Source organism: Nocardia sp. NPDC004711, from assembly GCF_053601595.1.
Window position 1 is genome coordinate 1 of record NZ_JBSGCB010000024.1, and the last position, 54072, is coordinate 54072.

Below are 54072 nucleotides of genomic sequence, written 5' to 3' on the forward strand. Positions count from 1 at the left end.
GGGTGTGATGGCGGTACGGTCACCGTTCTCCGGACACGTGGGGTAATCGGGAAATGAACGGCCGGACAAAGGGTTCTCCCGCTTGCCGGGCTTCGTCACCATGCTCACACCCCGACCCCGGACTCGAATACCCGCCATGTGCACCAGAAGTGAGGCGAAATCACCGCCAAACGCGCGCCACCGCCGTGAATTCGACGGTCGGCGAATCGTGTTCCCCATCGCCCCAACAGCTCCCATCCGTTGGGAGCCGCCCGACCGGCAGCAACAACAGGCCACGGAGTCCATCCAGCTCGAAGCACCGGGATCGGTCATCGCCCTCTGGTGGTGTCGCAGTCTCAGTACCATGGCCCGGTGTAGGCGCCGTTGGTGTCACGTATCAGCTGGCCGCGCTCGTAGCACAGAAATGTCGTATCGGTGCCGAAACAGTCGGTGTAGTCGTTGGTGACGTGGCCCTTGGAAACCAGCGTCCACTGCCCGCCGATGGTGTCAAGGGGGCGCAGTCTCCACTTGGACGACACTTTCGCCATGGTGGTCAGGTCGATCACGGGGCTGTCGTCGGTATTTTCGATGTAGAGGTAGCTCCCGGCGATATAGACATGGGAAAGGTGCAGTCCGGCAGCATCATCGCTGACAGTGAACCCGAAGTTGTTGGCCCATATGTCATTCATGGCGACGGAAAGTGTTGCAGGCCAAGTCGTTTGGGTGGGCGACTTGGAATCGTGCACCCCGCCGCCGCGGATCCGATCTGGGGCGCGACCACCGGTCCCATTCCGACCGGTAGCGCCGTCGCCGCCGGCCAAGGCAGCTACCAGGCCGGACTGCCGGACCTCGCCGGTCCGCTGCTCGCCGCGCCCGCCGACCTTCTCAACGTCCTGCTCGGCGGTGCGCGCCCCTGCACCCTGTCCGCGACCTGCAACGGGATCGGATAGCACCTCCGCACCGCAAGACGAGAAAGGCCCTTCGCTCATCGGAATCCGGTGGGCGAAGGGCCTTTCGATGCTTGAGGCGATCAGGGCCGACCGGCTCGAAGACTCTTCGCGAGCGATGGCCCCGGCGATCTCGCGCTCCTTGGCGACGAGCGCGGCCGGGACATTCTCGCGGGTCAGGTACTTGGCCTCGAGGGCCGCAATCGGTCATGGTGCCGGAACCGCTCGGGCTGCGCGAATCCCGCATCAGTACGCCATTTTGCGCACTTATCAGTGGTAGGTCCTTAGTGCCGGATCTCCGGCCACTGTTCAAGCAAACTCGAACGACCGTGTCCAGCAACGTATCTCGATGCTGGAGTAGGATCTGGGGGCGAATGCACTACTACCCCCTGGCCGACCGAGGATCTGATTCGTGGACGCTCGGCAGTGACGAGGCTAGGTGGCGTAGCGCTCGGTGAACACGACCTGTTCCAGCGGGCGCCTACCTGGGTGCGGTGGGGTGGTGGCGGAGTGTCCGATCGTCACGATGACGGCGATGGCCAGATCATCGCGGTCCTCGATACCGATCGCCTTCTGCACCAGATCGGGATCCCAGCCGTTCATCGGAGCCGACGCCAGCCCCAGCGCCGTGGCCGCGAGCATGGCGTAGGTGGCGGCGATCATGGCGTTCTTCACCGCGTTCTCCCGCAAAAGTCCGCGGTTGTGCAGGTCGTGGAATTCCGCCCGGCTGTCGAACAGGGCGGTGAACTCCGCATTCCAGGCGCCGCTACGCCCGGCCGAATCGGCGATGTCGGTGTTCGGTGCCTTCCATGCCGCACTGTCGGCCACGAAGACCAGCGCCACCGGGGCCTCGCGGGGCTGTGGCTGCCCGAAGGCCGCCTCCGAGAGCCGGGCTCGCCCGGCCTCGCTGGTCACTACCACGATCGATCGGTCCTGCATGTTCCAGGCGCTGGGCGCCTGCGTGGTGAGCTCCAGCAGTTCGGTCAGCACGTCCGGGTCGATCGGATCGGGGAGGTAGTGGCGGACGGTGCGGCGCCGGTGGATCGCTTCCGGGACGGACAAGGTATCGGCTTTCATGAAACTCACTATCGGAGAGTGGCAAACTTTTTGAAAGAAGGCACCTTTCGGTTCGTTACAATCGCCGGGGTGCGCACGCATATCGAATCCTCGGGCCTGCCGGCCGATGTCTTCTCCGCTCGCTGTCCCACTCGTCAGGTGCTGGACCGGATCGCCGGCAAATGGACAGTCCTGATCATCGACGCGCTCGCCGGCGGGACCATGCGCTACACCGATCTGCAGCGCCGCATAGAGGGCATCTCCCAGAAGATGCTCACCCAGACCCTGCGCGAACTGGAGACCGACGGTTTCGTCATCCGCACCGTCCATCCCACCATTCCGCCGAAGGTCGAATACACCCTCACCCCACTGGGTTACAGCCTGCGAGGCCCGATCACCGCGCTGCGCGAATGGATCGAGGCCAACATCAACGACATCGAGGCCGCTCGAGCGAGTTCGCGGCAACACCGTGACTCGGCTGACCAACAGTCGACGAGTTCCTGACCGCCCCGACTTCCCGAGCCCTGCATTCGGTCTGGCCGTCGACCGGGCCGCGCAGCAATCGATTCGAGCGGCTGGGGACAGGCCGTGCAACTTCTAACCCACCGCTACGACGTCGGGTTCTACTGGGGTGCAGAGGGTTTCGTGATCGCGGCGATCGTGGTCGCGATCGCGATCCGGGTCCCGGAAGCCGGACCCGATGATCGATCCGGACAGATCGGCGACGATCCCGGTCCGACCGCGCCCCGCCCCTCGGCGAACGGGTTTCGCCGAGGGGCAGCGTCGGTCAGTTGTAATCGGAGACGAAGCCGAAGTTGAAGTGGTGGCCCTTGGAGGTGCAGGAGACCACGCCTCGGAAACCGCTGCCGGTGCAGGTCGCGCCGCCGTAGGTGAGGCTGGCGTCGGGGCCGTAGGGGGAGTTGGAGCCGGGGACCGGGCCGCCGCCGGTCAGCTGGGGGCTGCCGGGGCGGCCGTGGAGGCCGAGGGGACCCAGGGCGGGGTGCGCCGGGAGGAACGGGACGTCGATGGAGATGTTCGAGATCGGCAGGCCGTACCAGCGCATGTCGTAGTTGGTGATGTCGCATCCGACGTCGCCGTTGGGGCGGATGGCGCAGCTGGCCAGATTGCTGTAAGCGAAGTACACCGTGTCGCCCACCAGGTAGTCGGCCGGGTTGGCGACCACGGTCTCGGCGTTCGCGACCGCCGAGCTGGAGATCGATGCGGCGGCTACCGCCAAGGCGGCTGCGGCGAGGGCGGTGTTGATGCGAACCGGTGATGCCATGGCTCTCCTTCGGTGATGATCGTGCTCGGATTGCGGACGTGTTGCCATCGGGCACACCGGATTTCGTGTCACGTCCGGCGGCGCCACGCTAGTGGGTCTCGCTGGCAATTCACTGTCAGGGCGTCCGCAGTGCTCGCGTGCGCAGGTGATGGCTCAGATCGCCCACCAGTCCGAGGCGCCCGAGCCGCGCTCCAGCTGCACGGGTTGGCGTTTCGAGCTTGCGAACCTGGCCTACTCGGTCGGGCCAGGCCTCACCCTTTGGAACGAACCGCGGCCGGCGCTCGGTGCTGTGCGGAGGTCCGGTGCTTTCCTCACGCCGACACGATTTCGAAAACCGGGTGGGTGCGGGCGTTGTCGAGGAATTGCTGCAGTGATGAGTCCACATCCACATCCAGGTAAGGCAGCACGAAGAACCGTCGATACACTGCCACAATGGGTTTGGGAACGTGTGGCGGTCCCGTGACCAGCGATGCGCGCAACACCTCGGCCGCTTGATCGGTGGGCAACTCGACGGCCGTCACGGACTCGAGGTGTCTGCCCTGGCGCAGCGTCGCCTTTCCTTGTGCCGCTCGCAGGTTGCGCACCCAGTTCACCGTTCCATAGGACGCGACGAGATATCGTCGGCCGTGTTGTTCGAACACCGCCAGCGGCGTCTGGATGGCGCGGCCGGTGCGACGTCCGGGCACAGTGAGGACGCGAAAGGTCCACATCGGCAACCCGGCGCGTATCACGGTCCGCATCCACGCGTTGGATGCCCTGACACCCCATCCCGCTCGATACGGCTTGGCCATGAACTCGAGGGTTCACCTGTCCACACGTGAAGGCAAGTGCCCGCGAGCAGCCTCGACGAAGCCGGTTCGGCCGGAGGGACGGTCGTGGATCCGACAGCAGCGCGGTGATCGCGGCCGCTGGCCCGACCGCCGGCTGATCCGGCCCGCCTGCCCACGCCGGTGGGAGGATCTCGGTTGAAACGTCGGCGATTTCGCGAAGGCGGGCCGCGCTGCTCACCACCGACGACAAGAACATTCCGCTGGAAGCCCAGCGGTTCATGGCCGAGCGCGCGGGGCCGAATCGATCGAGATCGCCGCCTCGCACGCGGTCACCGTGTCCCAGCCCGGCGCGGTCGCCGAGCTGATTCTGTGTGCAGTACAGCAGTCGAACTGACCCGTCCGGTGCGTCCGCAGGCCGAGGTGGTCACGCACACCGACGAGTCCTCGCCCGGACCGCGTGAACCCGTTCTACCTGTCTCCGCCGGTCAAGGTGTTCAGCCGAATCCGGTTGCCGGACGGCCATGCCGGGTATCGGGTTCGGCGGTGCGCGGAACGCCCGCAGATCGACGCGGGACTGTTCAGGCCAGGGTGCCGTGGGGCTGGATGCGGCGGACACCCTGGTGATTCCGGGGACTGCCGAACCACTTTGATCGTTTTCCGAACACTCGAGCGACGTGGGCGGACGAGATGGGGGAGCCGGTAACGACCTCGTCATCAGTCGGCCACGATCGGGCACCGACAGGTTGAGAAGGCCGACCCGTTGGTATGCGCTTAGATGTCGGCACAGCGCACGACCCCGACGGCTGAGCCGATACGAGGGTCGCGCCCCACGTGCTCTACCGGGACGCTGGGGCGGGACCCTTGTCCATCTGATGTGGTCAGCAGGGAATTCGTTCGCGGAGGGTGAGCAGGATGCGGTCGAACGCCGACACCGTGCCGGGCTCGGCCGGTGGCAGGGTGGGCAGCTCACGGAGTAACTGCCCGGCCAGGGCGCGGAAGTTGGTATTGGTTTCCTGGGACCGCCACACCAGCATCTTGAACGCCTGCTCGTCGCCGATGCCGTACATGCGCATCAGGACGCCCTTGGCCTGCTCGATCACCGCCCGCGCTTGTACGAGTGGCCGCCCCGGCGATCCGGTGATGCCGACCGACCGCGAGCTGGTCCCGGGACGATGAGTCCCGGCTGTTTCCCGGCCATCGCACGGGGTACGCGATCAACGACCAAGGGCGAACGATGGCAGATCGGGATTGCTCGACGGGGTGGTGACTGATGAGTGGGACCCCTCAGGATGCTGGGATCGCCGGCGAGTACTGGCCGGCGACCGTGTTCGTCGATCTGCCGAACGACGAGAGGGCGCGCGTGTTCACCGACGGTGCGGTTCCGGTGTCGCTGTCCGGCGAGGTGGCGGTGCGGCTCCCGGCCGACGCCGGAGAGCTGGCCATGCTGCGTGCGCTCGCCGAAACCCTCATGCTCACAGCCGATTTCACGATCGATGTGGTGACCGATGTGCGGGTGGCGCTGGACGAGGTCGCCACCGCATTGATCGCGGCGTCCCAGGCCGCCAGCGGGCCGACGACACGCAAGTGCACCGGGTCGGACCACAGTTCGGCCACCTTGTCCAGATTCGAGAAGGCCTGAAGGTCTTCGGCCCGGTCCAGCGAGTGCTCGACCGGGACCTCGCTGACCAGCGCGGCGATCGAGCCTTGCCGCACGGTCCGGATCGGGGCCGGATGCCGGCCGGTGCCCTGCACCTCCAGGTGGGCGTCCGCGGGGACGATCCCGTAGATCAGGGCTGTCGTATTCGGATCCGATTGCGTCCGTGTGTGTTCCGATGGTGTGTCGTCCGTGGTCATGATCGGCTCCTCGGGCGGGTTCTCGTCGCCTGCCCGGAGAAACAAACTCCTTGTCGTTGTTCGTTTCTCGCCTATCCCGTCTCGACGGGTCTATGCACTGACCTGTCGAGCCGACTCGCGCGCCCGCACGCGCCGCAGCGTAGCGCCCGATCGCCTGAGCGCGCCCGTGCGGCGAAAGATAGCGCAGTACTGCGAAACGGACTGAGGCGACGTTTCGGGTGCGGGAACGCGGGTAGGCGAGGAACGGGTCACGTCGGTGGCCCTCGAAATACGGCACCCATGGGAAGGAAACGATCATGAGCGCAACCGACAAAGCGAAGAACAAGGCCGACCAGCTCGCCGGCAAGGCCAAAGAGAAGTTCGGCCAGGCGACCGGCGACAAGCAGCGCGAGAATCAGGGCAAGGCCGACCAGGTCAAGTCCAACCTGAAGGACGCGGGTGAGAAGGTCAAGGACGCCTTCAAGAATTGATGCGCGGACGCCGCCGCACCGACGATGCCCGCAGCGCCGTGCCGACATCGTCGTCCGGCAGATGCGGTCGCGGTCGCGGAACTGCTTGCCCGGCACCGGATCTGGCGGCGCGGCACCCACGCCGTCCCGGCCTGATCACGGACCGCCACGGTCCGGTATCCCCGGCCCCCGCCCGGAGCCCCGACGGATATCCAGACCAGATGGTCTGGCGGCACATCGCAGTCACCGATGCTGTTGCCCGGCAATCGTTGTCACGGCTCGCGTATGAGGTGGCAATCGCGCGGCTCGAAGGAGTCGGGCGAGACGACGAGACGAGAGGAGAACTCCGGTGTCAGCAGAACTCGAAGGCGTCCGCGCCCTGATCATTACCGCCAATACGGGGGTGGAGCGCGACGAGATAGCGGTACCCAGGGATCAACTGCGTGCCCGCGGCGCGCACGTGACCCACGCCGCGGTGGAGGCGATCGATGTGCACACCTACCGTCACGATCTCATTCCGTCCGAAACGCTGCGGCCGGACGCCGCCCTCGCCGATGTGGATCCCGGCGCGTTCGACGTATTGGTCATTCCGGGTGGCACGGTCAATGCCGACAAACTCCGAACCGACTCGGGGGCAAGGGAACTGGTCCGATCCGTCGTCGCGGCCGGCCGGCCGATAGCCGCGATTTGCCATGGCCCGTGGCTGCTGGTCGAGGCCGCGGTGGTGGCGGATAGGACGGTGACGTCGTATCCGTCGTTGCGCACCGATCTGATCAATGCCGGCGCGGCCTGGGTCGACGAGCCGGTCGTCCGGAGCGATGGCGACGGCTGGACGCTCATCACCTCACGCAATCCTGACGATCTTCCCGATTTCGTCGATGCCATCGCCGCGGAGTTGAGCGTCCGGACGTCGTGACGCAGCATTTGTTGACGTGTGCGCTGCCCGGCCTGGATCAGTGCGGGCTCGGGGCTGGTACTGATCATCTCGCCAGCCGGTGAACGGGCTAGCCCGTGAACGGGTTTCGACGCTCGATCAGCCGCTTGTACAGCGTCTGCTGGATCGTTTCGCGGACCTGATCGGTGATCTCGAACATGGTGATCGGGTCGTCAGCGGCCTCGGGGCCGTACGTGCCGGTGTAGATGGGGTCACCGAACTCGATGTGCCACTTCGACGGCAGCGGGATGGCGCCCAGCACACCCAGGTGTGGGAACAGCGGCGTGACCGGGAAGTACGGCAGCCCGAGCAGCCGGGCCAGCGGCGTGAGGTCGGCCAGTTTCGGATAGATCTCCTCCGAGCCGACGATCGAGCACGGGATGAGCGGCACACCGGTCTTGAGGGCCGCCGAGGCGAAGCCGCCGCGCCCGAACCGCTGCAGCTTGTACCGCTCGCTGTAGGGCTTGCCGACGCCCTTGAAGCCCTCGGGGAACACGCCCGCCAACTCGCCGGTGCGCAACAGCGCCTCGGCGTCGGTAGGGCAGGCCAGCGTGTGCCCGGCCTTGCGGGCCAGCTCGCCCAGGATCGGCAGCTCGAAGACGAGGTCGGCGGCCAGCAGGCGAAGCGCGCGCTGTCTGGGATGGCGATCGTGGACGGCCACCTGCAGCATCAGCGCATCCAGCGGCAGCACGCCGGCATGGTTGGCCACGATCAACGCGCCCCCGGACTCGGGGAGGTTCTCGATCCCGGCGACCTGCACCCGGAACCATAGCTGCGACAGCGGCCGCAGCACCGGCAGGATCAGTGACTCCAGCAGGTGCTCGTCGAGGCCGAACTCGTCGAGCCGGTAGTCCCCGGTGAGGCGGCGACGCGCGAAATCGACCGAGCCGCGGACGCCCGCAGTGAGATTGCCTCGCACCAGGTCGCCGAGGGTCACGCGGCGACCGCGGCGACGGCGAGATTCCCGACACGCATGAGCTGAACCACCATTCGATTCGTTCTTCGGAACTGCAATCGTGGAGTGTGGAGCACAGAAACGGGGCGAGCGGTTCGATCCTATCCCGGTCCGGTCTCGCCCGTCGGCGTGGGTGAGGGCAGCGGACCGGTCGCGAGACGCCCGATGCCGGCACGCGAGCCCGGATGGAAGGCGTGCCTGTTACGTATTCACGCAGGCGGGTAAGCGGCAGGCAGGAGGTGGATGGAGATGGCCGTACTGCTTCTGGTTCTGCTGCTCGCCGTCGTGCTCGCTGTCCTCGTTCGGAGGAGTTGATCATGCGGGCCGGGGCCGCTGGAAGAAGGATGCTTCCGCACCCGTGCGGTGAACTGTCGGCGGGCGTGGTCGAGGCGCTCGGAAAGCCGGCCGGCTCAGTGTTCCCGCCGGCGTCCGCGCCGGCTGATCCCTATGGCCGCGATCTGCATCTGGCGCTGCACACGTGCTATGGCCTGCATTACGAGGGTTTCGACGGTGTGGACGCGGGCTGGGAATGGGATCCGGGCCTGTTGAGCGTGCGTATGGAGCTGGAACGCCATTTCCTCGAGGCGCTGCGCGCCGATGTCGCCGATGGCGTTGATGTGGAGACCGAACTCGAGGAACTGTTGATCGTTCCCGACGAAGAGTCCGGTGTCGCGGCGTTTCTGCGGTATCAGGGCAAGCCGTGGCAGGTGCGCGAGTATTTCGTGCACCGGTCGATCCTGCACCATCAGGAGGCCGATCCGTACGCGTGGTTGATTCCGCGGTTGCGCGGTCGGGCCAAGGCGTCGCTGGTGGCCGTCGAGTTCGACGAATTCGGTGGTGGCCACGGTGACAGGATTCATCAGCGGCTGTATGCCAATCTGCTGGAGGGGGCGGGCCTGGACCCGTCGTATCTGGCCTACCTGGATGTGGTGCCGGCGCCGATGCTCGCGATCGTGAACATGATGTCGCTGTTCTGTCTGCATCGTGGCCTGCGGGGCGCGGGTGTCGGTCACTTCGCGGCGGTGGAGATCACGTCGTCGCCGGCGTCGCGTCGTTTGGTCGAGTCATTGGAGAGGCTTGGAGCAGACCCGGCGTGTATCGCGTTCTATCGCGAACATGTCGAGGCGGATGCGGTGCACGAGCAGCTCATGCGACGTGAGGTGATCGGGGACCTACTGGCACGCGAACCGGGCATGCGTGCCTCGATAGTTTTCGGTATCCGCGCCACGAACCTGCTCGAGGACCGTTTCGCCGATCACGTGCTGCGCTGTTGGCGTGACGACCGTACGTCATTGCTCGGCCCGGAAACGCCCGGCGCAAAGGATCAGAATTCGATGGCTCATTTGCGTGTGTCGAGCTAATTTTTGGCTATTCACGGTAGGTGATGTTGATTCGTGCACCAGGCGTGTACAGGCCCCAGGCCGATACACACTTGCTCATCGCCGCGATGACCGATGCGGGCATTCCGCCGCACGGTCGTATCCTCGATGTCGGTACCGGAACCGGGATACTGGCGATCGAAGCGGCCAGGATTCGGGCCGCGTCGGTCACTGCCGTGGACATCTCGCGTTCCGCGCTGGCGTCCGCGTGGATGAACAGCCGGCTGCGGGGCCTCGAGGTCGAGTTGATCCACGGCGACTTCGGCTCGGTGTTGTGTGGCCGGCGCTTCGACGTGGTGGTTTCCAATCCGCCGTACGTGCCGTGCCTGGGCAGCGGGCGTCCACGGGGTGCGGCGAGATCCTGGGACGCGGGGGCAGACGGCAGGGCGGCGATCGACTCCCTGTGCCGGCTCGCACCCGAATTGCTTTCCACGACTGGAATGTTGCTGATGGTCCATTCCGCGCTGTGCGGAGTCGACAGCACCTTGAACCGCCTGAGGGATGCCGGGTTGAAAGCCGCGACAGTCTCCAGGGCGAGTGTCCCGTTCGGCCCTGTGCTGCGCCGGCGCGCCGGATGGTTGGTTGGTCGAGGACTGTTGCGCCCCGGCCAGAGTCACGAGGACCTGGTGGTGATCCGTGCCGATCGAACCCGAAAATGACCGACGGACAATCACTTACACCGTCGACGGGCCCATGCTGGTCGAGGGACCGGTCCAACTGGTGACCGCTGATGGCCGCAGGATCGTTTGCGACCGGTGCGTGGTGGCACTGTGCCTGTGTCGCCGCTCGGCCATCTACCCGCTGTGCGACACCAGCCACCGCAAACGCCGCCACTGACCGCATCACCGTCGACGAGTGGACACCACGCTCGCGGACTTCGCCTACCGTGGCTCTTCGGCCGACTGGGCCCCACGGGAGAGGTCGGTCAGTGTGTCGACGAGGGGGGTGAGTCGCCGAAGTTCTTCCAGGTGTGTGGCGCTGAGCAGGGCGAGGGTTTGCTGGCCGGCCTCGGTCAGGGTGAGGCGGACGACGCGGCGGTCCTTGCCCTCTTCCCGGTTGCGGGCGACGAGCCCGAGTTGCTCGGTGCGATCGATCAGCTGCACGACGCTGTGGTGGCGGGTGCTCAAATAATCCGCGATTTCGCCGACGCTGGGCCCGCTCGGGCCGAGATGGCCCCGGATTGCCAGCAGCAGTTGGTGTTGAGCGCTGGTAAGTCCGACGTCAGCCGCCCGCCGCTCACTCCACCGTAGGAACCGGCGCAGTCCGGCGCGGAAAGCCAGCAGTCTCGAGTACTCCTGGTCGGTGAGGGGTTCGGGCGACGACATCGACCCATGTGTCATGAAGTGATAATATCACGGAGTGACATATAAACCGGCGGTGATTCGGACCGGTTCCGCGTCCCGTCGTGGCCGATCTCAGCCGTCCGGTTCGAAGTGCCTTCATTCGGCGTCCGAAGGGTGGTGGAAGATATGGCTACTGAGGCCATGGGCAGCATGAGCCTGCATCCCGACATCGTGGAGCTGCGGGCCAAGCATGAGAAGTACGAACTCGCCGCGATGGAACCGGCCGCCCAGGCGGTCACCGGCCTGATGTTCCTGACCGGGCTCTACATCGCGATCTCCGCGTGGGTTGTCGGATTCACCCGGTTCCCGACCTTGACCGTGAACAACCTGATCGTCGGGATCGGCCTGGCGGTGCTGGCGCTGGGGTTCGCCTCGATGTACGGGCGGATCCACGGCATCGGCTGGACCGCTCCGCTGATCGGCCTATGGATGATCATCACCCCCTGGGTCGTCAGCGGCGATGTCGCCCGTACCTCGACGATCTGGAGCAACGTGGTGGCCGGTGTGGTCGCCCTGGTGCTGGGGCTCGGCTCGATGGCGCTCGGCATGCGCCAGACCCGTTGAGCGCGAACCGCTCTCCCTAGTGCGAGCCGGACTGTCACCGGCATCGCTCTGATCGATGCGTCGCGGGCAGGCGGGCGGGGTCTCTTCGCGGACAACGAAGTCCGGAAAGAGGCGATGACAATGATGTCGGCCACCAGTCGGCCCACGACCCTACCGTCGCTGAAAGCCCTGCACACCGGGTCCGGTGAGCCCCTTCTGCTCCTGCACGGGTTCGTGATGTCCCCGCGTTGCTGGGAGCCGACCGCGGCACGGCTGTCGGACACGTCCACGGCCGGCGCTGATCGCGCGCACGACGAGCAGCCGAGGGCGCCGGGCGAATGACACCGTTGACGGTCTGAACCGGATCACCGCGGATCGCAATCAGATCCGTGCCCGTGCGGAAGGTAACGGGTTTGTCTCGCTGGCGTAGCGGGTATTCTGTGTAGACGGTTGACAACTACCAGCGCAGTCTGTGCCACAGTCGCGGTGTAGGCGACAAACAGTGTGGCAGAACCTCCATTTTCTCGGGTCGTCACACACACCTGGACAAGGGATCTGATCCTGATGTCGAGTTCGTTCATGGTCGCAACCGGATCCACACCAGCCCAGCGTTGTGGCCCGCCCACACAGCTGGGCATCAGCCACAGCAGGCCGTCGCCGTCGACGACGGTCCTGACCGCCACCGGCGAGATCGACTACTGCACCGTCCAAGCATTCCGTGAACACCTCACCGAGGCCATCGATACCAGCGGCCGCCTCGTGGTGGTGGACCTGTCACGGATCACCTTCCTCAGCATCTCCGGGCTGCTGGCCGTCCTCGATGCCGACGACGCTGCTCGCCGCCACCACATACGCCTGCGGGTGGTCACCGGACCCCGGTGTGTGGACCGGCTGTTCGAGGTCTGCGGCCAGGCCACCGACCTGGCAATCACCCACACGATCGCCGCCGCCTGCACACCGGGGCCACGAGCCCTGACAGCTGCGCGCACGCTGCCCTGATCGGATCACCCAAGCCGGTAATCGGCTGCCCAGATTGAGGCAGTAGGTCAGCTTTTGCGCCCGCTAATTCTGTGATCGCCAGTCGCGCACCGCGTCTCGCATCCGGTCGAATACTGCCAGCGGTGGTCCGCTGATCAGGTTGGCCGCGGGGGAGGATCCGGCGTGCGGATGCGGCCGGGTGGGTGCCACCGCTTCAGCAGCGCGCACCGAACCCGCCAGATGTTCGAGCTCGTTCACCGAGTACTGGCGACGCAGCAGGACGAACTCCTCCGCCTCCTCGTGCGCCGCGTGCTGCGTCACCGCGTCGCCGAAATCGGCGAGTTTGGACATGAAGTCCGGGTGATCGACTCCCAGATCGTAGAGCTCCGCGAGCGCCCGTTTGGCGTGATTCTCCTCCTCCACGCGGGCGTCGACCATCTCCTCGACGCCGAACATGGCTCGCTTCGCGACGGGATGCACCACTTCTTCCTCGGCGCTCTCGTGTACCGCGAGCAACCGGACCAGCTCGGTGAACAGTTCCTGCCGGTCCTCCGGATCCGAACGGAGTTGCTCGAGCAGGGTCGAGATCTGTTCGTGTTGTGCGGTCAGCAGATCGACCACATCTTGCTCGGCCATGGCTGTTCCTTCCCTCTTGCCTACAATCACTTGATTCGAGCCGATGTCGCCTTGGCTTCGGCCCGCTGGTGTTCGCGCCGTTGGCGCATCAACACCCAGGCCACAAGCGCGATGACCACAACCGCGACGACGATGATCACGATCACGATGGTGGTGCTCATCTTTCGACTCCTCGCACTCTCCCCGCGGTAATCCTTATGCGACTCGACTACCCCCGAGCTGGGAAAATAAGCGATCAGAGCTCGCTTTTCCCGGGACCTGTCTCTATTCGCCCGTGGCAGCTGCCGCGACATTCTGGACCGCGCGCTCAGCGGCTCGCATCTCTTTCGCGTAGAGCAGGCCGTAGGTGAAGCCGTTCTCGCCGCCTGCCGTGCCCGCTGCTGTGGCGGTTCGCCACAGGAACTCGGTCGAGACGACGCTGTCGTTGTAGTCGCCGAGCAGGCGCTGAATCTTCTTGTAGTGCTTGATATTCGACTTTGCCCGCGCCGGCTTTCGAACGGGTTTGTGCAATTCGGCGGCATACCGTGCGCGCTTGGCGGCTTTACGCGCGCGGTGCAGCGATTCGTGTCGCTGGTTGTGCAATGCGGTTACCAATCGGCGGTCGGCCTTGTCCGCGGCCCGGCGGGCCCGCTTCACGAGTTGGCGCCGCCGGATCCGTCTCGCGAACGGCGGCTGTGATTTCCACGTCTGCAGGGTCGCGAGCAGTCGCAGGTAGCGGGGCGAGTTCATTGCCTCAGCGAGAGCATTGCGGCTCGGCAACTGCCGAGCCAGCAGCGTCGCGTCGATCCGGGCAGCGACAGGACCCAAGATGAGTTCGGGCGGTAGGGCGTTGAGTTCATCGGCGAGGCGTCGGCGTTGGACGTGGCAATCGCGTATGTCGCCGAGCAGCGCTGCGTACCATTTCAGCTCGTTGTCGATCTCGCCGATGGCGGAGCGGTCCAGCAGCTTGCCGAACACGCGTAGCGTGCTGCGCAGTCGCCGCGTCGCGACACGGGTGTCGTGGATTGGTTCCTCGCCTCGGCGTAGCCCGACGTCACCGACGAAGATCAGGTCGATCTGTGTGGTCATGTATTCGTGGACGGCACGTTCCGCCCGCGAACCGGTGACGGCCGGTCCGGATCGCTCCGCCAGTACATGAGACAGCTTGGAGCGGTAGCTCGACTCGCGGGCGCCTGCCTCGGCGAGCCGGTCCCGCAATACCGCCGGGACTTTGTCGGTGTGAGGGCCGAGTTCGACCTCGATCTCACGCCAGGCAATCAGTTCAGCAGGCCGGTCGGCTGTGGTCGAGTCCACAGTGTCGTCATCGATCTCGACGATCAGTTCGCCGTCCGAACCGACGATGCGGTGACGGCGGCGCAAGGTGTGAACCCTGGCGACCTCGTTCAAAGGCCTACCCAGTGCTGCGCCATTGACGACCTCGGCGAGTTCGTGCGGCAGCTCGTCCGACAGTTGGGTGGTTACTTCGACGCGACCGGAAGATTGGGGGACCTTCAGCTGCCAGCCGGATTCGTCGTCTCCCTCACGGCGACGCAACGTCAGGTCGTGGGCGAGCAGGTCTCGCTCGGCGGTGTCGAAATAGGTACTGGTCAGCTCGACCGGGATCTCCTCGATGCGGCTGTTCGCGACGAGGTCGTCGAGCCTTGGAAGAGTGAAGTCCCGGTCGACCGCCCATTTGCTCTCACGTTCGAGTACGTCCTTCATGCGATGGCGTATTCCCTGCAAACCACACGTCAAACAGGGGCAAAAGCGAGCGATTCAGGGGTCAGCAATGGCGACGGCCGCCGACAGCGCGGCCCATCGACCCCAACCGCAGTAATACGAGCCCGATGACGACCACCATGATCCCGATGGTCCAGAGGATCGGAATGCCGAATATGAACCCGACGATGAGAAGGATGATTCCGAGAACAATCATGGCCACTACCTGGTTTCGCTGCTGTGCTCGAAGGGCCCGAGAAGCCCTCCGGCGCCGATGTCGGGCATGAGGCGCATGCCCTCACGTCGGCGGTTCGATCAGCGCACCGAATCGTCCAATGTCCCCAGCCTGTGCAATGTCTCTCCGCGTGGCGTTCGATCTGTGCGTCCCTCTATGAGATGAGCGACCGTACGTGCAGCGACAGCGCGGCGGCCAGTTCGCCGCGCGGGTAGAGCCCGCGGCTGCTGACCGCATCGAGAGCGAGGCCGTCGACCGTGGCGAGGAGTATCGCGGATCGCGTCGCGGGGTCGGGGATGTTCGCGGCGGCCAGCTCGGTCTCGAGTTCCCGGCGAATCTCGGCCAGTACGCGGTGTTGGATGTCGGCGAGGGTCTCGTTGGTGGCCGCGCGCGCCGCGAAGGAGACCATCACCCGGGCCTCGTGCTCGCGTTCGTCGTCGAGTGGAAGCAGTTGGGAGAGTGCGGTGATCAATCGATCGCTGAGGGAGGCCTGTGGGTCGATGGCGCTCATGCGGGCGCGCACCCGGGCGGTGAGCTGCTCGAAGGCGAAGGCGTAGAGCTCGTCCTTGGTGGTGAAGTGGTGCTGAACGGCGCCGATGGAAACCTCTGCCGCGGCGGCGATCTCACGGATGCTCGCGGCGTCGAGCCCCCTCGATCCCGCGATGGCGAACACCGCGTCGGCGAGCTGCTCCGAGCTGGTCGATCCGTATTTGCGCACATCGACAACCATACACTCGTATGGAACAATACGAGTGTATGGAAATACGTCGAAAAGCCCGCTCGCGCACCGTGATCACCGGTTCCGCGGGTCTGGCCGCCCTGATATGGATCGCATGGAAGGTCGACCCCACGGCCTCCTCGTCACCGCTGGTTCCCTCCGTGGAGTCGGCGCTTCTGCTCGCCAACATTCCGCTCACCATCGCGTGGCCGAGCCGGAAACGCGCCGTGGCGGCGGCCTTCCAGCGCTGTCTGCTCAATCCCGTTGTGCGCCTGTTGTTCCGGATCGGTTTCGTGCCCTTCGGCTATGCGCTCGTGGAGACGGTGGGGCGGCGAACCGGACGGCGATACCGAACGCCGGTGGGCAACGGATCGGCCGGCGACGTCTTCTGGATCATCGCCGAACACGGGTACCGGGCCGGATACGTCCGCAATCTCATGGCCGAACCCGCCGTCCGGGTGAAACTCCGGCAGGGCTGGCGCTTCGTCTGGCGCACCGGCCAGGCGACAGTTCTTCCCGGCGAGGATCCGCTGGAAAGGCAACGGCGACTGGCTCGCTGGCGACCACTGCGGATTCTCAACGCGATCATGGTCCGCGCGCTGGGCGCCGACCTGCTCGTCATCCGGATCGACTTGGACGCGCCTCCGGGCTCGGTTCGGTCGACAACAGAGCTTTGAATGGCTACGGGTTCTGGTGTATCGGAGTGCGATTGCATTTGCTGATGGGTGACGAGTCGAAACGCCTATCGGTTTCGTTGATCACGCTGATTCTTAGTTGGCTCGCGCCGATCGCGAGGTGCTCGAAGATCGAGCCGAATCGGCTGCGGCACTGCAGTATTCGGTGGTCAACGGCATCGAGCCGCTGCGTTCCTGGATCGGTGCGCGTGAGAATGTCGACCCTGCCCGTGTCCTGGTGACCAGTGCCTTGCACGGATTGAGCCTGCTGTTCTCCCCGGATCTACGTTGCGGGTCACACCGGCCGAAGCTGGGTGCCTTCGTGGTGTTGCGGGCCACGGGGCCCGTAGTCGAGTTCGGCTCCTCTGTTGCTGCTTTCGGTGACCGGGGCGGGAGAATCGAAGGGATCCATGATCGATTCGATGAAGATCAACGTGTCATTGGGTGCGGAGAGGGCGTTGTGCAGGTCCGCTGGAGTCTTTGCGACGAATGATCGCGCCGTGGTGTCGGGGCGAAGCACCTTCGGCAGCTCCGCGTATGCCCACGGGGCGATGTCGTTGTAGGACTCGCTCTTGCCGAGGTATCCGCGCTCGATGGTGTATCCCCCGTTGTTGATCAGGAAGATCACCGGCTTGTGGTCGTGCCGCAGGATGGTCGACAGCTCCTGCGCGGTCAGCTGGAACGAGCCGTCACCGACGAACAGTAGGTGGCGCCGGTCCGGTGCCGCGGTAAGCGTGCCCAGCAGGGCAGCGACCGAGTAGCCGATCGACCCCCAGTTGACCGATCCGACGAAGGTGCAGCCCTGCGGGAGCTTCAGGCCGAAGAGGGCGTACGACGTGCCGTTATCGACGAGCAGCACATCCCCGGGCCGGATGTAGTCCTGGATGGCTTGCCAATACGCCGCCTGCGTCAGCTTCGCAGACCGGTCGGTGTGAGCGGGTGGCGCGGCTGCCACGGGCCAGGGTGTGGCGCGATCGGTAACGCGCGGCACAGCGTCGATGACGCCGCGGAGAACTTCCTGGAGCGATACCGCCTGGTAGTTGTCCCTTCCGACGTCGACCGAGTGCGCGCGCAGGTGGATCGTGTCGGCGGGCAGCGAGACCGTGAAGTCGCCCGTCGTCGCTTCTATGGGTCGGTATCCGATGCAGAGCAGGCAATCGGCGGCCGCCATCGCGTCGAGTGTGTGCTGCGCACTCGCTTCGCCGTTGTAGACGCCGGCGTAATAAGGGAACGTCTCGTCGATTACCGCCTTGGCGGTGTTGCTCACCGCGACCGGAAGTTGCATCTTCTCGGCGAGTTCCATGACCTCTGCGGCGACGCCGAACCGGTCCGCGTCCAGATCCACCAGAATCGCCGGTGCTGTGGCGCCCGACAGGTGGGCGGCGACCCCGGCGATGCACGACCTCAGCCGTTCGGGGTCGCTGGATGGCTGTTCGAGGACCAGCGGCTCGACCGGAACCTCGATATCGAGGTAGGCGATGTCGGACGGCAGCTCCAGGTACACCGGCAGTTTCTCCCGCCAAGCGGTAAGGATCAGCCTGTCGATCTCGATGGCGGCGTTGCGCGGGGTCAGCCTGGCTTGTGCGGCGGTCACCTGCGCGAACGCGCCGAGGAAGCGGTCCCAGGTCCCGTCGGCCATCGTGTGGTGCATCCCCAGGCCCCGATCGATGGACCGCAGTGGAATCGACCCGCAGATACAGACCACGGGAACATGCTCGGCATAGCAGCCGGCGACCCCGTTGATCGCACTCATCGCGCCTACAGCGTTCGTCACGAGGAGTGCGCCCATGCCTTTCAGCCGTGCGTAGCCGTCCGCCGCATAGGACGCATTCAGCTCGCCGCAATTGCCGACCCATTCGATGGCGCTGCGGTCTTGGAGTTGCTGGATAAACTCGAGGTTGTAGTCGCCGGGGACGCCGAAGAGGTGGCTGATCCCGGCCTCTGCCAAACGGCGAAGCAGAAAGTCGCCGATCGTCATTCGCCGGGTCTCGCGCATGGACATCACGTGCTCCTCCGAATCGTCGGGTCACGAGGAAGTCATCGTCTCGAGCCTGGCCGAATCGGTCAGGCACCTTTCAGTATCTCGACCATCCGGTTGCCGAGGACAGCAGCCGAGGCCGGGTTCTGGCCGGTGGTCAGGTTGCGATCCTCGACCATGTACGGCTCCCATATCGGCCCGCGGCTGAAATCGACGCCGATCTTCTCCCTGAGGTCCGTCTCGAGTAGCCATGGGGCGAGTGCGGCGACGCCCACGGCCTCCTCTTCCTCGTCGGTGAAGCAGGTGAGGCGATAACCCTCGAACGGCGATTCGCCTCGGATCCTGGTGGACAAGATCGAGGCCGGAGCGTGACAGACGATGAAAAGCGGGTTGCCCGAGGCCAACTGCTGCGTGAGCAACCGCCCACAGTCAGCATCGAACGCCAGGTCCGCCATCGGACCGTGCCCGCCCGGCAGGTACACCGCATCGAAATCCTCGAGACGGACATCGGGCAATTGCAACGGCCGCCGCAATACCTCCGCTTCGCGGATGATCGACTCGAGCCGCAGGGCCCCGTCGATGCCGCCCGCCATCTGAGGGCGCAGACTCATCATGTCGACTGTCGGGATCACACCGTTCGGTGTTGCGACGACCACCTGGTGCCCGGCGTCGGTGAGGATCCGATATGGGTTGGCGAACTCCTCGGCCCAGTATCCGGTCGCATATCGTGAGCCGTCCTTCATCACCCAGTAACTGGCACCACTGACGATAAAGAGCACCTTTGCCATCGCGAAAGCTCCTCTCGGATCCCACATGCCCGTCAATCGGAAAACATTTGGCAACCGAACCGCAATCTCCCCGATCCTACACAACGGTCTGCCCCGTGCCAGCTGGTTCGCGGTCCCCGGCCAACGCCAATCAGTGGCGGTTCCGGCAAGAAATAGGAACAGCGGCAACCACTTTCGCGCTTGGCTGGGAACTCCACCCAAGCGCATGGCCCCGTTAGGCGCGGATTTCTCCCGGTCGCCGCCGACCCGAGACCCCTTCTTGGCCGCTCCCGGCCACGCCCGCGGCAACCTGATCGAGTACGAAGTCGGCGTCGCACGACGCCGCTCCACCGCGCTGCGCCATGACTCGGTATCGACGCCGTCGGGTACTACCGGCCGGACAGTCGAGTTGAATTGGTAGTCGGCTCATTCGCGGATTCGGTCGTATGCGACGAGCAGCTGCCGTGGACCACGCAGAATTGTGTTGGGCCGGTAGGGCGGCGGCACTTCGAGCAGGCGCGGTTCGCTGAGGCGGAGGGCGAAGGCGATGAGCGCGGTCTGGCCTTCCATGCGGGCGAGCGCGGCGCCCAGGCAATAGTGCACGCCGCCTCCGAAGGACAGGTGGGCGTTGTCGGGGCGTTCCGGCCAGAAGCGCTGTGGGTCGGTGAAGCGGTGGGGGTCGCGATTCGCAGCGGCGAGCATCATGATCATGCGGTCTCCGGCCGGAATGAGCTGTCCCGCAACGTGAATCGGCGCGGTGGTGCGGCGGCTGGTCATCTGGACCGGCGGATCGTAGCGCAACACCTCCCCAGCGCCGCCGTGGTGCGGTCGGCGACGCCCGCGCCGGACAGCTCGCGCACGATCAGGATGCGGTTCCCACCTCTGGCGCTGTCGAAAATGAAAGTGCCGCAGAAGACCTCGCGCTCTACGCCGTTGGCATCATGTAGAGCACAGTAGAACGGGTTCGAATCGTCTGGCGCACAGGACAACCGGGGACGGATTCGCTCACGATCGGTTTCGCTGAAACATTCCAGCACCGCGCATGTAAGGGCGGCGCGTTCCAGACTCAGCCCGCATCGGGTCCGTCCGGATGAGGCGGCGTGTGGACCCGTCCCGCGATGGCCGCGGCCACCAGGCACGAGAGCGCGCCCACCAGCAGCGCCGCCCGTGGCCCGGAGGCGTCGATGATCCACCCGGTGATCAGGCTGCCGATGGGTGTGGTGCCGAGGAAGACGAAGACCCACAGCGCCATGATTCGCCCGCGATAGCTCGGATCCGCGTGCAGTTGCAGGGCGGTCGATGCCATGGTGACGAAGCTGAAGCCCGTGAACCCGGTCGCGATCAGGGCGGTGCAGGCGGTGGCCGGATTCGGTACGGCTGCCGTCGCGGCGAGGCTGATGCCGAAGGCGGCTGCGGTCGTGACGAGATAGATGCGGCGGGGGTGGCGTACCAGTCCGACCGCGAGCGAGCCGCCCACCGAACCGATGCTGAGCATGGTCGACAGCAGGCCGTAGGTGCCGCCGGTGCCGTGAAAAGTGCGCTCCGCCAACACTGGGAGCAGCACCGGGAAGTTGAAGGCGAACAGTCCGACCAGCGCCATCATGGTCAGCGGCAGCCACAGCTGCTGCCGGGTGCGGGCGTAGCGCAGTGCGGACAGCACCCCGCCCGACCGCGCCCGGACGGCAACAGCAGCGGGCGCGGTCGGCCGGATCGCAAACAGCGCCCCGACCACCGCGAGGTAGGAGATCGCGTTCACCGCGAAACACGGTGTGGTGCCGATGAATGCGATCAGCAGCCCCGCCAGCGCCGGCCCCACCACGCGGGCGCTGTTCATCACCACGCCGTTGACGCTGGCCGCACTGGCCAGATCCGTGGGCGGAACCAGTTGTGCCACAAAGGCCTGCCGTGCGGGCGAATCGACGATCTGTACCACGCCGCCCGCCACGGTCACGCCGATGACCAGCGGGATCCCCGCCCGCCCGGCCACAGCCGCCGCCCACAGAACCGCCGCCAGCACTCCGTAGACCACCTGCGTACCGATCAGCAAGCGTCGCAGATCGACCCGATCCGCGACCACCCCGCCCCACGGCCCGAACAGCAGCGGCGGCACCCCGCCCGCGGCCAGCACCACACCCAGGGAGGCCGGTGATCCGGTCAGCTGCAACACCAGCCATCCGATCGCCGTCGCCTGCACGAACGTGCCACTGGCGGAAGCGATCTGCCCTGCGAAGTACCAGCGGAACGGGCGCGACCGCAATGCGCGAAAGGCATTCGCCCGCGCCCGTCGCGGAATCTGGTGTGCCGTGGCCGCTTCGGGCGCCACCGTCAATGCGTCACGATCCATCGCGTTCGTATCCCCTTCGGGTCGGCCGTTCCATTCTGGCCGTGGCGGCCGGGCCGAGGTCAGTCGTGCAGGGCCTGGGTCAGGACGCTGACCGCCTGCGCCACGGCGGCTTTGGCGGCGTTGGTGTCGTGCAGTGTGTTGAGCATGACGAAGTCGTGGACGATGCCGCCATAGCGGACGGCCGTCACCGGGACGCCGGCGGCGCGCAGTTTGGCGGCGTACGCCTCGCCTTCGTCGCGCAGGACATCGTTTTCGGCGGTGATGACCAGGGCGGGCGGCAGGCCGGTCAGCTGGTCGATCGAGGCACGCAGTGGAGACGCGGTGATCTGGGAGCGATCCGACTCACTGGTCGTGTACTGATCCCAGAACCATTGCATGCCTTCGAGGGTCAGGAAGTAGCCGGTGGCGAACTCGCGGTAGGAGGCGGTGTCGAAGTTGGCGTCGGTGACCGGGTAGAACAGCACCTGCTGACGGAATGAGACGTCGCCGCGGTCCTTGGCCATGAGGGTCAGCGCGATGGCCATATTGCCGCCCACGGAGTCTCCGGCGACAGCGATGCGGGTGCTGTCGAGGCCCTTGCCGGCGCCGTCGATGGTGACCCACTGGGCGACCCGGTAGGACTGCTCGTTGGCGACCGGGTAGTGCACGTCGGGGGAGCGGTCGTACTCGGGGAACACCACGGCCGCGTTCACCCCGACCGCCAGGTCGCGGACGAGGCGGTCGTGGGTGTGGGCATCGCCGAAGACCCAGCCCGCGCCGTGGGTGTAGATGATGACCGGGAGGGTCCCGGTGGCGTCCTTGGGCTTGACGATGCGTACCCGGATCGATCCGGTCGGCCCGCCCTCGACGGTGATCCATTCCTCGTCGATTTCCGGCTTGAAGATCGGGGAATCCTGCACCCCGTCGACGGTTTTGCGGCCCTCCTCCGGCGAAAGCTGGTACAGGAACGGCGGTTCCGAGGTTGCGTCCACGAAGGCCTGGGCGGCGGGTTCGAGTGAGATGCCGTGCGGATTGCCTGCCATGATCGTTCTCCCTTTGGTCGCGTCGAGGTGCGCGCGGTGCTGCGCACGCTCGTTCAGTGTTCGCTTCGGGAGTGGGTGACGGCCCCGCTTCACGGGCCAGGAATCCCTGAAATCGGGACACGCGCCGATCGGCTAGCGCGCGTGCGCCTTCCGGGGCCCGGCGTCGATGTGGTCGGCCCAAGCCGCGGGCACCGTGGCCAGGGAGATCTCGGCGATCTCGTGCAGGCGATGCACCGGGGCATCGAGGCGGCTGAGCTGGATCAGGCCCTGCGAGACCAGGACGATGTGGGCGCTGAGCACGGGAATCGTGTCGTGATCGCCGGCGGGTGCGGCCCCGCGGAGCCGCTCGGCCACCGCGTCCTCCATGGCCGCGGTGGTCCGCGCGCCTATCTCGGCCACCTCCGGGACTCGCGAGCCCAGGGCGGCCACACTGTTGATCATCAGGCAGCCGCGGCGATGGGGTTGCGCGGCGCAGTCGGCGATGATGGCCCGCAGCAGCGCCAGGACCGCCGCCCGCGCGGAACCCGGTGCGGCGAGTACGGTTTCGCGGACGAAGGCGGCCCGGCGATCGCAGTAGCGGGCGAATGCGGCCAGGAACAGGCCGCGCTTGCTGCCGTATGCCGTGTAGATGCTTCCATTGCCGACGCCCGCGACTTGCGAGATGTCGTCCACCGAGGTGTCGTCGAATCCCTTGGACCAGAACTGCTCGATCGCAACCTCGAGCAGATTCGATTCGTCGAACTGTCTCGGTCGTCCCATGGGGTCACCGTACCAATCCACGTGCTGCGATGCGCAAGCCTTGTTTTGGAGGCGTGGCTCCAGAATACTGGGTGACATGTCCTCATTCGCGGGTGCACCGCGCAAGCGCATCGGTTTCCTGATCTTCGACGGGGTCAAGATGCTCGATTTCGTGGGTCCGGCAGAGGTATTCGTGGAAGCCAATCAGACGGTCTCCGACTATGAGGTGGTGCTGATGTCACCCGACGGGCGTCCCGTGCTGACCTCGATCGGTACTCGGATCGAAGTCAGTGGCGCCGCGGCCGATTCGGGGCGTTTCGACACCGTGGTGATCCCGGGTAGCGAGCTGCCGCCGGCTCGCTTCGTTACCGGACAGGTGCTGGCCGCGGCCTGCTCGCTCTCGTCCCGGACTCGGCGTTTCGCCTCCATCTGCAGTGGCGCATTCGTAGTGGCCGAACTCGGGTTGTTCGACGACCGCCGCGCGACGACCCACTGGAAGTTCGCAGGCGAGCTGGAACATCGGTATCCGGCGATCGATGTGCGGCCCGATGCCATCTTCGTGCGCGACGGAAACCTGTACAGCTCAGCGGGAGTGGTGGCGGGCGTGGATCTGGCGCTGGCCCTGGTGGAGGAGGACCACGGGCCGGACGTGGCGCGGCGGGTGGCGCAATCGCTGGTGGTGCACATGCAGCGCGCGGGCGGGCAATCGCAGTTCTCGGCCTCGCTGAACGGACCCGCGCCGCGCAGTGCGCTGGTGCGTCGGGTGGTGGATCTGATTTGCGCGGATCCGGCCTATGCACACACGGTTCAGACCTTGGCCGCGCACGCCAGGGTCAGTCCGCGCCACTTGACCCGGTTGTTCCGCACCGAACTGGAACGCTCTCCCGCCGAGTACGTGGGATTCGTCCGTTTCTGCACCGCCCGAGACCTGTTGCACGCCGGGCATTCCGTCACCGAGGCCGCCGTCGCCGCCGGTTACGGCAACAGCGAGACCTTGCGTCGCGCATTCATCGCGCGCCTGGGTATCTCGCCGCGCAAATACCAGCAGCGATTCCGCACGACGGGCTCCCAAGCGGCGGCCCGGTCCGAGGAAGCGGAGCTGGCGGTGTCCTGATTCGGCGGATTCCTGGCTCGCAGGGCGCGGCGGTCACCGCGCGGCAGCTCGAAACTCGAAGGGGCGCGGTGCCTCCGGCCCGTGTCCCGACGAAAGGAGTCGCATGCCCGCCCCGACGGTAGTCCTGGTTCATGGTGCTTTCGCTGATGCCGCCAGCCGGTCCCCGGTGACCGAACGGCGACTCGCCCAGGGCATTCCGGTCCTGGTCCCGCCTGTCTACAATCGCAGCCTGTCCGCCGACGCCGCCGCTATCCGGGCGATCGTCGAGGCCATCGACGGTCCGGTGCTGGTGGCCGGTCACTCCTATGGTGGCGCGGTCATCACCGTCGCCGGTGTCGCGGTGGCCGGATTCGCCTACGTCTCCGGCTACGCGCTCGAGGAGGGGGAGAGTCTGGGCCAATTGCAGCGCGGCTTCCCGGATTCCGACCTCGCGGCCGATCTGGTCTACACCCTCTACCCGGTCGAGGGCCGCGAGCCGCGGCGGCATCGTCAATCGCTTTGGCGCAGAACGTGATTGCCGTGCTGCTCGCGATCGAACGTGACATACTGCCCGAATCGGAAATATGGGTAGTTGACGACGCAGGGGGTCGCGCACAACCATGAACCATGGCAGCAAATGACGAAGATCAGCAGATCGCGGCACTCGTCCGACGCCTCGCCGGACAGTTCCCCACAATCAGCACCGACACCGTCGAGGGCATCGTCGCCGAAATCCACCGCGGCTTCGACGGCCGGCCGGTCCGCGATTTCATTCCGCTACTGGTCGAGCGCGGCGCACTGCGGAGGCTTTCGGCAACCGGCTGATACGAGCCGCCGGTGAGTGACGATCCCGAAACCGCCCAGGCGCGTATGTTCCTCGCGGAACTCGAGTACCACGCCGAACGCCTGGTTCTCCGGCGCAGCCAGTGGCGAGACGACAAACCCAACCAGGCCGTCGAGGTCGAACTCGCGCAGGTTCATCGGCAGATCCGGAACCTCCGCCAGCGATTCCCCGGCCTGCGGCAGACATCCCGATGATTTCGAACGATCGAACAATGAAACGGAATTCGGGGCCTCGGGGTTGATGGTGTGGTCAGCGGCCGAATCGACACCCCAACCGGGTTCGGCCTTCCACATGGCGACCGAGGCGGGCTCGGCGAACGTTTCAGGCCGCCTGCGGTGCTGTGAGGTGGACACGGATGTGGTCGAGCAGTTCACGGGTTCTGAGCGGTTTGGGCAGGTAGTCACACGCAGCCAGCTGCCCGCCCGTACCGTGGTCCTCGCGCTGACCTTCACCGACCGCCGACCCGCCGACCGATTCTTCTGGCTACACGTGTCGCCGACGGGCGTCAACTTGTGCCGCGACGACACCGGAGCCCCGGTCGATGTCTGGCTCACTGCTCCCACCGCCGAGGTCACCCGCTGGTGGATCGGTGAGTTGTCCTGGCACGACCTCCAGGAGCAACCCGGCGTCGCCTTACACGGCGACCCGGCGCTGCGCCGCCGGATCCCGCGGTGGTTCACTCGCTACGTCTTCACGCCCGAGTCCCTTGCTGCATCGGATGAGGTTGTGCGCGAAAGCAAGTGAGGGCCCGTGAGGCTCGAGGTAGGGATCGCTCAGCCTGAGCGGCGCGGAGATGTTTTCAGCCTATTGCTCTTCGGGGAGTGCAGACACTGTTTACGCGACCGATCCGCAGGCCTCGAGAATGTCTCCCGCCAAGCGGTCGAGCCACTCGGCTATCAGCGTTCGTTCGCCGGGCGTCAACGTATCATCAGCGCTGTCGCGCAGCGCTTCGCGCAATGCGACAGCGCGCCCGGGCAGGGCTGAGGGGGTCGGCCGGTGCGCGTCGTCGCCGGTGATAATCCCGGCGATCGCGTTCTGCCAGGTGATCTCCGATGGGTGGATCGCGTAAGACCTTGCGCCGCAACATCGCCCATGACTTTCGGTCGGCCGGATAACCGCGCCGCACCAGCGGCCCGCGTCGCCGCAACGGCGCTGATATTCCTGCCCGTGGCGAGGAGAGGCGGCGCTGCTCCCACCAGTAGATCGCCGCGACTGTCGCGTACGCGGCGCCTACCGCGACCACGGGCATGAGCACTCCGACTGCCGTCAAGCCATCCGCTGGAATGTCTATTGGACCGCGGTGCCGGTGGCGACCGCCTCGAGTTCGGCCAGCGTTTCGCGAATGAACTCGACCAGGCTGCGGTCCGGCGGAGAATCGGCCCACGCGGTGTAGGCGATCTTGAAGACCGCGATGCCGACTTCGGCGGTGAGGCCCGCGGTCGGCTCGGGGACGCCGCGCAGGCGTAGCGCCTCGGCGCTGCTTGCCGCGAGCGCGGCGAGCTTGGTCAGCTCCCGTTCCTGTAGTGCGGGGTTCGCGGCGATCACGGACTGGCGCTGTTGGGCGAAGTCCCGGCGCTGCCCGATCAGTTCGGCCACCGCCTCCAGGCCCGCCCCCATCGCCGCGATCGGTGACGCTGAATCATCCACCTCGGCAATGGCGTTGGTGATGATGTCGTGCAGGATCTGCTGGTTGCCGAACAGCACCTCACGCTTGTCGGCGAAGTGCCGGAAGAATGTGCGCTCGGTGAGCCCGGCTCGCTCGGCGATGTCGGCGACGGTGGTCTGATCGAAGCCGCGCTCCAGATACAGCTCCATTGCCGCCCGGCCGAGACGGCCCGGCGCGTTCGGTTCCCAACGACCCATTCCGTGATTGTAAGACAGTGACGTCAGCAACTGACGTAGAAGTGATGACAGATGCTGACATGGAAGCTACTCTGATGTCAGATGCTGACATCACTAGTCGAGAGGGTTTTCTCATGCGTCTTTTCGTCACCGGAGCTTCCGGCTTCATTGGTTCCCGCGTCGTTCCCGAACTCATCGACGCAGGTCACGAGGTTGTCGGCCTGGCCAGGTCGGACGCCTCGGCCGCGGCCTTGACCGCGGCCGGCGCGCAGGTGCGCCGCGGCGATCTCCTCGATCCGGATAGTTTGCGTGCGGCTGCAGACGAGGCCGATGGGGTGGTTCACCTGGCTTTCCTCCACGACTTCTCCCAGTTCGAGGAGAATCAGCGCATCGATCGCCGGGTGGTCGACCTGTTCGGCGATGTTCTCGCGGGTTCCGATCGGCCGCTGGTGATCGCCTCGGGGCTGGTGCCGTTCGACACCGGTCAGCCCGGTGTGGCCGATGAGCCGATGATCCGCCGCGCCACGGCCGCCGCCACGGTCCGGCTCGCCGAACGCGGCATCCGATCGGTGGTGCTGGGTCTGCCGCCGACGGTGCACGGCGCGGGCGACCGCGGATTCATCCACCGAATCGTCGAGATCGCGAGGGAGAAGGGCGTGTCCGGCTATGTCGGGGACGGCGCGCACGCCTGGTCGGCCGTGCACCGCGACGACGCCGCGCGGCTGTTTCGACTCGCGGTGGACAAGGCCGAAGCCGGAACGGTGTGGCACGCGGTCGCCGATCCGGGCGTGGCAACCCGCGATATCGCCGAGGCCGTCGGCCGCCAGCTCGGGGTGCCGACCACCTCGATCGACCCCGCCGACGCGGTCAGCCACTTCGGTTGGCTGGGCATGATGTGGAGTATGCCGATGACCGGCGACGGCAGACCCGCCGCAGACACGCTGGGCTGGACACCGAACGGCCCAACGCTGCTCGCGGACCTGGCCGAACGCCACTACTTCCAGGACTGAGCCGCGCCGCATCGGTGCAGTGCCGTCACTTGCTATTGCGGCCATCGGAATCCGGGTCGCGGTACGGAAGCTCATCGAACGTCGAAGCGATTGGTGTGTCTTCTGTGGCCGAGCCTCGACGGGAACGACCATCCGGTCGAGATGGTTGCCGCGAGCCACGCTCTTCCGCATGAGGCCGAAGAAGTAGTGATCCCGCAGCTGCTCCAGCGAGCGAAGCGCGGCGTCGGATGGGTCTGCGACAGCTCTGCTGCCGCAGACCTGTGTCAGGGCTGCCGAGAACAGGCGGGGGACGTGGCGTTCATGCGCCGTGACCTGTGAGTTCGCGGCGTGCTTCCTGATCGAACGTGATGCGACCGGATCGGATGTTCTCGGCCAGGTGCGCGCGGGTCCGGGTTCCGGGAATGAGCAGGATATTGGGGGAGAGGTCGAGCAACCAGGCGAGCGCGATCTGGGCCGGCGTTCCCCCGAGTCGTTGTCCGATGTCGGTGAGGCGTGGGCTCGTCAGGATCTGGCGGCGGGCGGTGCGGGACATGCCCAGCGGACAGAAGGGGACGAAAGCGATGCCGCGGCTTGCGGTTTCGGCCAGCACGTCGGCCGAGCCCCGCTCGACGATATTGAACAGATTCTGTACGCACACGATCGGTGTGCGGTCCAGCGCACGCAGGAGGTGCTCGCGTGAGATGTTGCTCAGTCCGATCCCGTCGATCAGCCCGGCCTCTCGGGCCCGTATCAACGCGGTGAGTTGCGCATCGAATCGGGCACCGGGTGCCGCCCGGTCCATGATGCGGAGGTTTACCGCACCCAGGCGCTCGATGTTCAGTGCCTGGAGATTTTCCTCGATGCCCAGGAGCAGCTGATCGGGCTCGTCATATGGCAGGACGGCCCCGTCGTCGCCGCGTCGCGCCGCGACTTTACTGACGATCACCAGATTCGCGGGGTACGGGTGCAGTGCTTCCCGGATGAGCTCGTTGACGGTGCCGGGTCCGTAGTAGTGCGCGGTATCGATGTGGTCGATACCGCTCGCGATCGCCATGCGCAGCACCGCCAGCGCCTCATCGTGGTCGCGCGGCGGCCCGAAGACCCCATCGCCCGCCAGTTGCATGGCACCGTATCCGATTCGGTGGACTTCTCGGCGGCCGAGTGGGAACGTCCCCGCCTCTTCGAACCCGGCGACAAGGCCCGGCATGGATCCCTCCTGCGCTGTCTCGCTGCTACCCGACGTGATCGGAATCAAGACTCCCGGCCAGGCCGGTGAGAAGTCACCACCGGAATCCGGTGATGACCCTTCACCTGCTCGGTGGAGACGCTATAGCCGATGCCCGCGGTCGTGTGAACGTCATGAAAACTGTTCACAGATTCGTTGCTGAAAGATTGCGGATTGGCATAGTGTTGTGGTTGTTCGATCGCGGCACCGACACTGTGAGCGCAGGATCGCCTCCATTCAGCTCCATCGCGCTGCGGATTCGATAGTCGGGGACCCGTCTGCGAAGGATTCACCATTAGCCAATTCCCGCGCTCTACAACAGAATTCACGCTGCCGCGCACCCGTGCGGCTGAGTCCAGCAAGGTGCTTGTCGTCGAGAGCAACCCGGCGATGGCAGAGATCGAGGTACTCGTGCTGGCCAATGCCGGCCACGAGGTGATTTCCGCCCCCACCGCGCAGCATGCTTTGACCCTCGCTCGGCAATGGAATCCGGACCTGGTGCTGCTCGAGCTGGATCTGCCGGACCTGCCGGGCGCGCATCTGTGCCGGCAGCTGCGGAATCGTTCACCGATTCCGATCATCGCGGTCTCCCTCGATGGCAATCCCGATGCCATCGATGACGCCTACACCGCCGGTGCGTGTGACTACCTGCCCAAACCGCTCAGAACCCGTGAACTGCTCGACCACATCCGTGTCCATCTCCCGTCACCGCAGGCGGCCTGAAACGTCTACCGATTCCGCCGCGTCGCCGGGCGGTCAACACCTCTCTGCATGGGAAACGACCACAGCGTCGTCGATCCGGTCGCGCAGCATGGTGACCGGAACGTTCGGCGCCACGACATGGGTAATTCCGAGCCGGGCGCACGTCAGCGGGGCGACAACGGTTTCCGGGCGGTCCAAGCAGTTCTCGGCGGCATTGAGACGGCCTTCGGCGAACCGATTGTGGATCGAGACACGGAGTCGAACACGATGAAACCAACTCTCTCTTCGGGTTTCGCGATGATCCAGTGTCTCTCCCGGTCGGCCTGATCGATGCCCGCCTGGGAGACGCCGGGTGACATGTCCTTCGGGAGGCCACGCAACGGCGATGTGCCGACACCGGTGGCATGCGGCTCATCACGTCTGTCACCGGAGTTGACTGGTGCACAACCGATTTCGGTGACAGAACGCTGCTGCTGGGGAATGATGGAGTGTCTCGATAGATAGCAGTTCGTCGGTCAGTCCAGAACAAGGGGGCAATCTGTCATGGGGAAAGTCGATACCAAGGGTGTTTGGACGCGCGTCAGCGTCGAGGAGTCGCAGTTCGAGGGTCTGAGGCAGCCGGGCGTCAAATCAAGCAGCGGAGTCAGATCCAGCATCAGATGGGGAAGTGGCCAGCAGGGGAAGAGCGGTTACGACTTCACCGGCCTCACCGACGTCGAGGCGCGCCTGGACGGTAAGGACTTCAATCTCGGTATCTTCGCGCACTACAACCGCCGAATTCAGCTGAAACACAGTCAGTTCTCGGTGTATTTGACGGTTACTGTCGACTTCCAGGACGAGGGGTTCGACCATACGTTCACCCTGCGTTTCCGCCATAACGAGACGCCCAACCAGCCTGGGGACGTGGACGATGTGGTCAAACTCCCGACAGTCCACGAGGACGACATCGTGCGCGTCGATGATGTCGAATACAAGGTGACGATCAGCGGTTTCTTGGATGACAAGGGCCAGGTGAAGCCCCAGTTCGCAAACCCTGAGGGGGGAATCAAAAGAGTCTGGCTCGTAGCCCGATTCGAGCCGATCATCGAGCCGGGCTCCTGAACCGCGGCAGCCGGCGCGAGGATCATGCGTGCGCTGTCGGCCCCACCTCAGCGTGTGGCCGACAGCCCGTCGTCGCTGACCGCTGGGTCAGGCGGCTTCGGCCGCGTTTCGGATGATGGCGGCGACCACTTCGGGGCGGGACACGTAAATGGCATGGCTGCCAGGGGTTTCGGCCACGGTCGCACCGATACGTTCGGCCATCGATGCCTGCGCCGCGGGCGGAATCATCTTGTCCTCGGTGACGTGCAGGTACCAGCTGGGCTTGGACCGCCACGCGGCCTCACTGATGGCCCCGCCGAGCGCTTCCACACCCCACGGCACCTGGGAGTCGGCCAGGAACGTGGCATCCTGTTCGGCAAGGTCACCGGCGAAGGAATCCGGGAACTTGGCCCGGTCCAGGAACAGATACCCCTGCACCGGCGGCAGGATCGGCGGCTGCGGGCCGTCCTGCGGGAACGAGGCGAGCAGCGTGTTCACCGATTCGCCCTTGTCGGGCGCGAACGCGGTGATGTACACGAGCGCGGCCACTTTCTCGTGCGTCCCGGCCTCGGTGATGACCGCCCCACCATAGGAATGCCCGACCAGCACGACCGGGCCGTCGATTCCGTCGAGCACCTGACGGGTGGTCGCGGCGTCGTCCTCCAGCGACTTGGTGGGGTTCTGAACCACCCGCACCGCGAACCCATCCCGGGTCAGCTCGTCATAGACACCCCGCCATCCGGCACCATCGACGAAGCCACCGTGAACCAGCACGACGGTCTTGTCCTGCGCACTCATCCGAACTCTCCCTCTGCGAGTGAATTGCCATACGGCACAACCGAATATAAAGCGCGCGACAGCTGACGCATCCGTCATTTGACGTAGATCGGCGACACCGAAGTGATCAGCAGATGACATGGCAGTCGCAGGTGTAACCACCCGATCTCGGCTCCCCTGTAGGCCGAGACATCGTTGTCGTGGCGGAGCTAGCCTGGTGGATGGGTCCGGGATGGGGCTTGTCCGATGGACCGGTATGCGGGTTGGAGCTCCGGTCGCGCGAGAGTCCCGAACCCGGTGCGGTGCAGAACGTCCGCTATTGCCCGAGGAAATGGTCGTAGTCGACAGCGGCGTCGGCGACGTCCCCGATGCCGGGCGAACGGTTCGATCAGATCAACCAGTGAGGAGATCCGATGTCGGAACTGTCTGGAGTCTCTGCGTTGGTGACCGGCGGCACCAGCGGAATCGGGCGCGCCACCGCGCTGACATTGGCGCGGCGCGGTGCGCGGGTGGCGCTGTCGGGGCGCGACGAGCAGCGCGGCAAGCAGGTGGTCGCCGAGATCGAGGCGTTCGGTGGCACAGCGGTGTTCATCCCGGCGGATCTGCGCGACAAGGCATCCGCGCAAGCGCTGGCCCGTGACGCGGTCACCCGGCTCGGCGAGATCGATGTCTTGGTCAACAACGCGGGCATCTACCCGTTCGGCCCGACGGAACAGACGACCGAGGCCGATTTCGACGCGGTGTACGCCGTCAACGTCAAGGCACCGTATTTCCTGGTGGCCGAACTCGCCCCCCAGATGGCCGAGCGAGGCCACGGCGCCATCGTCAATGTCACCACCATGGCCGACGAATTCGGTGCCTCCGGGATGGGCCTGTACGGGTCCAGCAAGGCCGCGGTGGCGTTGCTGACCAAGGCGTGGACCGCCGAGTACGGGCCCCGCGGGGTGCGGGTCAACGCGGTCAGCCCCGGACCCATCCGCACCGAGGGCACGGCGGCATTCGAGGGCCTCGACGAGCTGGCGGCGACCACGCCCGCGGGACGGCCGGGAACACCGGAGGAGATCGCCGAGGCCATCGCCTTTCTGGCCGGCAGTCGAGCGGGCTACGTGTACGGCGCGATACTGCCGGTCGACGGTGGGCGCATCGCGATCTAGCCCCGCGAGCCGGTGGTACCCGGACTCATGTGCCCAGTGGTGGGTCGGTGCCGACCGGTTGCCAGGTGGGTTGAAAGGGTCCCTCGGACGTGATCGAATTGGAGCACGACGGGATTCGCTGGAAGAGCCCGTTCGCGTCTATATGCGTTTCGGTCTCGACACGAGCACTCGACTCGTGCTCGCCGCCTGCACGCGGCCGGGTTGTCCGCGGTGCCGTGTTCGACACCGACCCACGACTTTGTGGCCGTCGCTCTATGTCTGTGGACAAGGAGAGAGATGTCTGAGCCGAACTACACCACCGATGCCGCCGGAATTCCGGCACCCAGTGATGACCATTCCCTGACAGTTGGCCCGGATGGCCCGATCTTGCTGAACGACGCGTATCTGATCGAAAAGATGGCGTCGTTCAATCGTGAGCGCCTGGCGGAACGGCAACCGCATGCCAAGGGCGGCGGGGCGTTCGGCACCTTCGAAGTCACCCATGATGTCAGTGCCTACACCAAGGCCGCTGTGTTCCAGCCCGGCACGCAAACCGAAGTGCTGGTGCGGTTTTCCGCCGTCGCCGGCGAGCAGGGATATCCCGACACCGTCCGGGATCTGCGTGGGTTCGCGGTGAGGTTCTACACCGAACAGGGCAATTTCGACCTGGTCGGCAACAACACACCCGTCTTCTTCGTGCGGGATCCGATGAAGTTCCAGGACTTCATCCGGTCACAGAAGCGCCGCGCCGACAACAATTTGCGCGACAACGACATGCAGTGGGATTTCTGGACGCTGTCACCGGAATCGGCGCACCAGGTGACCTGGCTGATGGGCGATCGCGGCATCCCGGCCACCTTCCGGCACATGAACGGGTACTCCAGCCACACCTACATGTGGATCAACGCTGCGGGCGAACGGTTCTGGGTGAAGTACCACCTCGAGACCGATCAGGGCATCAAGTTCCTCACCCAGCACGAAGCCGATCACATGGTCTCGATCGACATGGACTACCACCAGCGTGATCTGTGGAAAGCGATCGAACGCGGCGAGTATCCCAGCTGGACCCTGAAGATGCAGATCATGCAGTTCGACGACGCGAAGACCTACCGCTACAACCCCTTCGATCTCACCAAGGTATGGCCACACGGCGACTATCCGTTGATCGACGTCGGCAAGATGACCTTGAACCGCAACCCGGCCAACTACTTCACCGACATCGAAGAAGCGGCATTCGAGCCCAGCAACGCAGTACCCGGCACGGGCCCCAGCCCCGACAAGATGCTGCTCGGGCGCTGGTTCTCCTATGCCGACGCGCACCGGCACCGGATTGGCATCAATTACAAAGAGCTACCGGTCAATTCGCCACACGGCGCCGAGGTCCGATCGTGGGCGAAGGACGGGGCCATGCGCCACCACAACCCCGGCGATCCGGTGTATGTGCCCAACTCGAAGGGCGGACCGCACGCCGATCCCGCTGCGGCGGGACCGTCTGCAGGTTGGTATGCCGACGGCGAGATGGTCAGAACCGCCTACACCCTGCGCGCGGACGACGACGACTGGGGACAGGCTCGCACCCTGGTCCGGACGGTTCTCGACGACGACGCCAGGACACGACTGGTCGACAACATCGTTGCGCACCTGTTCGACGGAGTGAGTCAACCCGTGCTCACGAGGGCGTTCGTCTACCTGCGCAACATCGACAAGGATCTCGGTGACCGAGTCGAACGAGGAGTACGGGCCAAGCAGGCGCAACACGAACCGACCGCCGCAGAGCGACCGAAGGTCGGCCACACGAGATAGCTTCGGCGATCCGCGATGAATCCGTCCGGTCAAGAATCGCTCATGGGCCAGTCCTGCTGTGTGACGCGGTGGCCAGTGTTGGATGACTGCACGGCGTCATCGAGCAGGCGGGTCAAGCGCCGGGCGTGGTCGAAATCCGGGATGGTGTGTTCACCGGAGGTGATGTCGCGGGCCAGCGCGCAATACATTTCCACCACATTGACCGCAGCGTCCGGCAGCGTGTCGGGGGGCTCGTCAACCTGTTGACGCTCACCGTTGAGGCTGAGGGTGAGCCGACCCACCTCGAAGCCGTTCGGATGACCGCCGGCCAGCAGGATTCCGCCGTCGGTGCCGACAACTTCGAACGTGAACGGCGTCTGGGGTGGCCGGTTGCCGGCGACTTCGACGGCCAGGGCGCAGCCGCTGATCATGCGTGCCTGGACCAGTAGGTGGTCGGGTGGTGGGAATCCTTGGCCCAGCTGCGATTCGGGTTGGCGCCGATGACACCGACGCGCAGCGGCTTCCTCATGGCATCCTCTACCTCTCCATATTCACGAGTTGCCCTGAGCCGTAGGCCCTTTGGAATGGGTTGTTCACCCCGTACGCCCCGATACGGCTCAGGCGAACATTGTGAAGAGGGTGTTGAGGCCTTCGGCCAGGAGGGGGTGGGTGAAGATCGCGTCGGCCATGGCGGTGTGGGTGAGCTTGCCCAGCATGGCGACCTGGATCATGGTCATGATCTCGCCGCCTTCACTGCCGAGGACTGCGCAGCCCAGGATCTGTCCGCTGTCCGCGTCGACGACGGCCTTCATGAAGCCGCGGGTCTCCCCGGTCTCGATGGCCCGGATGACGGCGCTCATCGGGAGCTTCGCCACCCGAATCGCGTGCCCGTTCGCCCTGGCCTCGCGCTCGGTCATGCCGACGCGGCCGAGCTGCGGGTCGATGAACACCGTGTATGGGACGATCCGGTCCCGCGTGCTCGCCTTCTCGTGCCCGATCAGGTTGGCGTGCAGAATGCGGTAGTCGTCGTAGGAAGAGTGGGTGAAGGCCGGGCCGGGCGTGACGTCTCCCATCGCGTAGACGCCGGGCACGGTGGTGTTCAGGTACTCGTCGACCTCGACGAAGCCGTGGTCGTCGAGACGGACACCGGCGACCTCGGGGGTCAGTGCCTCCGTGTTCGGGATGCGGCCGATGGCCGAGAGCAGGTGTGAGCCTTCGAGCTGCCGCTCACCGTCGTCCGTGCGCACGGTCAGTCGCAGGCGGCCGCCGTCGGCCGGCGCGACCCGGACCGGCTTCGACGAGGTCGAGACCGTGATCCCGTCATCGCGCAAGAGAGCGGCGACCTCTTCGGAGACGTCCTCGTCCTCGCGGGTCAGCAGGTGCGCGGCGTGCTGGACGATGGTGACCTCGCTGCCGAACCGGCGGAACATCTGCCCGAACTCCAGCCCGATGTAGCCGCCGCCGACGATGATCAGATGCTCCGGGAGCTGGTCCAACTCCATGATCGACGTCGAATCGAGCACGGGGACCTGGTCCGCGCCGGGGATCGCCAGCGGCTTGGGCCGGGCGCCCGTGTCGATGACGATCACCGGTGCGCTGATCTGCCGCCTCCCGCCGTCGGTCGAAGCGACCTCGACCGACTTCGGCCCGGTGAAATGAGCCTCGCCTTCGATCAGGTCGAGCCCGTCCTGTGCCAGGCGGCTCGCGTAGTTCTCTCGCGCTCCGGCGACCATGGCCCGTTTGCGCTCGCGCACCGCGGCCAGGTCCACCGATACCGGACCGATCCGCACGCCGTACTCCGCGGCGCGGCGCGCCTGGTGGGCGAGACGGGCGCTGGCGACCATCGTCTTGGTCGGGGTGCACCCGATGTTCACGCAGACACCGCCGAGTTGGCCACGCTCGACCAGCGCCACCCGTTGGCCCGCCTTCGCCAGCTCGACGGGAAGGAACCGACCGCCCTGGCTGGCTCCGATCACGATGGTGTCGTAGTGCTCATCGGCCATGACGACTTCTCCCCTCGTCCTCGTTGAGCCGGGCGGGCCGGTCGCGGCGGCAGGGAACCACCGGTACGGCACGCACGCGCCACCGGCCGCGCGAATCGGTCAGCCGAGCTGGGGGACCACGCCGTGCACGCTGTCGATGAAAGCGGTGAAATCCGCCATGAACCGGGTGAGGAACTGCCTCGTCGAGTCGTCGAGGACATCGCCGTCCGGGGTGAAGACATCGGGGCGGAACTGGATGTAGGCCTCCGGGGAAGTCATCTGCGGGGAATTGCAGTAGCCCAGGACACTGCGCAGGCTGAGCTGAGCAATCGCGGTGCCGATCTTGCCCGGCGAGGCGCCGATGACGGCGGACGGCTTGAGGGTGAACGAATTGTCGCCCCACGGGCGGCTGGCCCAGTCGATGGCGTTCTTCAGCGCGCCCGGGATCGAGCGGTTGTACTCCGGCGTCACGAACAGCAGGGCGTCGACGGCGGTGATGGCCGCCTTGAGCGCGCGGCCCTCCGGCGGGTAGTCGGCGTCGTAGTCGTGGTTGTAGAGCGGCAGATCCTTGATCGGAATCTCGGTGAACGTCAACTTGGGTGGTGACAGCTGGATCAGGGCCTTGGACAGGATCCGGTTGATGGATTCCTTGGACAGACTGCCGATGATGTAGCCGACGGTGTAGGTACTCACGCGATGCCTCCTGACCAGAGATTTCCGATGCTGAACGGAGCGCCTGGCGTCGTAGACGCACGGCGGTTTCGACGGGAGTGCAGGGCCAACGTAGCACTTCGCAGCGGTCGCTCGCCCGGGTATCGGACACCGCCGGTCGGCGGCAGCGTCGCGGGAGTGGATCGTCCTGCGAATCCGCTTCCGCCCCAACAATATTCGCCAGAACTGCGAGACCTCCCGGCGTCGATTCAGCCGGTGGTGTCGCGGACGGATGTGCTCGAGGACAGGTTCGTCTCGAGTTTCGCCAGGGCGCGGAGCAGCTGTCGTTGCTGGGTCGTGCTCATGTCGCCGACCGTGTCGGTTTCGAGGTCCGTCCACAGTTGCTCGATGCGGCTGCGCAAGGCCATTCCGGCCGGTGTCGACTCGACCAGGGTGGCTCTGCCGTCGGTTGGATCTTGGCGGCGACGTACGAATCCGGCCCGCTCGAGGCGCTGCACCGTGCGGGTCATCGAGGCCGAATCCGTGTCGAATTCGGTTGCCAGGTCCGATTGGCGCTGCGGGCCGGTGTCCCACAGGTGCATCAGCAGAAGTTCGTGGCCGGGATGCAGGCCCAGGCCCTGAAGTAGTTGCCGGGCACGCATCGCATGCAGGCGTGTGGCTCGAATGAGAGCATTGCTGACCGGGCCACCGGAAGCAGCCGTCGATGCCGCGACGCGACTGCGAGATGTTGATCCGGTCGTCATGGCGACCAACGTATCGCAGCTCAGTCGATGTGTAGTCGATGACCCGAGCCCAACGTCGGCCGGAGTTCCATGGTGTCGGCCGTGTTCCGGAACAGTTCGATCGCACAAAGTGCTGTCTTGGACAGGTAACCCCATAGAGATCGACCGGGCCCGGTCGGCATTGTGCCGGGCCCGGTCGGATACCCCACGTGTTCGTCGGCAGGATGTCGTGTCACACAGTGGTACTCATGTGGCGAGGTTCGGCCCGGCCGTCGTCACCGCAGGACGAATCCGCCGTCGACGACCAGGGTTTGGCCGGTCAGTGCGGCGGCTGCGTCGGTGGCCAGGAAGGCGACAGTTGCCGCCGTGTCGGCCGGGACGAGTCGACGGGCCAATGCCTGCCGATCGACTTGGGCGGCGAAGTCGTCGTCGGTGTTGACGGTGCGTGAGCCGGGAGTGTCGGTGAGGCCGGGCGCGACCGCGGTCACCGCGATGCCGTCGGATCCGAGAGCCCGTGCCAGCGACCGCATGATGCCCGTCAGCGCGCCCTTGCTGGCGATGTAGGGGAGTAGGACGGGTGCGGGCGGCTCCCAGAGAGTGTCGGAGATGACGAGCACGATCCGTCCGAACCCGCGCTCTGCCATGCCCGGCGTGAAGGCCTGAGCGAGCCACAGCACCGATTCGACATTGACCGCTTGGACGTGTCGCCAGGTCTCGGCATCCAGGTCCTGCAGTGAGGCCTGGTCGAAGGCGCCCGCACTGTGCACGAGAACGTCTGCGCGGCCGAAGTTTTCGAGAACCTGCGCGGCGGCCTGCCGCGTGGACTGCTCGTCCGCGAGATCGACCTCGATATCGCCGCCGCGGTCGAGCACGACGGTGCGGTGCCCGCTCGCCCGCAACTCGTGGACGATGGCAGATCCGATCGCGCCCGCGCCGCCGGTGACGACGGCTACCCGGCCGGTTGTCGTGGCGGTCATGGCTTCAGCACCAACTTCCCACTGGTCACGCCCTTTTCGAGCCGGCGGTGCGCCTCGGCGGCTTCGGCCAGTGGCAGCGTGTGAATCTCGGGGACACTGATCGCCCCGGACGCGACCCAGCCGACCAGCCGCTGCAGCGCGGCACCCGCATCGGCGAGGCGGTGTTCGAACCAGATACCGAGGTTGAAGCCGATGAGGGCCTGGCTGGGTGCGGGGTCGTACAGCAACGGTTCCAGGGCTGCCGGGTCCAGACCTTCCAGGGTTCCGGAGACCGAACCGTAGACAACGACCCGCGCGAACGGCGCCAGAATCGTCAACGTTTCCATGAGGCGTGCGGGCCCGGTCATCTCCAGCGCGACGTCGACGCCGCGGCCGCCGGTGAGCTCCAAGACCTGGTCGGTCCAGTGCGGAGCGGTGTAGTCGACGGCGTGATCGGCTCCGAGCCGCAGCGCGATCTCTCGCTTGGCCGCGGTACCGGCACCGGCGATCACGGTGGCGCCCTTCAGCTTTGCGATCTGCACGGCGTAGCTGCCCACGCCACCGGCCGCGGCCGGCACGAAGACGGTCTCACCGGGCTGGAGGTGGGCGACCTCGTCCAGCATGATGGCAGCGGCCAGGCCGGAGACGACGATACCCGCGGCCGAGTCGGGTGACAGGCCAGGCGGAATCGGGATCAGACTCCCGGCCCAGGCCACCGCGAGTTCCGCATAACCGCCGGAGGCATCGTTTCCGACGGTGCCGAACACCGGTGTTCCGATCGGAAGGTTGTCGACGCCCCCACCGACCGCGACCACCGTCCCGGCTACCTCCGCACCGGGCACGAACGGGACGGGCGTCGGGACCGGGTACACGTCGCCGCGGCGGCGCATGACGTCCGAGAAGTTGACCGCGGCGGCCTGGACGCGGACCACCACCTGGCCCTGACCGGGCACCGGGTCGGGCACGTCCACCAACTGCAGGACGTCCGGTCCGCCCTGTTGCGTCATCTGGATAGCTTTCACGTCAGAACTCCCCTGGGAGGCTTGGCACTGCGTCGTCGGTGGTCGGCGGCGCTGCAGTCAGGCATTTACCTGTCCTAGTCAGGCAAACGGCCTACCAGGGCATCCTATTCCAACTGACGGTGACTATCTGTCCGGGCGGAACAAGACCCGCCGAGATCGAAGGCGCGTAAACCCCATGACAACATCCAGCGAGCAGCGAGCCAGACCCGACACCCGGTCAGAGTCGATATCGAGATGTTCTGGCAGGCATGACGATCGTGTACGCCTCACCGAGGCGTTCGGGGCCATCGGGAGTCCGAGCCGGGGATCTGCGAGGTACGGTTCCTGGCATGAGCAAGACAACCGTGGAGTTGTCCCATCCGATCTCGGACGGCATGCTCACCTACCCGGGATTGACGGGACCGCGGGTCACCACAGATATTTCGCGTCAGCAGTCGGCACTGATCGACATGGCCTATGACATCGCGCGGGTGGATATGGTCGGCAACACCGGCACCTATATCGACGCGCCCTTCCATTTCCATGCCGATGGCGCCGATATCGCCGAGTTGCCGCTGGAGCGGCTGCTCAATATACCGATCGTGATGATCCGCGCGGCGGGCATGCGCGCGGTGGGACCCGATGTGCTCGGTGACCCGGCGCGGCTTTGGGGCAAGGCGGTGCTCGTGCACACCGGATGGTCGGCTCGATGGGGGTCGCCGTCGTACCGGGGCCCCGGGCATCCGTTCCTGATCGGCGAGGTCGCGGAGGCGCTGGTCGCTGCGAATGTGGCGGTGGTCGGAATCGACTCGCTCGACATCGACGATATCTCCCTGCCCACGCGTCCGTGTCACCACGCATTGCTCGGGGCGGGAATCCCGATCATCGAGCAGATGACGAACCTGGACGTGGTCCCCGATATCGGCGCCAGGCTGGTCGCACTGCCGGCGCCGGTGCGCGGGATGGGCTCGTTTCCGCTGCGCGCTATTGCCTGGACGGATCACGGCGGCGCTGGCGGCTGATCACGATTTCACGAATTGGGCGCCCGGGCCGGGGGCGCGGTGGATGGCCGATGGGGGTAGATGGGCATGGCCCGCGGCGCATTCCAGGACGAGCCGGACCGGGGCTTCGCAGTCGTGGTCGGCGCCGGGGGCGTGATGGCGGATCACGACCGACGGCCCCTGCGGATCGGCCAGATACTTGTCGCCCCACTCCAGCAACGCCACCAGGGTCGGCCGCAGGTCGAGGCCGCGCTCGGTGAGGCGGTACTCGTAGCGCTGCCGGGAGCCCGGCTCCTGGTATGGGATGCGTTGTAGCACACCGGCTTCGACCAGGCTGTCGAGCCGGGCGGAAAGCAGGTTGCTGGCGATACCCAAGCGGTCACGGAAGTCGCTGAAGCGGGTCGCGCCATCGATGGCCTCTCGAACGATCAGCAACGACCAGCGTTCGCCGACTACCGACAGGGCGCGTCCCACCGAGCAGTTGGCGGTGTCGATTCGACGATCGGGGTCCATATGGCCACCCTATCGAGCTAGGTTGACAATCTCCACTCAGCGGCCCTAGCGTTCGTTCGTCTGAGTTTAGAAACTAAATCTAGGAGGTCGTCGCCATGCCGATGCTCGATGTCTACATTCCGGAGGGCACCTTCACGGCCGAGCGGGAAGCGGCGCTGATGAATCAGATCACCGAAATCCTCATCCGCCATGAGGGATTCGACCCCGCCGATCCGGTCACGCGCTCGGTCTCGTGGGTGTTCCTGCACCGCCCGGCAGCGGTCTACGTCGGCGGCGCACCCGCCGACATGCCGCGGTACAAAGTGGTCCCGTCGGTCCCGGAAGGGCAACTGGACACCGCCAAGCGAGCGGGCGTCATCGCAGCGGTCACCGAGGCGATACTCGACGCGGAGGACGGCGCGTGGCCCCGTGACCCCGGCCGAATCTGGGTGTTCCCCACCGAGATTCCCGAGGGGCACTGGGGCGGATTCGGTGAAGTCAGGCCATTGAGCCGAATTCTCGGCCGGCTGACCGGTGACGACGCACGGGCCGCCCGGCTGGCGGCGGAGCGGATCGCCGCCAGCCGCGTCGAACGCACCACGCTCCCGCACAGCGCGCGCTGACCACCCGGTACCGGTGCCGCCATCTGCGAGGCAGCGCCGGCACCGACGGCCTCCGGCAACGGCGTGGATTATGCTGCGGCTCAGCCCGATTCGAGGCGGGAGGGCACGTCGTCCGAGGTGATGACCGGGAAAACCTCGAAGTCGGTGAGGTCCGCCCAGTTCGTCATCCGCGCGCAGCAAGGTCTCGTCGGCATGAATACCTCGTGAAGCCAGCCAGCGCGGTCCCACCGAGCTCGAACCGGCGCGCGAAGAAATTTCATGCGGGCGCGAGTCGGCGGGTCGGGCTTCTGCGGGTCAGTATGCGGAGTTGACGTTGTCCATGGAGCCGTAGCGTGCGGCTGCGTAGTTGCAGGCGGCGGTGATGTTGGCTACGGGATCGTAGATGTCCCAGGAGGTTCCGGCGACGTGGTAGGCCTGGAAGGTGGGGTCGATGACCTGGAGTAGGCCCTTGGATGGGGTGCCGATGGCTGCGTTGGAGTCGTAGAGGTTGATCGCCCCGGGATCTCCGCCGGATTCGCGCATGATGTTGCGGTGGATGGCGTCGTAGCTGCCCGGGATGCCTTGTGCGGCCATGATGTCGAGGGCTTGGCGGATCCAGCCGTCGAGGTCGGAACCGTACACGCCGGACTCGGCCAGAACCTTCGTACCGGAAACGCTCATAGCCGCTGGAACGGTCCCTGCCGACGTTTCCGGCACGAGTGCCGATGCCTCGGCGGTTGCCGTGATCGTCAGTGATGCGGCTGCCAGGGCGTAGATGGCGAGACGGCGGGCAGTCCGGGTGCGGGGACGGGGTCCGGTGGCCATGGAGTTCCTCCTCAGGAATTTCGTTGCCGAGCACATGTCGCTTCGATGCGGCCTGCGGGGCGAAAGGGAGCCCTGGCGGCGTTTCGGGTGAATCGGCCGCGTCGGCAGTGAAAGCATTGATTGCGGGCCTGTGTCGGCACGACGGCCGATCTACCCGAGACATACCTATTTCTGCTTCTTGCTCAATCCGCGTGCGGGGTCCGCGCGTAGCGGTGGAGACCCGTGACCCGGCTGCGGGAACGGGCCGGCCCGTGTCCCGGCATTCGGCTGTTCGCACCGCGTTTTCCAACTCTGGAGCGCCTTCCCGATAGCTCGGGTTGCCGAGGTTCGGCGGGGATACGCTGTGCGTTGACGAAGATTTGCCGGGTGTTGCTCGGTGCCGGGACGCCGGTGAATGGTGGGCCGCTGATGAGTGAGGACGATCGGTTCCTGACAGTTCGTGACGTGTTCGAGCCGGTCACGGACGAATTGGCCGCAGCTGGGTTCGAGGATGCCGAGGAGATCGGCCGGGGCGGTTTCGGGGTGGTCTACCGCTGCACACAGACCGAGCTGGATCGGACGGTGGCGGTGAAGATCCTCACCGCCGAACTGGACGAAGAGAACCGGGCGCGGTTCTTCCGGGAGCAGCAGGCGATGGGCCGGTTGACCGGGCATCCGAACATCGTGACGATGCTGCAGGCGGGTGCCACCGCGAGCGGGCGACCCTATCTGGTGATGCCATATCACGCGGTCGGCTCGCTGGAGGCACGGATCCGCGGGCAGGGTCCGCTGCCGGTCGAGACCGTGTTGTGGATCGGGGTGAAGATGGCAGGGGCGCTGGAGAGCGCGCGTCGCCTCGGCATCGTGCATCGGGATGTGAAGCCGGACAATGTGCTGCTGACCGAGTACGGCGAGCCGGCGCTCACGGATTTCGGTATCGCGCGGATCGCCGGGGGGTTCCAGACGACCGCGGGCACTCTGACCGGGTCGCCGGCGTTCACGGCCCCCGAGGTGCTCGAGGGCCAGACTCCCACGTCGGCCGCGGATGTCTACGGGCTGGGTGCCACTTTGTTCTGTGCGTTGACCGGGCATGCGGCGTTCGAGCGTCGTAGCGGGGAGAACGTGGTGACCCAGTTCCTGCGGATCACCACCCAGCCGGTGCCGGACCTGCGCGACAGCGGCATCCCCGACGACGTGTCCGCGGTGGTCGCGGCGGCGATGAGCCGCGATCCCCTCCGACGGCCGTCGGCAGCGGCGCTGGGGGAGTCGATCCAGCGCGCGCAGCGCCACCACGGGTTTACGGTCGAAGAGATGGCGTTGCAACCCGAACCGGCCCCAGAGCGCCGGGACAAGCCCGCCACGCCGGGGTGGCGCCTACCGGTGCCGCCGATCTCCCGGAGTGCGGGCACATTGCCGCTGGAGTTGACCAGTTTCGTCGACCGCCGCACTGAGCTGGCGGAGTTGAAGAATCTGCTGTCGGCGGCCCGGTTGGTGACGCTGACCGGGATCGGTGGTGTCGGCAAGACCCGGCTGGCGTTGCGGGCGGCGGCGACCGCGCGCCGGGAGTTCACCGACGGGGTGTGGTTGGTCGAGCTGGCCGACGTCCATGACCCGTCCCTGCTGGTCAACGCGGTGGCGGCCGCCCTGGACTTGCGCGATGATCCGGCGCGGCCGTTGCCCGAGGTGTTGGTCGAGTTCCTGTCCACTCGGAAGTCGCTGCTGGTGCTGGACAACTGCGAGCAGCTGGTGGCCGCGGTGGCGGAACTGGTCGGGACATGGTTGCGGAGTTGTCCGGACCTGCGGATTCTGGTCACCACCCGCGAACCGCTCGATATCGCCGGCGAGGCGGTGCTGCTGGTGCCGGCGCTGACGATGCCGGACCCGGATCGGGAGCCGTCGCCGCGGGAACTACGACGCAACGACGCGGTGACCTTGTTCGCCGATCGTGCGGCCGCGGTGGTGCCGGGTCTGGAACTGTCCGACGACGACAAGGCCGCCGTGGCTCGGATCTGTGTCCGGTTGGATGGATTGCCGCTGGCGATCGAGCTGGCGGCTGCGCGGATGCGCACCATGTCGCCCGAGCAGATCCTGGCGCGCCTCGACGATCGATACGCGCTGCTGACCCGTGCCACCCGTACCGCGCCCACCCGGCAGCAGGCCCTGCGATGGTGTGTCGACTGGAGCTACGAATTGTGCAGCCCGGCCGAGCAGCGGTTGTGGGCCAGGCTGTCGATATTCGCCGGAGGCTTCGAACTCGATGCCGCTGAACAGGTGTGCGGTGCCGACCCTGCTCCCGAGGATCCGGTCGATGTGCTGTCCTCGCTGATGGACAAGTCGATCGTGATCCGCGAGGAGTCGAATGGTGTGGTGCGGTTCCGGATGCTGGAGACAGTCCGCGACTACGGCCGAGAGAAGCTGCACGAGGCCGGCGAGGAGCAGCAACTACGGCGCCGGCACCGCGACTGGTACCAGCAATTGGCGCTGGCCGCAGAGGCCGAGTGGATCAGCGACCGGCAGGCCTACTGGACCGCCAGGCTCGAACGCGAACAACCCAACCTGCGCGACGCGCTCGAATACAGCCTGGCCGAGGACACCGAGCAGGCAGCCGAGGCGGGATTGCAAACCGCCGCCGCACTATTCGTGTTCTGGACTTTCCGAGGTCTGTACAGCGAAGGTCGCCGTTGGATCGACCGGCTCCTGCACCACCCGGCCCGGCAATCCGTACCCGACCGTGTCAAAGCCCTTCACGCCGGCTGCATCATGGCAGCGGTGCAGGGCGACGTGCCGGCGGCTGCCGCCCTTGCCGAGGAGGGACGCGTGCTCGCCGAACAGGTTCCCACCCCGATGAACCAGGCACTGATCGCCTACGCCGACGGTATCGTGGCGCTCTATCGCGGTGAGCTTGCTCTAGCGGTCTCCTGCTTGGAACGCGCTGTCAGGATGCTCGACTCGAATCGGCAAGGATCCCTTTACGCTGTTGCTTTGGCCCGACTCGGTGGGGTGCACGCGCTGGCCGGTGATACAGAAGTGGCGATCCAGTGTTACCGGCAGTTGATCTCCATCACCGAAGAGGTCGGTGAATCGTACTTCCGGTCGCTAGCGCTGTGGGGCCTGGGCGTTGCCGCCTGGCGGCAAGGTGAACGGTCCCGTGCAACCGAATTGTTCGAGGACGCTCTGCGAGTCAACCGGCGAATGCGCAGTCCGTTCGTTGCCGCGTTGAGCCTCGAGGTGCTGGCCTGGGTCGTCGGTGCCAACGGTGACGCCGAGCGTGCAGCCGTACTGATGGGAGCCGCAGAAGAAGGGCGGCGGTCCTTCGGGAACCCTGCGCCCATCGTGCCAATGGTGGACAATCACGACGAGTGCGTCCGGACAACGCGATCCGCTCTCGGCGCCCGCAGATTCGATGCGGCATTCCGCAAAGGCAGAACGATGGGGATGGACGACGCCGTGGCTTGTGCACTCGGCGAGAAACCTGCCGACACCGTGCCCGGATCGGGTCCCGCCGCGGCTCTCACCAAGCGTGAGAACCAGGTCGCGGACCTCATCGCGCAGGGCCTCACCAACAAGCAGATCGCCGCCAAACTGGTGATCTCCCAACGCACCGCCCAGGGCCACGTCGAGCACATCCTCACCAAACTCGGATTCACCTCCCGCGCGCAAATCGCGGCCTGGATCGCAGAGGACGCCGAACGACAGGTTCAGTGACCGTGCCGGCCGGCAATGGGATCCGATACTCGGGGAAGCTCGAGGGCGAAGGGTCGAGACACCATCGAGGTCGAGGCCACCAGCCCGAAAAGGCCTGGCCCACAACGCAATACCGCCAGATCGGCAGCGTAGTCACCGCCGACAGCAACCGAGCCGCTCTGTTCCGCACCTGTGAGTGTGACGCCACAGCGTGGCTGGTTGAGGCTCGGCCCGACAACCTCGCGACGCTGCGAGATTGCCGGGCCGAAGTCGAGGATCACGCCCTTGTATAGCGGGCCGGGTTATCGACGATCAGTATGCGGAGTTGACGTTGTCCATGGAGCCGTAGCGTGCGGCTGCGTAGTTGCAGGCGGCGGTGATGTTGGCTACGGGATCGTAGATGTCCCAGGAGGTTCCGGCGACGTGGTAGGCCTGGAAGGTGGGGTCGATGACCTGGAGTAGGCCTTTGGATGGGGTGCCGATGGCTGCGTTGGAGTCGTAGAGGTTGATCGCCCCGGGGTCTCCGCCGGATTCGCGCATGATGTTGCGGTGGATGGCGTCGTAGCTGCCCGGGATGCCTTGTGCGGCCATGATGTCGAGGGCTTGGCGGATCCAGCCGTCGAGGTCGGAACCGTACACGCCGGACTCGGCCGAAACCTTCGTGCCGGAAAGACTCATGGCTGCCGGTACGGCTTGTGCCGGTGATTGCGCGACGAGTGCCGATGCCTCGGCGGTTGCCGTGATCGTCAGTGATGCGGCTGCCAGGGCGTAGACGGCGAAGCGAAGGGCGGTCCGGGGGCGGCGTCCAGTTGCCATTGAGTTCCTCCTCAGGAATTTCGTTGCCGAGCACATGTCGCTTCGTTGCGGCCTGCGGGGCGAATGGGAGCCCTGGCGGCGTTTCGGGTGAATCGGCCGCGTCGGCAGTGAAGACAGCATTGGTTGCGGGCCTGTGTCGGCACGACGGCCGATCTACCCGAGACATACCTATTTCCGGGACTTTGCCCTTTTCCCGCTCTTGGCTGGATCCGCCGGGCCGCCGGTATCCGTGTCGGGCATGGCAGGAGGTTGCCACCCGGGAACCAACAGCCTCCGCGCAGTGCGGTCACGGCCGGTCGCGAGCATTTTTTGTGATGGTCCGACCACCCGCGCAGGGATATTCTGACTGGTGTCCGCTGCTGGAGATTTACGAGTTACCGATGGCTGAAAATGTTCCATTCGAAACGCAGCGTGATGCCGGTCCCAACGTCGTCACGGAGTTGAGCGCTGCCGGGTTCGACGACGCCCACGAGATCGGGCGGGGCGGTCTCGGGACTGTCTACCGGTGCACGCAGGTTGCCGCCGACCGCACCGTGGCGGTGAAGGTCCTCACCGGTGAACTGGAGGAGGACCGGGAGCGGTTCTTCCGTGAGCAGCGGGCGATGGGTCGTCTCACCGGGCATCCGAACATCGTCAGCATGTTCGAGGTGGGGCAAACGGGCAGCGGTCGTCCCTATCTGGTCATGCCGTACTTTTCCCGGGGCTCGCTGGCTGAACGTATCCGGGACGACGGTCCGCTGTCTCTCGCGGACACTCTTCATATCGGGGTGCGGATCGCGGGGGCGCTGGAATCCGCACATCGAGCAGGAGTCCTACACCGCGATATCAGGCCGGCGAATATTCTGCTCACCGATTACGACGAGCCGGCGTTGACCGACTTCGGTCTCGCCCACGTCTCCGACGAGTTCGAGACCGATGCCGACATCATCACCAGCTCGCCGGCCCTCACCGCGCCCGAGGTGCTCGGTGGACAGTCACCCAGCCGTGGTTCGGATGTCTACGGGCTGGGAGCCACACTGCTCGGTGCTCTCACCGGCGGCCACGTCGGGTTCGAACGCCGCCGCGGTGAGCAGGCGGCGACCCAGTTCGTGCGGATCACCGCCCCCTCGAATCCCGACCGCTGCGAAATCGGTATCCCCTGGGACGTACGCGCAGTGATCGAGGCGGCGATGTCGCGCGACCCGCACGACCGGCCTACCGCAGCGCAATTGGGCGACCAACTGCGCCGAATACAGCGAGAGCACGGTTTCGCGGTCGACGAGATGGCGGTTCGCGACGAATCGGGCTTCGAATCCGAATCGTTCGTGAGTCCGGAACGGTCAGGGCGGCAAGGAGTTCCGCGTATCCGCAGCGACGGATTACATGAGGGGACGGGAAATCTGCCGCTCGAGCTGACCAGCTTCGTCGATCGACGGACCCAGTTGTCCGAGGTCGGCAATCTGCTAGCGGGGTCGCGCCTGGTGACCCTGACCGGGATCGGCGGGGTCGGAAAGTCAAGGCTCGCACAGCGAGTCGCTCACAAGGCCCGGCAGAAGTTTGCGAACGGGGCATGGCTGGTCGAGTTGGCGGAGCTGCGCGATGATGCTCTGCTGCCCGATGCGGTTGCCGCTGTCTTCGGAATACGAAGCCAAGGTGTCATATCCGTGCTCGACACGCTGGTGGAGGCGCTGGGACCGTATGACCTGCTGCTGGTGCTGGACAACTGTGAGCACGTGGTCGACGCGGCCGCGAAGCTGTCGGAGGCGCTGCTGCGGGCGTGTCCGAATGTGCGAATCCTGGCCACGAGCCGGGAGGCGCTGGGGATCGGCGGGGAAACCGTGTATCCGGTGCAGCCGCTCGGGATTCCCGATTCGGCCAATGAGCGGGCGCTGGCGCACTCCCACGCGGTGGCACTGTTCGTCGAACGCGCCGCCGCGGCGGTGCCGGGATTCGAGGTGACCGAAGCGAATCAGCGTGCCATTGCCCAGATCTGCACCAGGCTGGACGGATTGCCGTTGGCGATCGAGCTGGCCGCGGCGCGCCTGCGCACGATGTCGGTCGAGCAGATCCAGACCCGGCTGACGGACCGATACGCCCTGTTGACCCGGGGTGGCCGGGGAACGCCGAAGCGGCAGCAGACGCTGTGGTATTGCGTCAATTGGAGCTATGACCTGTGCACACCCGACGAGAAGCGGCTGTGGGCTTGCTTGTCCGTATTCGCCGGCGGCTTCGAACTCGACGCCGTCGAGCAGGTGTGCGCCGATGACATGACCGAGTCCCAGGCGCTCGATACCTTGTCCGCGCTGGTGGACAAATCGATCCTGGTCCGGCAGGAAGCCGATGGGGCGGTGCGCTTCCGGATGCTCGAGACGGTGCAGGAGTTCGGCCGGGAGAAGGCGGAGGAGTCCGGTCGGTTCCCGGACCTGCGCCGGCGGCATCGGGACTGGTGTGAACGACTGGTCCGCGAGGCAGACGCCAATTTCATCGGCCCGCATCAACTGGATTGGGTTGCCCGGCTCGAGCGGGAGCTGCCGAATCTTCGAGAGGCGTTGGAGTTCAGCCTGTCCGAGTCCGACGAAGGCGGGCTCGGGATGATCACGAACCTGTACCTGTTCTGGGGCTCGCGTGGGCGGCTGTATGAGGGTCGTCGCTGGTATGAGCGCGTGCTCGGCCATTCGCTCGACGGCCGGACCACGGGTCGAGCCAGGGCACTCTTCGCCGCCGGCACGATCGCGGGTTTGAACGGCGACCTGCAGACCGCGAACGACCGGTTCACGGAGCTTCGCGTACTCGCCGAGCAGACGGTGGAACCGCTGGTCGGAGCCTTGGTCAACCACGCCGAGGGGAATCAGGCGCTCGCCCGCGGCAATGTCGGTGAGTCCGACGCGGTTGCCCTGCTGACCGATGTCGTCAGCAGTTACGAGGCGTGCGGCGAGCTCGGAATGCAGTTGGACGCTCAACTGTCCCTCGGCTGGGCCTACGCCCTGGGCGGTGACGCAGCCCGGGCCGTCGCCTGCCACGAGAAGACGCTGGCCATGACAGCAGCCTGCGGCGAAACGATCTATCGCTCATGGGCGTTGTTCGCGGCGGGCTTCGCCGTTTGGCGCTGCGGCGACGTCGAACGCGCCAAGCGCCTGCTGGAGGAAGGCGTTCGGTTGTCCGCACTGACATCTGATCCGCTCGTCGCCGCGGGTTGCCTGGAGACGCTGGCATGGATTGCGGCCGACCGGAACGAACCTCGCCGTGCGGCGGTCCTGATGGGCGCAGCGGACAAGCTGGGGGGCCTGGCCGGCACCGATACGCTCATGGTCCGTGATCTGCTCGAATACCGTGCCGAGTGCATGCGGAGCAGCCGGCAAGCGCTCGGCGTACGAGCCTTCGACCGGGCCCGCCAGGAAGGTTCCGCGATGAGCCTCGACACGGCCGTACGGCTCGCGCTCGACGAACCGTCCCCCGCGCCCGATACTTCGCCGCAGCAGTTGACGAAACGTGAGCGGCAGGTCGCCGATCTCGTCGCGGAAGGTCTGACGAACAGAGCGATCGCGTCACGTCTGGTGATCTCGCAACGCACCGCACAGGGGCACGTCGAACACATCCTGGCCAAATTGGGTTTCACCTCGCGCGCGCAGATAGCGGCGTGGGCTGCGGAAAATTCCGGCGGCAGTCCAGGATGACCGGCCGGCGTCTCGCTGTGGTGTCGGCCGCGCCGAATTGCTCCCCGTGCCGGTGCGGCAACGGATAATTCGGCTGTGGCCCAAGGCGGCGAGGCTCATCCGGACGATGCGCGGATCCTCGAACGGGTGATGGGCGCCGGTCGCCCACAGAGCTTCGGTAGCTTCCGCTTCTGGTTCGGTGACCAGCGGTGGGAGTGGTCCGATGAGGTGGCGATGATGCACGGCTACCGGCCGGGCGCGGTGTCGCCGACCACTGATCTGCTGCTCTCGCACAAGCATCCCGAGGATCGTGCCCAGGTCGCGAGCATGATCGCGCGTTCGGTGAACGATGCGCTGCCGTTCTCGAGCCGCCACCGCATCATCGATACCGGCGGGAACGTGCACGACGTGATCGTGGTGGGTGATCAGATGGTCGACGGTCAGGATCGGGTTGTCGGATCGGCCGGTTTCTACATCGACGTGACCGATGCGCTCGCCGAGCACCGTCAGGAGGCTCTCGACGACAGCCTGCCCGAGCTGTATGCCGCGCGTGCGGTGATCGAGCAGGCCAAGGGGGCGATCATGCTGGTCTACGGTGTCAGCGCCGAGGCCGCGTTCCGGGTGCTCGCCTGGCGATCGCAGGAGACCAACACCAAGCTGCGTGCCCTGGCCGCGCAATTGATGGAGGACCTGCAAGCTCTGGCGGATGCGGCGAAGCCGATTAGCACCCACTTCGACCATCTGCTGCTGACCGCCCATGAGCGAGTGCCCGAGCAATGACCCCTGGCGGTTTTCGGGCCGCATCCCGCGCTACGCGAACAATCGGTTGCAGCACCGGCGAGCACGGGTTTACCGTCAGAGGGTTCGGTGTGCGTCGATTGGCAGATCGTGGCATCAACAACGCAGCAGCGCAGGCCCTTTCGCGCGTTGCCGAAACCCCTGGTGCTGACCCGGCCGGAATCGCTGCAAATGGTGGCGATGGCCGGGCTGATCGTCGGCCTGCATGTGCTGGGCTGGTTCACGCTGGTCGCGCTCGTCGCCCCGCAGCATCTCAGCGTCGGTGACCGCACCCTCGGCATCGGAGTCGGCCTGACCGCGTACACCCTGGGTATGCGGCATGCGTTCGACGCCGACCACATCGCCGCCATCGACAACACCACCCGCAAGCTCATGCACGATGGGCAACGTCCGCTGTCGGTGGGATTCTTCTTCTCTCTGGGACATTCCACGGTCGTCTTCGTGCTGGCCCTGCTGCTCTCGCTGGGCGTGCGGGTCGTCGCCGGGCCGATCGAGAACGACTCCTCGGCCCTGCATCACTACACCGGACTGATCGGCACGACGGTATCCGGGACGTTCCTCTACCTCATCGCGATCCTGAATCTCGTTGTGCTGGTGGGTATTCTGCGGGTCTTCGGGCGCATGCGCGGCGGCGCCTACGACGAGGCCGAGCTGGAGCAGCAGCTGGCACAGCGCGGCCTGGTGAATCGGCTGCTCGGGCCGGTGGCGAGGTCGGTGACCAAGCCCTGGCAGATGTATCCGATCGGGCTGCTGTTCGGTCTCGGCTTCGACACCGCCACCGAGGTCGCGCTGCTGGTATTGGCCGGCACCAGCGCGGCGGTGGGCCTGCCCTGGTACGCGATTCTGTGTCTGCCGATTCTGTTCGCCGCCGGCATGAGCCTGCTCGACACCATCGACGGCGGCTTCATGAACGTCGCCTACGGGTGGGCCTTCGCCAAACCCGTGCGCAGGGTCTACTACAACATCACCGTCACGGCGCTGTCCGTCGCGGTCGCCCTGATCATCGGCACCATCGAGCTGCTCGGCCTGCTCGCCGGCCAATTGGGCTGGACCGGCGGCGTCTGGGATCGGGCCGGCGGACTCGACCTCAACGCGGTCGGTTTCCTCGTGGTCGGCCTGTTCGTCCTCACCTGGGCCATTGCCCTGCTGACCTGGCACTACGGTGGCCTCGAGGAAAAGTGGACCACCGCGCGGCAACCTGACGCCGGGGAATGAACCTCAGGGGTGAGGTGGTGTGCGGGGCACGGCTCGGGAGTAGCTTGATAGGGGTCCTTCTCGGTAGGGGTTCTTCTCGACGAGACGAGTCGTTGTGCACGAGATGGCGATTACCCAGAGTGTCATCGATGCCGTCGGCGAACATGCGGCCGGCCGCACCGTCCATAGCGTGACGCTCGAGATCGGCGCACTCTGTGCCGTCGTCCCCGACGCCCTGCGATTCTGCTTCGATCTGGCCGCCGAGGGAACCGTCGCGGCCGGCGCACGTCTGGACATCCATCTCATTCCCGGCATGGCCCGGTGCCGGGCCTGCGGCCGGGACTTCGTCCTGCCCGATCCTGTGCTGCTGTGCCGTTGCGGCAGTGCGGATGTCGAGGTGACCGCCGGGCGGGAGCTGCGAATCCGATCCATGGAGGTGAGCGACCCATGTGTGCTACCTGCGGATGCGGTGGCGAGACGGGCGGACTGATCACCGTCCCCCACCCGCACGACCCGGGCGAAGACCATGACCATCACGGCCACGTCCATGACGACCACGCCCATCACGACCATGGGCACCCGGGGCACGACCATGCCGGCCACGAGCACGGCGGTGATCACGTGCACCTGCCGATCACCGAGACCGTGACGCTGGAGCAGCAGGTCCTGGCCAAGAACGACCGGCTGGCACAGGAGAACCGGGCCTGGCTCGCCGAACGCGACATCCTCGCGCTCAATATGACGAGCTCGCCGGGCGCGGGAAAGACCACGCTGCTGGTGCGCACCATCCGTGAACTCGGTGGGGCCCCGATCGCCGTCATCGAGGGGGATCAGGAGACCCTGCTCGACGCCGAGCGGATCATGGCCACGGGATGCAAGGTGGCACAGATCAACACCGGTGCCGGCTGTCACCTGGACGCGGCCATGACCCGGCGCGCCCTCGACCTGCTCGCACCGGAGTCCGGCAGCC

General features: G+C 66.1%; 60 protein-coding genes and 1 pseudogene (1 of these 61 only partly in view). 30 read left to right on the plus strand and 31 right to left on the minus strand.

Annotated elements, in window-relative coordinates:
• Window positions 1-335: 335 nt before the first annotated feature.
• Window positions 336-725 carry a hypothetical protein gene (locus ACWEKS_RS24395; RefSeq protein WP_452342208.1) on the minus strand — a complete coding sequence of 130 codons (390 nt, stop codon included), beginning with the start codon at window positions 723-725 and terminating at the stop codon, window positions 336-338.
• On the opposite strand from ACWEKS_RS24395, the gene ACWEKS_RS24400 reads away from it, so the two are divergent.
• Window positions 720-929 carry a hypothetical protein gene (locus tag ACWEKS_RS24400; protein WP_452342209.1) on the plus strand — a complete coding sequence of 70 codons (210 nt, stop codon included), beginning with the start codon at window positions 720-722 and terminating at the stop codon, window positions 927-929. The two genes, ACWEKS_RS24395 and ACWEKS_RS24400, sit on opposite strands and share 6 nt — an antisense overlap.
• A 432-nt stretch (window positions 930-1361) precedes the next feature.
• On the opposite strand, the gene ACWEKS_RS24405 is transcribed toward ACWEKS_RS24400, so the two are convergent.
• On the minus strand, window positions 1362-2003 hold the full coding sequence (locus ACWEKS_RS24405; RefSeq protein WP_452342210.1) for a nitroreductase family protein: 642 nt from the start codon (window positions 2001-2003) through the stop codon (window positions 1362-1364).
• Window positions 2004-2072: 69 nt separating this feature from the next.
• Between ACWEKS_RS24405 and ACWEKS_RS24410 the strand changes: the two genes are divergently transcribed.
• Complete coding sequence (locus tag ACWEKS_RS24410; protein ID WP_452342211.1) at window positions 2073-2486, plus strand: winged helix-turn-helix transcriptional regulator; 414 nt, start codon at window positions 2073-2075, stop codon at window positions 2484-2486.
• Window positions 2487-2769: 283 nt separating this feature from the next.
• Here the strand turns inward: ACWEKS_RS24410 and ACWEKS_RS24415 are convergent, their stop codons facing one another.
• The 3 genes from ACWEKS_RS24415 to ACWEKS_RS24425 all read right to left on the minus strand — a co-directional run bounded on the left by ACWEKS_RS24415 (window position 2770) and on the right by ACWEKS_RS24425 (window position 5134).
• Entirely contained in the window at window positions 2770-3264 is a 495-nt protein-coding gene (locus ACWEKS_RS24415) for a hypothetical protein (RefSeq protein WP_452342212.1), read from the minus strand.
• Between the two features lie 311 nt (window positions 3265-3575).
• Window positions 3576-4055, minus strand: coding sequence for a nitroreductase family deazaflavin-dependent oxidoreductase (locus tag ACWEKS_RS24420; protein WP_452342213.1), 480 nt, complete (start codon window positions 4053-4055; stop codon window positions 3576-3578).
• A gap of 857 nt (window positions 4056-4912) precedes the next feature.
• The gene (locus ACWEKS_RS24425) at window positions 4913-5134 is read right to left on the minus strand and encodes an ANTAR domain-containing protein (protein ID WP_452342214.1); all 222 of its coding nucleotides are present in this window, start codon (window positions 5132-5134) and stop codon (window positions 4913-4915) included.
• A gap of 170 nt (window positions 5135-5304) precedes the next feature.
• On the opposite strand from ACWEKS_RS24425, the gene ACWEKS_RS24430 reads away from it, so the two are divergent.
• Window positions 5305-5673, plus strand: coding sequence for a hypothetical protein (locus ACWEKS_RS24430; RefSeq protein ID WP_452342348.1), 369 nt, complete (start codon window positions 5305-5307; stop codon window positions 5671-5673).
• Window positions 5674-5687: 14 nt separating this feature from the next.
• Here ACWEKS_RS24430 and ACWEKS_RS24435 read toward each other — a convergent pair.
• Window positions 5688-5888, minus strand: a pseudogene (locus tag ACWEKS_RS24435) (GvpL/GvpF family gas vesicle protein); the annotation flags it as partial.
• A gap of 296 nt (window positions 5889-6184) precedes the next feature.
• Here ACWEKS_RS24435 and ACWEKS_RS24440 point away from each other — a divergent pair.
• Both ACWEKS_RS24440 and ACWEKS_RS24445 read left to right on the plus strand, forming a co-directional pair.
• Complete coding sequence (locus tag ACWEKS_RS24440; protein ID WP_452342215.1) at window positions 6185-6358, plus strand: CsbD family protein; 174 nt, start codon at window positions 6185-6187, stop codon at window positions 6356-6358.
• A gap of 328 nt (window positions 6359-6686) precedes the next feature.
• Window positions 6687-7253, plus strand: a complete 567-nt coding sequence (locus ACWEKS_RS24445; RefSeq protein ID WP_452342216.1) for a type 1 glutamine amidotransferase domain-containing protein — start codon at window positions 6687-6689, stop codon at window positions 7251-7253.
• An 88-nt stretch (window positions 7254-7341) separates the two neighbouring features.
• Here the strand turns inward: ACWEKS_RS24445 and ACWEKS_RS24450 are convergent, their stop codons facing one another.
• Window positions 7342-8331: a lysophospholipid acyltransferase family protein gene (locus tag ACWEKS_RS24450; protein ID WP_452342339.1), complete on the minus strand. Its 990-nt coding sequence runs from the start codon at window positions 8329-8331 to the stop codon at window positions 7342-7344.
• 212 nt (window positions 8332-8543) lie between these two features.
• On the opposite strand from ACWEKS_RS24450, the gene ACWEKS_RS24455 reads away from it, so the two are divergent.
• The 3 genes from ACWEKS_RS24455 to ACWEKS_RS24465 are packed head-to-tail and all read left to right on the plus strand — an operon-like array spanning window position 8544 to window position 10442.
• The gene (locus ACWEKS_RS24455; protein WP_452342340.1) at window positions 8544-9587 is read left to right on the plus strand and encodes an iron-containing redox enzyme family protein; all 1044 of its coding nucleotides are present in this window, start codon (window positions 8544-8546) and stop codon (window positions 9585-9587) included.
• Window positions 9588-9610: 23 nt separating this feature from the next.
• Window positions 9611-10264, plus strand: a complete 654-nt coding sequence (locus ACWEKS_RS24460) for a HemK2/MTQ2 family protein methyltransferase (RefSeq protein ID WP_452342341.1) — start codon at window positions 9611-9613, stop codon at window positions 10262-10264.
• A 34-nt stretch (window positions 10265-10298) separates the two neighbouring features.
• Window positions 10299-10442, plus strand: coding sequence for a CDGSH iron-sulfur domain-containing protein (locus tag ACWEKS_RS24465; protein ID WP_452342342.1), 144 nt, complete (start codon window positions 10299-10301; stop codon window positions 10440-10442).
• 44 nt (window positions 10443-10486) lie between these two features.
• Here ACWEKS_RS24465 and ACWEKS_RS24470 read toward each other — a convergent pair whose 3' ends face one another.
• Window positions 10487-10945, minus strand: coding sequence for a MarR family winged helix-turn-helix transcriptional regulator (locus tag ACWEKS_RS24470; RefSeq protein ID WP_452342217.1), 459 nt, complete (start codon window positions 10943-10945; stop codon window positions 10487-10489).
• A gap of 129 nt (window positions 10946-11074) precedes the next feature.
• Here ACWEKS_RS24470 and ACWEKS_RS24475 point away from each other — a divergent pair, with 129 nt between their 5' ends.
• Both ACWEKS_RS24475 and ACWEKS_RS24480 read left to right on the plus strand, forming a co-directional pair.
• A complete protein-coding gene (locus ACWEKS_RS24475; protein WP_452342218.1) occupies window positions 11075-11512 on the plus strand; it encodes an SPW repeat protein in 438 nt (145 codons plus the stop codon).
• A 558-nt stretch (window positions 11513-12070) separates the two neighbouring features.
• Window positions 12071-12490, plus strand: a complete 420-nt coding sequence (locus tag ACWEKS_RS24480; protein WP_452342219.1) for an STAS domain-containing protein — start codon at window positions 12071-12073, stop codon at window positions 12488-12490.
• Window positions 12491-12553: 63 nt separating this feature from the next.
• On the opposite strand, the gene ACWEKS_RS24485 is transcribed toward ACWEKS_RS24480, so the two are convergent.
• The 3 genes from ACWEKS_RS24485 to ACWEKS_RS24495 all read right to left on the minus strand — a co-directional run bounded on the left by ACWEKS_RS24485 (window position 12554) and on the right by ACWEKS_RS24495 (window position 14716).
• Window positions 12554-13105 (minus strand): hemerythrin domain-containing protein, encoded by a 552-nt coding sequence (locus ACWEKS_RS24485; protein WP_452342220.1) that lies wholly within the window; start codon window positions 13103-13105, stop codon window positions 12554-12556.
• A gap of 26 nt (window positions 13106-13131) precedes the next feature.
• Window positions 13132-13266 carry a hypothetical protein gene (locus ACWEKS_RS24490; RefSeq protein ID WP_452342221.1) on the minus strand — a complete coding sequence of 45 codons (135 nt, stop codon included), beginning with the start codon at window positions 13264-13266 and terminating at the stop codon, window positions 13132-13134.
• Window positions 13267-13369: 103 nt separating this feature from the next.
• Window positions 13370-14716: a CYTH and CHAD domain-containing protein gene (locus tag ACWEKS_RS24495; RefSeq protein ID WP_452342343.1), complete on the minus strand. Its 1347-nt coding sequence runs from the start codon at window positions 14714-14716 to the stop codon at window positions 13370-13372.
• Between ACWEKS_RS24495 and ACWEKS_RS24500 the strand changes: the two genes are divergently transcribed.
• Entirely contained in the window at window positions 14648-14935 is a 288-nt protein-coding gene (locus ACWEKS_RS24500; protein ID WP_452342349.1) for a hypothetical protein, read from the plus strand. The two genes, ACWEKS_RS24495 and ACWEKS_RS24500, sit on opposite strands and share 69 nt — an antisense overlap.
• 257 nt (window positions 14936-15192) lie before the next feature.
• Here the strand turns inward: ACWEKS_RS24500 and ACWEKS_RS24505 are convergent, their stop codons facing one another.
• Complete coding sequence (locus ACWEKS_RS24505) at window positions 15193-15768, minus strand: TetR/AcrR family transcriptional regulator (RefSeq protein ID WP_452342222.1); 576 nt, start codon at window positions 15766-15768, stop codon at window positions 15193-15195.
• A 26-nt stretch (window positions 15769-15794) separates the two neighbouring features.
• Between ACWEKS_RS24505 and ACWEKS_RS24510 the strand changes: the two genes are divergently transcribed.
• Window positions 15795-16433, plus strand: a complete 639-nt coding sequence (locus ACWEKS_RS24510; RefSeq protein ID WP_452342223.1) for a nitroreductase/quinone reductase family protein — start codon at window positions 15795-15797, stop codon at window positions 16431-16433.
• A 292-nt stretch (window positions 16434-16725) separates the two neighbouring features.
• Here ACWEKS_RS24510 and ACWEKS_RS24515 read toward each other — a convergent pair whose 3' ends face one another.
• From ACWEKS_RS24515 to ACWEKS_RS24540, 6 genes are all read right to left on the minus strand, one after another.
• Window positions 16726-18432, minus strand: a complete 1707-nt coding sequence (locus tag ACWEKS_RS24515; RefSeq protein ID WP_452342224.1) for an alpha-keto acid decarboxylase family protein — start codon at window positions 18430-18432, stop codon at window positions 16726-16728.
• A 62-nt stretch (window positions 18433-18494) separates the two neighbouring features.
• Complete coding sequence (locus ACWEKS_RS24520) at window positions 18495-19196, minus strand: type 1 glutamine amidotransferase domain-containing protein (RefSeq protein WP_452342225.1); 702 nt, start codon at window positions 19194-19196, stop codon at window positions 18495-18497.
• A gap of 405 nt (window positions 19197-19601) precedes the next feature.
• The gene (locus ACWEKS_RS24525; RefSeq protein ID WP_452342226.1) at window positions 19602-19979 is read right to left on the minus strand and encodes a cytochrome P450; all 378 of its coding nucleotides are present in this window, start codon (window positions 19977-19979) and stop codon (window positions 19602-19604) included.
• A gap of 262 nt (window positions 19980-20241) precedes the next feature.
• The gene (locus tag ACWEKS_RS24530; RefSeq protein WP_452342227.1) at window positions 20242-21519 is read right to left on the minus strand and encodes an MFS transporter; all 1278 of its coding nucleotides are present in this window, start codon (window positions 21517-21519) and stop codon (window positions 20242-20244) included.
• 59 nt (window positions 21520-21578) lie between these two features.
• On the minus strand, window positions 21579-22541 hold the full coding sequence (locus tag ACWEKS_RS24535; RefSeq protein ID WP_452342228.1) for an alpha/beta hydrolase: 963 nt from the start codon (window positions 22539-22541) through the stop codon (window positions 21579-21581).
• A 132-nt stretch (window positions 22542-22673) separates the two neighbouring features.
• A complete protein-coding gene (locus ACWEKS_RS24540) occupies window positions 22674-23300 on the minus strand; it encodes a TetR/AcrR family transcriptional regulator (RefSeq protein WP_452342229.1) in 627 nt (208 codons plus the stop codon).
• A 76-nt stretch (window positions 23301-23376) separates the two neighbouring features.
• On the opposite strand from ACWEKS_RS24540, the gene ACWEKS_RS24545 reads away from it, so the two are divergent.
• The 3 genes from ACWEKS_RS24545 (at window position 23377) to ACWEKS_RS24555 (ending at window position 25197) form a co-directional block, all read left to right on the plus strand.
• Complete coding sequence (locus tag ACWEKS_RS24545; RefSeq protein WP_452342230.1) at window positions 23377-24393, plus strand: GlxA family transcriptional regulator; 1017 nt, start codon at window positions 23377-23379, stop codon at window positions 24391-24393.
• A 103-nt stretch (window positions 24394-24496) separates the two neighbouring features.
• Complete coding sequence (locus ACWEKS_RS24550) at window positions 24497-24907, plus strand: alpha/beta fold hydrolase (RefSeq protein ID WP_452342231.1); 411 nt, start codon at window positions 24497-24499, stop codon at window positions 24905-24907.
• A 92-nt stretch (window positions 24908-24999) separates the two neighbouring features.
• Complete coding sequence (locus ACWEKS_RS24555) at window positions 25000-25197, plus strand: three-helix bundle dimerization domain-containing protein (protein WP_452342232.1); 198 nt, start codon at window positions 25000-25002, stop codon at window positions 25195-25197.
• On the opposite strand, the gene ACWEKS_RS24560 is transcribed toward ACWEKS_RS24555, so the two are convergent.
• Window positions 25150-25509 (minus strand): hypothetical protein, encoded by a 360-nt coding sequence (locus ACWEKS_RS24560; RefSeq protein WP_452342233.1) that lies wholly within the window; start codon window positions 25507-25509, stop codon window positions 25150-25152. The genes ACWEKS_RS24555 and ACWEKS_RS24560 overlap by 48 nt on opposite strands.
• On the opposite strand from ACWEKS_RS24560, the gene ACWEKS_RS24565 reads away from it, so the two are divergent.
• Window positions 25508-25960, plus strand: coding sequence for a hypothetical protein (locus ACWEKS_RS24565; RefSeq protein ID WP_452342234.1), 453 nt, complete (start codon window positions 25508-25510; stop codon window positions 25958-25960). The two genes, ACWEKS_RS24560 and ACWEKS_RS24565, sit on opposite strands and share 2 nt — an antisense overlap.
• A gap of 543 nt (window positions 25961-26503) precedes the next feature.
• On the opposite strand, the gene ACWEKS_RS24570 is transcribed toward ACWEKS_RS24565, so the two are convergent.
• The gene (locus ACWEKS_RS24570; RefSeq protein ID WP_452342235.1) at window positions 26504-27079 is read right to left on the minus strand and encodes a TetR family transcriptional regulator; all 576 of its coding nucleotides are present in this window, start codon (window positions 27077-27079) and stop codon (window positions 26504-26506) included.
• A 113-nt stretch (window positions 27080-27192) separates the two neighbouring features.
• Here ACWEKS_RS24570 and ACWEKS_RS24575 point away from each other — a divergent pair, with 113 nt between their 5' ends.
• Window positions 27193-28068 carry an SDR family oxidoreductase gene (locus ACWEKS_RS24575; RefSeq protein ID WP_452342236.1) on the plus strand — a complete coding sequence of 292 codons (876 nt, stop codon included), beginning with the start codon at window positions 27193-27195 and terminating at the stop codon, window positions 28066-28068.
• 298 nt (window positions 28069-28366) lie between these two features.
• On the opposite strand, the gene ACWEKS_RS24580 is transcribed toward ACWEKS_RS24575, so the two are convergent.
• Window positions 28367-29254: an oxidoreductase gene (locus tag ACWEKS_RS24580; RefSeq protein ID WP_452342237.1), complete on the minus strand. Its 888-nt coding sequence runs from the start codon at window positions 29252-29254 to the stop codon at window positions 28367-28369.
• A gap of 381 nt (window positions 29255-29635) precedes the next feature.
• On the opposite strand from ACWEKS_RS24580, the gene ACWEKS_RS24585 reads away from it, so the two are divergent.
• The 3 genes from ACWEKS_RS24585 to ACWEKS_RS24595 all read left to right on the plus strand — a co-directional run bounded on the left by ACWEKS_RS24585 (window position 29636) and on the right by ACWEKS_RS24595 (window position 31075).
• Complete coding sequence (locus ACWEKS_RS24585) at window positions 29636-29995, plus strand: response regulator transcription factor (RefSeq protein WP_452342238.1); 360 nt, start codon at window positions 29636-29638, stop codon at window positions 29993-29995.
• Window positions 29996-30043: 48 nt separating this feature from the next.
• Window positions 30044-30301, plus strand: a complete 258-nt coding sequence (locus ACWEKS_RS24590) for a hypothetical protein (protein WP_452342239.1) — start codon at window positions 30044-30046, stop codon at window positions 30299-30301.
• 216 nt (window positions 30302-30517) lie between these two features.
• On the plus strand, window positions 30518-31075 hold the full coding sequence (locus tag ACWEKS_RS24595) for a choice-of-anchor K domain-containing protein (RefSeq protein ID WP_452342240.1): 558 nt from the start codon (window positions 30518-30520) through the stop codon (window positions 31073-31075).
• 87 nt (window positions 31076-31162) lie between these two features.
• On the opposite strand, the gene ACWEKS_RS24600 is transcribed toward ACWEKS_RS24595, so the two are convergent.
• The gene (locus ACWEKS_RS24600) at window positions 31163-31852 is read right to left on the minus strand and encodes an alpha/beta fold hydrolase (protein ID WP_452342241.1); all 690 of its coding nucleotides are present in this window, start codon (window positions 31850-31852) and stop codon (window positions 31163-31165) included.
• A gap of 392 nt (window positions 31853-32244) precedes the next feature.
• Between ACWEKS_RS24600 and ACWEKS_RS24605 the strand changes: the two genes are divergently transcribed.
• Window positions 32245-32985, plus strand: coding sequence for an SDR family NAD(P)-dependent oxidoreductase (locus ACWEKS_RS24605; protein ID WP_452342242.1), 741 nt, complete (start codon window positions 32245-32247; stop codon window positions 32983-32985).
• A 276-nt stretch (window positions 32986-33261) separates the two neighbouring features.
• Window positions 33262-34767: a catalase gene (locus ACWEKS_RS24610; RefSeq protein ID WP_452342243.1), complete on the plus strand. Its 1506-nt coding sequence runs from the start codon at window positions 33262-33264 to the stop codon at window positions 34765-34767.
• Window positions 34768-34796: 29 nt separating this feature from the next.
• On the opposite strand, the gene ACWEKS_RS24615 is transcribed toward ACWEKS_RS24610, so the two are convergent.
• The 6 genes from ACWEKS_RS24615 to ACWEKS_RS24640 form a co-directional block, all read right to left on the minus strand.
• Window positions 34797-35177, minus strand: a complete 381-nt coding sequence (locus tag ACWEKS_RS24615) for a hypothetical protein (RefSeq protein WP_452342244.1) — start codon at window positions 35175-35177, stop codon at window positions 34797-34799.
• A gap of 186 nt (window positions 35178-35363) precedes the next feature.
• Window positions 35364-36749 carry a mercuric reductase gene (locus ACWEKS_RS24620; protein ID WP_452342245.1) on the minus strand — a complete coding sequence of 462 codons (1386 nt, stop codon included), beginning with the start codon at window positions 36747-36749 and terminating at the stop codon, window positions 35364-35366.
• Between the two features lie 99 nt (window positions 36750-36848).
• Window positions 36849-37421 (minus strand): NADPH-dependent FMN reductase, encoded by a 573-nt coding sequence (locus ACWEKS_RS24625; protein WP_379388003.1) that lies wholly within the window; start codon window positions 37419-37421, stop codon window positions 36849-36851.
• Window positions 37422-37648: 227 nt separating this feature from the next.
• Complete coding sequence (locus ACWEKS_RS24630) at window positions 37649-38143, minus strand: MarR family winged helix-turn-helix transcriptional regulator (RefSeq protein ID WP_452342246.1); 495 nt, start codon at window positions 38141-38143, stop codon at window positions 37649-37651.
• Window positions 38144-38397: 254 nt separating this feature from the next.
• Entirely contained in the window at window positions 38398-39099 is a 702-nt protein-coding gene (locus ACWEKS_RS24635; RefSeq protein WP_452342247.1) for an SDR family NAD(P)-dependent oxidoreductase, read from the minus strand.
• Window positions 39096-40100: a quinone oxidoreductase family protein gene (locus tag ACWEKS_RS24640; RefSeq protein ID WP_452342248.1), complete on the minus strand. Its 1005-nt coding sequence runs from the start codon at window positions 40098-40100 to the stop codon at window positions 39096-39098. The genes ACWEKS_RS24635 and ACWEKS_RS24640 overlap by 4 nt, the downstream gene beginning before the upstream one ends.
• A gap of 329 nt (window positions 40101-40429) precedes the next feature.
• On the opposite strand from ACWEKS_RS24640, the gene ACWEKS_RS24645 reads away from it, so the two are divergent.
• Window positions 40430-41101, plus strand: coding sequence for a cyclase family protein (locus tag ACWEKS_RS24645; RefSeq protein ID WP_452342249.1), 672 nt, complete (start codon window positions 40430-40432; stop codon window positions 41099-41101).
• Here the strand turns inward: ACWEKS_RS24645 and ACWEKS_RS24650 are convergent, their stop codons facing one another.
• A complete protein-coding gene (locus ACWEKS_RS24650) occupies window positions 41102-41593 on the minus strand; it encodes a winged helix-turn-helix transcriptional regulator (protein WP_452342250.1) in 492 nt (163 codons plus the stop codon).
• A 95-nt stretch (window positions 41594-41688) separates the two neighbouring features.
• Here ACWEKS_RS24650 and ACWEKS_RS24655 point away from each other — a divergent pair, with 95 nt between their 5' ends.
• Window positions 41689-42195: a tautomerase family protein gene (locus ACWEKS_RS24655; protein ID WP_452342251.1), complete on the plus strand. Its 507-nt coding sequence runs from the start codon at window positions 41689-41691 to the stop codon at window positions 42193-42195.
• A gap of 294 nt (window positions 42196-42489) precedes the next feature.
• On the opposite strand, the gene ACWEKS_RS24660 is transcribed toward ACWEKS_RS24655, so the two are convergent.
• Window positions 42490-42999: a transglycosylase SLT domain-containing protein gene (locus ACWEKS_RS24660; RefSeq protein WP_452342252.1), complete on the minus strand. Its 510-nt coding sequence runs from the start codon at window positions 42997-42999 to the stop codon at window positions 42490-42492.
• A gap of 408 nt (window positions 43000-43407) precedes the next feature.
• Here ACWEKS_RS24660 and ACWEKS_RS24665 point away from each other — a divergent pair, with 408 nt between their 5' ends.
• Complete coding sequence (locus tag ACWEKS_RS24665) at window positions 43408-46683, plus strand: protein kinase domain-containing protein (RefSeq protein WP_452342253.1); 3276 nt, start codon at window positions 43408-43410, stop codon at window positions 46681-46683.
• A 291-nt stretch (window positions 46684-46974) separates the two neighbouring features.
• Here the strand turns inward: ACWEKS_RS24665 and ACWEKS_RS24670 are convergent, their stop codons facing one another.
• Window positions 46975-47478 (minus strand): transglycosylase SLT domain-containing protein, encoded by a 504-nt coding sequence (locus tag ACWEKS_RS24670; RefSeq protein WP_452342254.1) that lies wholly within the window; start codon window positions 47476-47478, stop codon window positions 46975-46977.
• A gap of 380 nt (window positions 47479-47858) precedes the next feature.
• Between ACWEKS_RS24670 and ACWEKS_RS24675 the strand changes: the two genes are divergently transcribed.
• The 5 genes from ACWEKS_RS24675 to hypB all read left to right on the plus strand — a co-directional run.
• A complete protein-coding gene (locus ACWEKS_RS24675) occupies window positions 47859-51131 on the plus strand; it encodes a protein kinase domain-containing protein (RefSeq protein ID WP_452342255.1) in 3273 nt (1090 codons plus the stop codon).
• 75 nt (window positions 51132-51206) lie between these two features.
• Window positions 51207-51890 (plus strand): PAS and ANTAR domain-containing protein, encoded by a 684-nt coding sequence (locus ACWEKS_RS24680; protein WP_452342256.1) that lies wholly within the window; start codon window positions 51207-51209, stop codon window positions 51888-51890.
• A 147-nt stretch (window positions 51891-52037) separates the two neighbouring features.
• Window positions 52038-53123, plus strand: a complete 1086-nt coding sequence (locus tag ACWEKS_RS24685) for a HoxN/HupN/NixA family nickel/cobalt transporter (RefSeq protein ID WP_452342344.1) — start codon at window positions 52038-52040, stop codon at window positions 53121-53123.
• Between the two features lie 94 nt (window positions 53124-53217).
• Window positions 53218-53592, plus strand: a complete 375-nt coding sequence (gene hypA, locus ACWEKS_RS24690) for a hydrogenase maturation nickel metallochaperone HypA (RefSeq protein ID WP_364618352.1) — start codon at window positions 53218-53220, stop codon at window positions 53590-53592.
• A protein-coding gene (gene hypB / locus ACWEKS_RS24695; RefSeq protein WP_452342257.1) for a hydrogenase nickel incorporation protein HypB crosses the window boundary here: on the plus strand, window positions 53550-54072 show its 5' portion. Its footprint extends 317 nt past the window's final position; 523 of the gene's 840 nt are visible here — the first part of the coding sequence; the start codon lies at window positions 53550-53552; the stop codon falls past the right edge of the window. Before hypA ends, hypB begins: the two co-directional genes overlap by 43 nt.

What these genes read in the sequence shown, in the direction of transcription:
- ACWEKS_RS24475 (WP_452342218.1), top strand. Translation starts at nt 11,075, where the DNA reads ATGGCTACTGAGGCCATGGGCAGCATGAGCCTGCATCCCGACATCGTG.
- ACWEKS_RS24470 (WP_452342217.1), bottom strand. Translation starts at nt 10,945, where the DNA reads ATGACACATGGGTCGATGTCGTCGCCCGAACCCCTCACCGACCAGGAG.
- ACWEKS_RS24675 (WP_452342255.1), top strand. Translation starts at nt 47,859, where the DNA reads ATGGCTGAAAATGTTCCATTCGAAACGCAGCGTGATGCCGGTCCCAAC.
- ACWEKS_RS24480 (WP_452342219.1), top strand. Translation starts at nt 12,071, where the DNA reads ATGGTCGCAACCGGATCCACACCAGCCCAGCGTTGTGGCCCGCCCACA.
- ACWEKS_RS24405 (WP_452342210.1), bottom strand. Translation starts at nt 2,003, where the DNA reads ATGAAAGCCGATACCTTGTCCGTCCCGGAAGCGATCCACCGGCGCCGC.
- ACWEKS_RS24530 (WP_452342227.1), bottom strand. Translation starts at nt 21,519, where the DNA reads ATGGATCGTGACGCATTGACGGTGGCGCCCGAAGCGGCCACGGCACAC.
- ACWEKS_RS24660 (WP_452342252.1), bottom strand. Translation starts at nt 42,999, where the DNA reads ATGGCCACCGGACCCCGTCCCCGCACCCGGACTGCCCGCCGTCTCGCC.
- ACWEKS_RS24415 (WP_452342212.1), bottom strand. Translation starts at nt 3,264, where the DNA reads ATGGCATCACCGGTTCGCATCAACACCGCCCTCGCCGCAGCCGCCTTG.
- ACWEKS_RS24600 (WP_452342241.1), bottom strand. Translation starts at nt 31,852, where the DNA reads ATGAGTGCGCAGGACAAGACCGTCGTGCTGGTTCACGGTGGCTTCGTC.
- ACWEKS_RS24420 (WP_452342213.1), bottom strand. Translation starts at nt 4,055, where the DNA reads ATGGCCAAGCCGTATCGAGCGGGATGGGGTGTCAGGGCATCCAACGCG.
- ACWEKS_RS24485 (WP_452342220.1), bottom strand. Translation starts at nt 13,105, where the DNA reads ATGGCCGAGCAAGATGTGGTCGATCTGCTGACCGCACAACACGAACAG.
- ACWEKS_RS24465 (WP_452342342.1), top strand. Translation starts at nt 10,299, where the DNA reads ATGCTGGTCGAGGGACCGGTCCAACTGGTGACCGCTGATGGCCGCAGG.
- ACWEKS_RS24460 (WP_452342341.1), top strand. Translation starts at nt 9,611, where the DNA reads ATGTTGATTCGTGCACCAGGCGTGTACAGGCCCCAGGCCGATACACAC.
- ACWEKS_RS24555 (WP_452342232.1), top strand. Translation starts at nt 25,000, where the DNA reads ATGGCAGCAAATGACGAAGATCAGCAGATCGCGGCACTCGTCCGACGC.
- ACWEKS_RS24515 (WP_452342224.1), bottom strand. Translation starts at nt 18,432, where the DNA reads ATGTCCATGCGCGAGACCCGGCGAATGACGATCGGCGACTTTCTGCTT.
- ACWEKS_RS24535 (WP_452342228.1), bottom strand. Translation starts at nt 22,541, where the DNA reads ATGGCAGGCAATCCGCACGGCATCTCACTCGAACCCGCCGCCCAGGCC.
- ACWEKS_RS24645 (WP_452342249.1), top strand. Translation starts at nt 40,430, where the DNA reads ATGAGCAAGACAACCGTGGAGTTGTCCCATCCGATCTCGGACGGCATG.
- ACWEKS_RS24650 (WP_452342250.1), bottom strand. Translation starts at nt 41,593, where the DNA reads ATGGACCCCGATCGTCGAATCGACACCGCCAACTGCTCGGTGGGACGC.
- ACWEKS_RS24490 (WP_452342221.1), bottom strand. Translation starts at nt 13,266, where the DNA reads ATGAGCACCACCATCGTGATCGTGATCATCGTCGTCGCGGTTGTGGTC.
- ACWEKS_RS24520 (WP_452342225.1), bottom strand. Translation starts at nt 19,196, where the DNA reads ATGGCAAAGGTGCTCTTTATCGTCAGTGGTGCCAGTTACTGGGTGATG.
- ACWEKS_RS24570 (WP_452342235.1), bottom strand. Translation starts at nt 27,079, where the DNA reads ATGGGTCGTTGGGAACCGAACGCGCCGGGCCGTCTCGGCCGGGCGGCA.
- ACWEKS_RS24655 (WP_452342251.1), top strand. Translation starts at nt 41,689, where the DNA reads ATGCCGATGCTCGATGTCTACATTCCGGAGGGCACCTTCACGGCCGAG.
- ACWEKS_RS24665 (WP_452342253.1), top strand. Translation starts at nt 43,408, where the DNA reads ATGAGTGAGGACGATCGGTTCCTGACAGTTCGTGACGTGTTCGAGCCG.
- ACWEKS_RS24455 (WP_452342340.1), top strand. Translation starts at nt 8,544, where the DNA reads ATGCGGGCCGGGGCCGCTGGAAGAAGGATGCTTCCGCACCCGTGCGGT.
- ACWEKS_RS24545 (WP_452342230.1), top strand. Translation starts at nt 23,377, where the DNA reads ATGTCCTCATTCGCGGGTGCACCGCGCAAGCGCATCGGTTTCCTGATC.
- ACWEKS_RS24430 (WP_452342348.1), top strand. Translation starts at nt 5,305, where the DNA reads ATGAGTGGGACCCCTCAGGATGCTGGGATCGCCGGCGAGTACTGGCCG.
- ACWEKS_RS24605 (WP_452342242.1), top strand. Translation starts at nt 32,245, where the DNA reads ATGTCGGAACTGTCTGGAGTCTCTGCGTTGGTGACCGGCGGCACCAGC.
- ACWEKS_RS24565 (WP_452342234.1), top strand. Translation starts at nt 25,508, where the DNA reads ATGGCGACCGAGGCGGGCTCGGCGAACGTTTCAGGCCGCCTGCGGTGC.
- ACWEKS_RS24610 (WP_452342243.1), top strand. Translation starts at nt 33,262, where the DNA reads ATGTCTGAGCCGAACTACACCACCGATGCCGCCGGAATTCCGGCACCC.
- ACWEKS_RS24615 (WP_452342244.1), bottom strand. Translation starts at nt 35,177, where the DNA reads ATGATCAGCGGCTGCGCCCTGGCCGTCGAAGTCGCCGGCAACCGGCCA.
- ACWEKS_RS24595 (WP_452342240.1), top strand. Translation starts at nt 30,518, where the DNA reads ATGGGGAAAGTCGATACCAAGGGTGTTTGGACGCGCGTCAGCGTCGAG.
- ACWEKS_RS24505 (WP_452342222.1), bottom strand. Translation starts at nt 15,768, where the DNA reads ATGGTTGTCGATGTGCGCAAATACGGATCGACCAGCTCGGAGCAGCTC.
- ACWEKS_RS24670 (WP_452342254.1), bottom strand. Translation starts at nt 47,478, where the DNA reads ATGGCAACTGGACGCCGCCCCCGGACCGCCCTTCGCTTCGCCGTCTAC.
- ACWEKS_RS24635 (WP_452342247.1), bottom strand. Translation starts at nt 39,099, where the DNA reads ATGACCGCCACGACAACCGGCCGGGTAGCCGTCGTCACCGGCGGCGCG.
- ACWEKS_RS24580 (WP_452342237.1), bottom strand. Translation starts at nt 29,254, where the DNA reads ATGCCGGGCCTTGTCGCCGGGTTCGAAGAGGCGGGGACGTTCCCACTC.
- ACWEKS_RS24560 (WP_452342233.1), bottom strand. Translation starts at nt 25,509, where the DNA reads ATGTGGAAGGCCGAACCCGGTTGGGGTGTCGATTCGGCCGCTGACCAC.
- ACWEKS_RS24540 (WP_452342229.1), bottom strand. Translation starts at nt 23,300, where the DNA reads ATGGGACGACCGAGACAGTTCGACGAATCGAATCTGCTCGAGGTTGCG.
- ACWEKS_RS24630 (WP_452342246.1), bottom strand. Translation starts at nt 38,143, where the DNA reads ATGACGACCGGATCAACATCTCGCAGTCGCGTCGCGGCATCGACGGCT.
- ACWEKS_RS24620 (WP_452342245.1), bottom strand. Translation starts at nt 36,749, where the DNA reads ATGGCCGATGAGCACTACGACACCATCGTGATCGGAGCCAGCCAGGGC.
- ACWEKS_RS24510 (WP_452342223.1), top strand. Translation starts at nt 15,795, where the DNA reads ATGGAAATACGTCGAAAAGCCCGCTCGCGCACCGTGATCACCGGTTCC.
- ACWEKS_RS24575 (WP_452342236.1), top strand. Translation starts at nt 27,193, where the DNA reads ATGCGTCTTTTCGTCACCGGAGCTTCCGGCTTCATTGGTTCCCGCGTC.
- ACWEKS_RS24550 (WP_452342231.1), top strand. Translation starts at nt 24,497, where the DNA reads ATGCCCGCCCCGACGGTAGTCCTGGTTCATGGTGCTTTCGCTGATGCC.
- ACWEKS_RS24590 (WP_452342239.1), top strand. Translation starts at nt 30,044, where the DNA reads ATGGGAAACGACCACAGCGTCGTCGATCCGGTCGCGCAGCATGGTGAC.
- ACWEKS_RS24440 (WP_452342215.1), top strand. Translation starts at nt 6,185, where the DNA reads ATGAGCGCAACCGACAAAGCGAAGAACAAGGCCGACCAGCTCGCCGGC.